A 57,671-nucleotide genomic window follows, 5' to 3' on the forward strand; every position below is an offset into this window, starting at 1 on the left:
GCCATCGACCAGCACCCGCTCGGGGGAGGCGGAGGGGGCCGTTCGCAGAGCAAGGGCCTGGTCGTGCCCGGCCACCGCGAGCTGGTCGGCCACGACGAAGACCCCCGCGTCGGGGATGGTGCGCGGCTCCAGGCCCGGCGTCTCCATCGCCTGCGCCCGTACCGCCAGCTCCCGCGCCAGCGCCAGCCCCTCCGCGGCCGCCCCCTGCTGGAGGCGGCTCTGCGGGGCCGCCCGCAGCCGGTCGGCGAAACGTTCCACGGCGGTGGTCAGGTCACTCGTATCCAGCACGCGCCCGACCCTACCGGGGTGGGGACCCCCGTCCCCCACCCCGGCCCGCGGCCGGTCACTTCGCGTGGCGTCCGAGGAAGTCGCGGACCAGGGCCGCGATCTCCTCGCCGTGGGTCTCCAGGGCGAAGTGCCCGGCGTCGAGCAGGTGGATCTCCGCGTCGGGCAGGTCCCGGGCGAACGCCTCGGCGCCGGCCGGGCCGAAGATCTCGTCGTGGCGCCCCCAGGCGGCGAGCAGCGGCGGCCGGTGGGTGCGGAAGTACTCCTGGAAGGCCGGGTAGCCGTCGAGGTTGAACTGGTAGTCCCAGAAGAGCTGGAGCTGGATCTCCTTGTTGCCGGGGCGGTCGAGGCCGGCCTGGTCCAGGGTCCAGGTCTCGGGGGCGATCCGGTCGAGCCGGTCGGCGGGGACGCCGTGGGTGTACTGCCAGCGGGTGGCCTCGGCGGTGAGCAGCTCGCGCACCGCCGGCTCGTGGGCCGCCCGGTCCCGGGCGTGGGCGAAGAGGACGTCCCAGAAGGGCGTGAAGCCCTCCAGGTAGGCGTTGCCGCTCTGGGTGACGATCGCGGTGACGCGCTCGGGGTTCCGGGAGGCGATCCGCAGGCCGATGGGGGCGCCGTAGTCCTGGATGTAGAGCGCGAAGCGCTCCACGCCGATCCGGTCGAGCAGTCCGAGGGTGATCTCGGTGAGCTTCTCGAAGCCGTACGCGAAGTCCTCGACGGCCGGGGCGGCGGAGGCGCCGAAGCCGATGTGGTCGGGGGCGATCAGGTGGTACGAGTCGGCGAGCTCGGCGATGAGGCCCCGGTACATGTGCGAGCTGGACGGGAAGCCGTGCAGCAGGACGAGGGTCGGGTTCGCCGGGTCGCCGGCCTCCCGGTAGAAGACGTCGAGCCCGTCGACGGTGACGGTGTGGGCGCGCAGGGCGAAGCTGGACATGGCTGACTCCCCGTTTCCGGTCTCCGATCGGGAGAACGATCGTTCTCCCGATGCCCTGTAGAGTAGGAGAACGATGGTTCTCCACGCAAGGGGTGAGCGGACGATGGATGCGGAAACCGCCGGGCTGAAGGTGCTCGACACCGCGGAGCGACTCTTCGACGAACGGGGGGTGCAGGCCGTCGGCATGGACGCCATCCGCTCCGCGTCCGGCGTCTCGCTCAAGCGGCTGTACCAGGTCTTCCCGTCCAAGGAACTGCTCGTGGAAGCCGTCCTGAGGCGCCGGGACGAGGCCGTCAGGGGCTCGCTGGCCGCACACGGCGCCCGGGTCGCCGACGGGCCGTACGAGCGCGCCCTGGCGGCCTTCGACTGGCTCGGCGCCTGGTTCGCGGAGCCCGGCTTCCGCGGCTGCGCCTTCATCAACGCCTTCGGGGAGCTCGGCGGGGTCACCCCGTCCGTGGCCGCGATCGCCCGCGACCACAAGGAGGCCGTCCGGGCCTACTTCGCCGAGCAGACCGACGCCCTGGGCGCCCCGCCGGACCTCGCCGACCAGCTGGCCCTGCTCGCCAACGGCGCCATGGCGATCGCCGGCATCACCGGCTCCCCCGAGCCGGCCGCCCGGGCGAAGGCGGCGGCCCGTGTCCTGCTCGACGCGGCGCGCCCCTGAGCACGCGGAAGGGCCCGCCCGGCACGAAGCCGGACGGGCCCTTCCCCCGAGTCACGGGGTGCGTCAGTCGTCGCCCTGGAGGATCGACAGCAGACGCAGCATCTCCAGGTAGATCCACACCAGGGTCATGGTGAGACCGAAGGCGGCCAGCCACGCCTCCTCGCGCGGGGCACCGTAGGTGATGCCGTCCTCGACCTGCTTGAAGTCGAGGGCCAGGAAGCAGGCGCCCAGGATGATGCCGATGACACCGAAGAGGATGCCGAGGCCACCGCTGCGGAAGCCGAGGCCGTCGCCGCCGGCGAAGACCGCGAAGAGCAGGTTGACCACCATGAGCAGCATGAAGCCCATGGCCGCGGCGATCACGAAGCCGGTGAAGCGGCGGTTGACCCGGATCCAGCCCATCTTGTAGGCGACGAGCACGCCGGCGAAGACCGCCATCGTGCCGAGCACCGCCTGGACGACGACGCCGTCGGCGATGTACGTCGAGACGGCCGCCGAGATCACGCCGAGGAAGACGCCCTCGAAGGCCGCGTAGCCCAGGATGAGCGCCGGCGACGGCGTGCGCTTGAACGACTGCACCAGCGACAGGACCAGGGCGACCAGGGCGGCGCCGATGGCGATGCCGTAGGACTTGCCGAGGTTCGCCGGGTCGACCGGCAGCAGCAGCCAGGACAGGACGGCGGTGAGCACGACCGTGCCGAGCGTCATGGCCGTACGGCTCACGACGTCGTCGATCGTCATCACGTTGCCGCGCGCCTGCTGCGGGGCGCCCGTCTGGACGTCCTGCGGCGCGTAGGGGTTGGTGGCGTACGGGTTGGTCGCACCGTCCGCGTACGGGTTGCCGGTCGCGTACGGGTTGGTTCCGACGGCGGGGCCCCCGGCCTGCGGCTGCTGCGCGTTGAAGCCCGCGTAGCCGTTGTCGCGGCTGAACCCCCGTCGCGAGAAGACCGGGTTGCTGCTCCTCATCTCACTCCTCCATGGACGGCCGCGCGCGCGGCCCTGCGTCAAGGGTAATGCGTAGGCAAAAGAAACTCTCTAGTGCTCGGGGAGGATCTTTTACGACAACTTTCGATCTTCCCCGGCCACCCGGGGGCCACCCGGACCGGAGGGTGAAGGGAGAGTGACGGGAGTGCGAGGAGGAGGGGCTCGTGCGCCGGGCCGCAGGCGTCCGCCTGAGGCCCTGGTGGTGCCCGGAACCGGACTTGAACCGGTACGGCCCGAAGGCCAGCGAGGTTTAAGCTCGCCGTGTCTGCAATTCCACCATCCGGGCGTTGCCGCGATGCTCCGCGTTGGCACAGGAGCCTATCGGGGCCCTTCCCTCGTTCAGCGGAACGAGCGACCGATGTTGTCTTATTTTATTGACGTCTGAGGGTGCGTCAGCGCAGGTGAGCGGTGTTTTCGCAAACTGTGACCGGGGTCGCAGGCGCAAAGCTGCCACCCCCGGATTGACCAGATCTCGACGCATGTGTGTCACCTCCGTCGTCGGGGTCGGGGTCATACCAGAGGAGGACCCACGGGGGTCCCGGTCCGACCCAAGGCGGCCCTCCGAACGGGCACGTGGACGGACGACCCGGGCAGAAACGTTCGAAACGATGGAGTGGTTCCCGGGAGACCGGGTTTCCCGATCAGCCAGCCGCGATCAGCCGTGATCACCGTCGTGACAGGAGTCCCCCTCGTGACCACCACCCCCACCGTGCCCCGCGTCACCGCCGTGGCCGCCCGCGCCACGGAGCTCACGAAGGTCTACGGAGAGGGCGAGACCCAGGTGGTCGCGCTCGACCGGGTCAGCGTGGACTTCCGCCAGGGCGAGTTCACCGCGATCATGGGCCCCTCCGGCTCCGGCAAGTCGACGCTCATGCACTGCGTCGCCGGCCTCGACTCCTTCTCCTCCGGCTCGGTCCGGATCGGCGACACCGAGCTGTCCACCCTCAAGGACAAGCACCTCACCCAGCTCCGCCGGGACAAGATCGGCTTCATCTTCCAGGCGTTCAACCTGCTGCCGACCCTGACCGCCATGGAGAACATCACGCTCCCCATGGACATCGCCGGCCGCAGGCCCGACCAGGCGTGGGTCCGGCAGGTCATCGACATGCTCGGCCTCTCCGGCCGCCTCAAGCACCGCCCGACCGAGCTCTCCGGCGGCCAGCAGCAGCGCGTCGCCGTCGCCCGCGCCCTCGCCTCCCGGCCCGAGATCGTCTTCGGCGACGAGCCCACCGGAAACCTGGACTCGCGCTCCGGCGCCGAGGTCCTCGGCTTCCTCCGCAACTCGGTCCGCGAGCTCGGCCAGACCGTCGTCATGGTCACCCACGACCCCGTCGCCGCCTCCTACGCCGACCGCGTCATCTTCCTGGCCGACGGCCGGATCGTCGACGAGATGCTGCGCCCCTCCGCCGACGGCGTCCTCGACCGCATGAAGGCGTTCGACGCCAAGGGCCGTACGAGCTGACGCGCCGCGGCCCCGCGCCCGCCGGCGCCGAGGCCCCGCACCCGACTCCCGTCCCGCCTTCCTCCAGGACCTCACCCATGTTCCGTACCGCCCTGCGCAACGTCCTCGCGCACAAGGCGCGGCTGCTGATGACCGTGCTCGCCGTGATGCTCGGCGTCGCCTTCGTCTCTGGCACCCTCGTCTTCACCGACACCCTCTCCCAGGCCTTCCGCAGCCAGTCCGCGAAGAGCTACGACGACGTCGCCGTGGCCGTCGCCCTGCGACCGGACCCCGAGGAGGCCGCCAAGAACCCCGGCCTCTCCCAGGCCACCGTCGACAAGGTCGCGAAGCTCGACGGCGTCACCGGCGTCCAGCCCCGCGTCGACGGCTTCGCCGGCGTCCCGGACGCGAAGGGCAAGCTGATCGGCTCCGGCTGGTCCAACAAGGGCACCAACTTCGCCCCCGGTCCCGACGGCAAGGACCCGGCCCTCGCCTTCACCACCGGCGCCGGCCCCACCGAGCCGGGCCAGATCGCCCTCGACAAGGAGACCGCCGAGAAGGGCGGCTACCAGGTCGGCGAGCGGGTCCGCGTCGCCACCAACGGCCCGGTGAAGGAGTACACCCTCTCCGGCGTCTTCACCACCGAGGACGGCGCCGTCAACGCCGGCGGCAGCCTCGTCGTCTTCGACGCCCCGGTCGCCCAGAAGCTCTACCTGAAGCCCGGCTACTACTCCGATCTGAACGTCTCGGCCGCCGCCGGCGCCGACGCGGACAAGCTCCGCGACGAGGTCCTCAAGGTCGTCCCGAAGGCCGCCACCGCCCAGACCGGCGCGGACCTGGCCGACGAGCAGGCCCGCGAGATCGAGTCCGGCCTCGGCAACCTCAAGTGGATGCTGCTCGCCTTCGCCGGCATCGCGCTCTTCGTCGGCGTCTTCCTGATCGCCAACACCTTCACCATGCTGGTCGCCCAGCGCACCAAGGAACTGGCCCTGATGCGCGCGGTCGGTGCCTCGCGCAAGCAGATCACCCGCTCCGTCCTCGCCGAGGCCGGCATCGTCGGCCTGGTCGCCTCCGCCGTCGGCTACGTCCTCGGCGTCGGGCTCGCCGTGGGCCTGCGCTCCGGCATGGCCGCCTTCGACCTGAAGGTCCCGGGCGGCGAGCTGGTGCTCGGTGCCACCCCGGTCCTCGCCGCCTTCGGCGTCGGCGTCGTCATCACCATGCTGGCCGCCTGGCTGCCCGGCCGCCGCGCCGCGAAGATCCCTCCGGTCGCCGCCATGAACAGCGTCCACGCCACCCCGAACACCAAGTCGCTCGTCGTACGGAACGCGATCGGCGCCGCCGTCACCGCGATCGGCGCCGTCCTCATCGTGCTCGGTGCCAACACCGGCGGCGAAGAGGGCCGCATGATCATCGCGGGCGGCGCCTTCGCCGCCCTCATCGGGGTCATCATCCTCATCCCCTTCCTGTCCCGGCCCGTGATCGCCCTGATCCGCCCCTTCTTCGTGAAGGTCTTCGGGATCTCCGGCAAGCTCGCCGGACTCAACGCGGTCCGCAACCCGCGCCGCACCGGCGCCACCGCCTCCGCGCTCGCCATCGGCCTCACCCTGGTCACCGGCCTCACGGTGATCGGCGTCAGCGCCGGCCAGGCCCTCGACAAGATGACCGTCGACAACATCAAGGCCGACTACATGGTCACCATGGCCAGCGGCGACGGCCTGTCGCAGGAGGCCCTGACGGCCCTGGAGAAGGCCCCGGGCGTCACCGCGGTCTCCCCGCAGCAGGCCGGCGCCTTCGACCTCAAGGGCACGTACGTCTCCGCCTCCGGCGTCACCCCCGGCGACATCGAGAAGGTCCTCAAGGTCGACGTCGTGAACGGCTCGCTGGCCGGGCTCGCCGACGGACAGATCGCCGTCGCCGAGAAGACCGCCACCAAGCGCGGCCTGAAGGTCGGCGCCTCCGTCCCCGTCGAGTACCTGGACAAGAAGAAGGGCGAGCTGAAGGTCGCCGCGGTCTACAAGGACAGCGAGTTCCTCTCCCCCGTCCTCGTCGACACGAAGATCCTCGACGCGCACGACCCGCAGAAGTACATCCCGCAGATCTTCGTCTCCACCGACGGCGGCCCCAGCGACGCCCGCGAGCAGGCCCTGATCAAGGCCATGGGCGACAACCCCGCCATCTCCGTCATGGACGAGAAGGACATCCGCGACACCTTCGGCGGGTCGATCAACCTGATGCTCAACATCATGTACGGCCTGCTCGCGATGGCCCTGATCATCGCCGTCCTCGGCGTCGTCAACACCCTCGCGATGTCCGTCTTCGAGCGGCAGCAGGAGATCGGCATGATCCGGGCGATCGGTCTCGACCGCCGCCGGGTGAAGCGCATGGTCCGCCTGGAGGCCGTGGTCATCTCGGTCTTCGGCGCCATCGTCGGCATCGGCCTCGGCACCTTCCTCGCCTGGGCCATCGGCAAGACCTTCGAGTCGAGCCTGCCGGGCTACGGCCTGGTCGTGCCGTGGGACCGGGTCGGGATCTTCCTGGTCCTGGCCGGCCTGGTCGGCGTGCTGGCCTCGCTCTGGCCGGCCCGCAGCGCCGCCCGCCTGAACATGCTCACCGCCATCAAGGCCGAGTAGGTCCGGGCAGCGGCAAGGGCCGGAGTCCCCGCGGGGGCTCCGGCCCTTGCTGCTATTCCGTCCACTCCCGCGACCGCAGCGGCAGCCCGCTCGTCCCCGACACCGGCGTCCGCACCGCCAGGAACTGGTTCACGCCGATCCGGTTGCGCTCGAAGGAGACCGCCGAGGCCGCCATGTAGAGCCGCCAGATCCGGGCCCGGCCGGGCGAGGTGAGCCGGACCGCCCGGTCCCACTCCCGCTCCAGGTTCGCCACCCAGCGGCGCAGCGTCAGCGCGTAGTGCTCGCGGATCGCCTCCACGTCCCGGACCTCGAAGCCGGCGTCCTCCAGGGTCGTCAGGGTGCGGCCCATCGGGGCGAGTTCGCCGTCCGGGAAGACGTACGCGTCGATGAAGGCGTCCACGTGGTACGCCTCCTCGTCGGGCTCCGGGCGGCGGGAGATCTGGTGGTTCAGGAGCCGTCCGCCGGGCTTCAGGAGGCCGTACAGGATGTCGGCGTACTCCCGGTACCGCACGGCGCCGACGTGCTCGGCCATGCCGATGGAGGAGATCGCGTCGAAGGGGCCGTCGGGCACGTCGCGGTAGTCCTGGACCCGGATCTCGATCCGGTCGGCGAGCCCCTCCTCGGCGATCCGCTTGCGGGCGAAGGCGGCCTGCTCGCGGGAGAGGGTGATGCCGACGACCCGGGCGCCGTACTCACGGGCCGCGTGGATCGCCATCGAGCCCCAGCCGCAGCCCACGTCGAGCAGCCGGTCGCCCTCCTTCAGGCCCAGCTTGCGGGCGATCAGGTCCAGCTTGTCCCGCTGGGCGTCCTCCAGGGTCCCGTCCGGGGTCCAGTAGGCGCACGAGTAGACCATCGACGGGCCGAGCACCAGCGCGTAGAAGTCGTTGCCCACGTCGTAGTGGTGACTGATCGCCTGCTTGTCGCGGCGCTTGCTGTGCCGGCCTCCGCTGCGGCCCCTGACCTCCTCGGCCGGCGGCTTCGGCGGCGGCAGCGGCCCGGCCAGCCGGAGCAGCGCCGCCACGGCGCCCCGGACGCGCGGGTCGCGGACGGCGGAGAGCAGCCCGCCGCCGGTCTCCCCGTCGCGGTCCCAGATCAGCCCGGAGAGCGCGTCCAGGGCCTCGTAGAGGTCCCCCTCGACGTCGATGTCGCCCGCCACCCAGGCGCGGGCCAGGCCCAGTTCACCGGGCTTCCAGATCATCCTGCGCAGCGCCCTGCGGTCCCTGACGACGAGGACCGGGCCGGTTCCCGCGGGGCCCGCCTCGCTGCCGTCCCAGGCGCGCAGGCGCACCGGGAGGGGACTTCCCAGCAGTTCCTCGGCGAGAGTCGCGAGCCGCGTCGCGGCGTCGGCCATGGTGACACACCTCCGTGGTCTTGCCCCAGACTGTCGTCCGTCACCAAGGGAACACCGTCGGTAGGGATTTCCCATCCCGCCGCGACGCAACGACTCGGCAAAACGCCCCGAAAACACGCCGAAGGGCCGCCCGCACCACGGATGACGGACGGCCCTTCGGTACTGCTGGAGGTGTTACGACGCCTTGGCCTTCTCCGGGGCCGGCGCGGCCGCGGCGGGGGCCGGGGCGGGCTTGGCGGCCTCGTAGAACTCCTCGCGCGGCGTCTCCATGGCGCCGAGCGAGACGACCTCGCGCTTGAGGAACATGCCGAGGGTCCAGTCGGCGAAAACGCGGATCTTGCGGTTGAAGGTCGGCATCGCCATGCCGTGGTAGCCACGGTGCATGTACCAGGCGAGACGGCCCTTGAGCTTGATCTTGAACTTGCCCATGACGATCATGGCCACGCCCTTGTGCAGGCCGAGACCCGCGACCGCGCCCTTGTTGGCGTGGCTGTAGGTCCGCTGCTCGAAGCCGCGCATGCCGGACACGACGTTGTCGCCGAGGACCTTGGCCTGGCGCAGCGCGTGCTGGGCGTTCGGCGGGCACCAGGCGCGCTCGGCCGGGACGCCGGCCTTGATCGCGGCCAGGTCCGGGACCTGGGCGTTGTCGCCCGCGGCCCAGACGTAGTCGAGGCCGTTGACCTGGAGCTTCTCGTTGCAGTCCACGTGGCCGCGGGGGCCGAGCGGCAGACCGAAGCGGGCGAGGGCCGGGTTCGGCTTGACGCCGGCGGTCCACACGATGGTGTTGGAGTCGACCTCGAGGCCGTTCTTGAGCACGACGTGGCCGTCCACGCAGGAGTCCATGGAGGTCTCCAGGTAGATCTCGATGCCGCGGCTCTCCAGGTGCTCCTTGCCGTACTGGCCGAGCTTGGGGCCCACCTCGGGGAGGATCTTGTCGGCGGCGTCGACCAGCACGAAGCGCATGTCCTCGCGGGACACGTTCGTGTAGTACTTGGCCGCGTCGCGGGCCATGTCCTCGACCTCGCCGATGGTCTCGGCGCCGGCGAAGCCACCGCCGACGAAGACGAAGGTCAGGGCCTTGCGGCGGACCTCCTCGTCGGTGGTCGAGTCGGCCTTGTCCAGCTGCTCGAGGACGTGGTTGCGCAGCCCGATGGCCTCCTCGATGCCCTTCATGCCGATGCCCTGCTCGGCGAGGCCGGGGATCGGGAAGGTGCGGGAGACGGCACCCATCGAGATGACCAGGTAGTCGAACGGCAGCTCGTACGCCTCGCCGACGAGCGGCGCGATCGTGGCGACCTTGCGGTCCTGGTCGATGGTGGTGACCCGGCCGGTGAGCACCTCGGCTCCGCGCACGACGCGCCGCAGCGGGACGACGACGTGGCGCGGCGAGATGCTGCCGGCGGCGGCTTCGGGGAGGAAGGGCTGGTACGTCATGTACGACCGCGGGTCGACGACCGTGACGGTCGCCTCGGCGTAACGCATCTTCTTGAGGATGCGCCGCGCGGCGTACAGGCCAACGTACCCGCCGCCTACGATGAGGATCCTGGGACGCTCCGTGGTGCTCATGGCATCGAGTATCCACCCACTCGTGGGGGTCACCTCGTGCGCCCCTTCACAAGCTTCCGGGGGTGCTCTGCTACACTCCGCCGCCCACGTGATCCAGGTCATGGTCGTGCAAAGGAACCGGAATGCAGTGGTGAACGTTGTTCACCCCTACTGAACTGGCCTGGAGAGCCCCCGTTAACGCTGAAGCAGCGGGTGCGTTCACACGATGGAAACTTCGAGCGAAGTGGCCTCCGCGCCTGCGAAAGGGCCCTGAGGACCCCCTCGGAAGGCCCGAAGACCTCCCTCGGGCGCCATCAGGGCCCTTTTCCTTGTGAAGAACTTCACGAAGCTTTCCCGACGGGGTGTCGCCGGGTGCCTCGATAGGTGCCCGCTATGCCACGGATAGGGCGATCCCATCGAGGATGTCGTGCTCGCTGACCACGACCTCGGTGGCGCCGACCCGCTCCACGATCTCCTGGAGGACGAGCGCGCCGGCCACGATGACGTCCACCCGGCCGGGGTGGATGACGGGGATGGCGGCCCGCTCGTCGTGGGTGGAGGCGAGCAGCCGGCCGGTGACCTCGGCGACCTGGGCGGCGGAGATCCGGGAGTGATGGACCTTCTCGGAGTCGTACTCCGGCAGCCCGAGGGCGATGGCGGCGACGGTGGTGACGGAGCCGGCCAGGCCGACGAGGGTCTCGGCGGCCTCGATCGGGACGGTCTCGGCGGCCAGGTCGAGGGCGGCGCGGACGTCGACGCGGATGGCCTCGGCCTCCTCGGCGGTCGGCGGGTCGTGCCGGACGTGCCGTTCGGTGAGGCGGACGCAGCCGATGTCGACGGAGCGGGCGGCCTCGACGTGCCGGTTGCCGACGACGAACTCGGTGGAGCCGCCGCCGATGTCCACGACCAGCCGCCGGTCGTCGCCGTGCAGCTCGCCGGTGGCGCCGGTGAAGGAGAACTCGGCCTCCTGGTCGCCGGTGATGACCTCGGGCTCGACGCCGAGGATGGCCACCACCCCGTCGACGAACTCCTGCCGGTTCTCGGCGTCGCGGGAGGCGGAGGTGGCGACGAAGCGGACCCGCTCGGCGCCCAGCTCCCGGATGACGGCGGCGTACTCGCGGCAGGCCGCGAAGGTCCGCTCCAGCGCCTCGGGGGCGAGCCGGCCGGTCCTGTCGACGCCCTGGCCGAGCCGGACGATCGTCATCCGCCGGTCCAGCTCGACGAGGTCGCCGGTCTCCGGGTGGACGTCGGCGACGAGGAGGCGGATGGAGTTGGTGCCGCAGTCGATTCCGGCGACCCGGGTCATTCCGCGCTCTCCTTCTCCGCGCACGGGTTCACGCACGGGCCCTTGGCCCACCACTCGGGGAGCATCGCCAGGGCCTCGTCGCCGAACGGGTTGACGCCCGGGCCGGCGACGAGCGAGTGGCCGACGAGGACGTGCAGGCACTTCACGCGGTCGGGCATGCCGCCGGCGCTGGGGAAGCCCTCCAGGACCTCGATGGCGTCACGGCGGGCGATGTAGTCCTCGTGCGCGGCGCGGTAGGCGTCGGCGAGCTCCGGGTCGGTGGCGAGCCGGGCCTGCATCTCCTTCATGACCCCGTTGGCCTCCAGGGTGCCGATGGCCGAGGCCGCCCGGGGGCAGGTGAGGTAGTACGTGGTCGGGAAGGGGGTGCCGTCGGGCAGCCGGGGCGCGGTCTCGACGACGTCCGGGTTGCCGCAGGGGCAGCGGTGCGCGATGGCGCGCAGGCCGCGGGGCGGCCGGCCGAGCTGGGCCTCGAAGGCGGCGACGTCCGCCTCGGTGGGCTCGGTGCGTTCGGTCTGCGGAGGGGGCGTTTCCATCGTGGATCCTGAGTCGGGTCGGTCAGTGGCGGTCGGCGTGGTCGACGCCGTCCCAGAGGTTGTCGTACCAGGGGCGGTCGGCCGTGCCCTGGTCGGCGCGGGGGCGGTCGGCCGCCCCGGGGTCGTTCACGGTGAAGCCGGTCTCGCCGGGGAGCACGTAGTGGAGGTGTTCACGGGCGAGGCGGCGGACGTAGGCGGGGTCCTGGAGGCGGGCCTTCTCGTCCCGCAGCTCCTCGACCCGCCGGGCCGCCTCGGCGGCCTTGCGCTCCTGGTCGGCGATCTCGCCCTGCTGGGAGACGTAGCTCCGTATCGGGTAGGCGAGGGCGACGACGAGGGAGCAGACGACCAGGGCGAGGAAGGCGGCGCGGCCGGTGAGCCGGGAGCGCCGGGCCTGGCGCCGGGTCTGGGAGCGGTAGACACGGGCGGCGGTCTGCTCGCCGATCAGCCTGATCCGGGTCGCGGTCGAGAACCGGTCCCGGTCCTTCACGGCCATGTCGTGTCGCCTCCCCTGTCTCCGGTGTCCCTCAAACGTGCGTCCCCGCACACGGTACGGGACCGGGTGCGGGGACGGACGGAACTACGGTGCCGGGGCAGGTCAGCCCTTGAAGCGCGGGAAGGCGCTGCGGCCGGCGTAGACGGCGGCGTCGTCGAGGATCTCCTCGATGCGCAGCAGCTGGTTGTACTTGGCGACGCGCTCGGAGCGGGCCGGGGCGCCGGTCTTGATCTGGCCGCAGTTGGTGGCGACGGCGAGGTCGGCGATGGTGACGTCCTCGGTCTCGCCGGAGCGGTGGGACATCATGCACTTGAAGCCGTTGCGCTGGGCGAGCTCGACGGCGTCGAGGGTCTCGGTCAGCGAGCCGATCTGGTTGACCTTCACCAGGAGGGCGTTGGCGGACTTCTCCTCGATGCCGCGGGCGAGGCGCTCGGGGTTGGTGACGAAGAGGTCGTCGCCGACGAGCTGGACCTTGTCGCCGAGCTTCTCGGTGATGACGTTCCAGCCGGCCCAGTCGTCCTCGAACAGCGGGTCCTCGATGGAGACGAGCGGGTACGCGGAGACGAGCTCCTCGTAGTACTCGGTCATCTCGGCGGCGGAGCGCTCCTTGCCCTCGAAGAGGTACTTGCCGTCCTTGTAGAACTCGGAGGCGGCGACGTCCAGGGCGAGGGCGACGTCCTTGCCGGGCACGTAGCCGGCCTGCTTGATGGCCTCCAGGATGAGGTCGAGCGCCTCACGGTTGGAGCCGAGGTTCGGGGCGAAGCCGCCCTCGTCGCCGAGGCCGGTGGAGAGGCCCTTGGTCTTCAGGACGGACTTGAGGGTGTGGTAGACCTCGGTGCCCCAGCGCAGCGCCTCGGAGAAGGACTCCGCGCCGATCGGGGCGATCATGAACTCCTGGATGTCGACGTTGGAGTCGGCGTGCGACCCACCGTTGAGGATGTTCATCATCGGAACGGGCAGCAGGTGCGCGTTCGGGCCGCCCAGGTAGCGGAAGAGCGGGAGGTCGCTGGCCTCGGAGGCGGCGTGCGCGACGGCGAGGGAGACGCCGAGGATGGCGTTGGCGCCGAGCGACGACTTGTCCGGGGTGGCGTCCAGGTCGAACATGGCCTGGTCGATCAGGCGCTGCTCGGTGGCGTCGTAGCCGACGAGCTCCGGGCCGATCTGCTCGATGACGGCGAGGACGGCCTTCTCGACACCCTTGCCGAGGTAGCGGTTCTGGTCACCGTCGCGGAGCTCCAGGGCCTCGAACGCACCGGTGGAGGCACCGGACGGCACGGCAGCACGGCCGGTGCTGCCGTCGTCGAGGCCGACCTCGACCTCGACCGTGGGGTTGCCTCGGGAGTCCAGGATTTCCCGGGCTACGACGACGTCGATGGACGGCACGAGCATCTCCTTCTGGGATGTGACGCTAGGTGTGACGCATGGTCGCAAGGTCTCGTTCGCCTTGCGACAAGAGCCTAACCGGCTCCGGCGCTCCGGCCAGCCGACCGCCCGTCCCCTGGGACGAAAAAGGGCCCAAGAGCATCCAGTAGGGGACGAAAGACCCGGAATCTACTGGACGGTAACGGCAGAACCCCGGTCCGGAGCCACGGGGGAAGGGGGCTCGGGACCGGGGTGGTCACCGCGGGAGGGTCGTCGGGTGCCGGTGAGCCGCCGGACTCACCGCCACCGCGGGCCTTACTTCAGGTGGAGCTGCTGGCCCGGGTAGATCAGGTCGGCGTTCTCGACGACGTCCTCGTTGAGCTCGAAGAGCTTCGCCCAGCCGCCCTCGACGCCCTGCGCCTCGGCGATCTTGCTGAGGGTGTCGCCGGCGACGACCTTGTACTCGCCGTCGCCCTTCTTGACCTTCTTGCCGGTCGGGGTGGTGACGGTCTTCTTGGCGGCGGCCTGCGGGGCGGCCTGGGCGGCGCGCTCCGGGGCCTGGCGCTGCTCGCTGCGGGTGGCGGGGCGCTCCGTGGAGCGCTCGGGGGCGCTCTGCTGCGGGGCGGCCTGCTCGGTGCTCTGCTGCTGCGGAGCGGCCTCGGCGGAGCCGCCGTCGTAGGAGGCGGAGGAGAGGCCGACGCCGCAGCTCGGCCAGGCGCCCTTGCCCTGGCCCGCGAGGACCTTCTCGGCGATGGCGATCTGCTGCGACTTGCTGGCCTGGTCGGCGGTGGAGGCGTAGGCGGTGCCGCCGTACGCGGCCCAGGTGGAGGCCGAGAACTGCAGGCCGCCGTAGTAGCCGTTGCCCGTGTTGATGGACCAGTTGCCGCCGGACTCGCACTGGGCGACGCGGTCCCACTCGGAGGAGGTGGCGGCGGAAGCGGTGCCCGCGGCCATCAGCGGGGCGGCGACGGCCGCGCCGGTGACGCCGACGAGGGCGACGACGCGGGTGGCCTTGGAGGGACGACGACGCTTGCCCGTGCCGGAGAACAGCATGGAGTTTCCTCTTCACCGACGCCTGTGAGGTGAGCTGTCGGGTTCGGGCTTGAAGAGTTCGCCCGGCCGCGTGTCCTTGCACGCGGCTTCACCCCTAGCCGGTCCGTTCGGCCGTCAGTCTCAACGGCCGGGACCGGCGCAAACCTTGGGTCCCCCACTCCTGCCTGCGGCGCTTTCGCGACGACAGTTCCCGGCGGCCGACGGCAGGACTCGGCGTTTCGGTCGACGGGGCCCGCGGTGGCGAGCGGTGTCGACCGTAGACACACAGGTGCTCGAAGTTCAAAGGGCCTTACGACGGACAAATCGCCCTTACTTGCACTCCGTCAGACCTCGTTTGCGCAGGTGAGAGCTGACGGAAGCAAAGTTTGCGGACGTGACACGCCAGTTGGGACGAAGAGACCCATGTCTCACTTTCCCAAAATCGGACATACAGCCCTGAAACGACCTCACTTCTCCGCTGCGGGGTCCGTCAGTTCAAGGCTCTGACCAGGAAGGATGAGATCCGGATCGGCGCCGACCGTCTGGCGGTTGGCGTCATAGAGCGCGTCCCAGCCGCCGGCGAGGTCGTTCGCCTGAGCGATCTCCGACAGGCTGTCACCCGGCCGCACGGTGTACGCGTCACTTGCGCCCGAGTTGACGGGGGTTGAGGTGACCTTGTCCGCAGCTGCGGCATGTCGACCGGAATCCTGAGAGGTGTCCGTTGTGTCGGATTCCTCCGGTGCCGCCTCGCCCCGATGCTTGCCCGTCCCGGGTGTGGCCGACGACACGTCAGACCCGTCCGCGCCGGGGGTCACCGGAGTGGTGGGCGTCACGGGCGCCTTCGAGTCGTCCGGGGACGCGACCGGGGCGTCCGGGGTGCCCGTGGAGGCGTCCGGGGCGCCGGGCGCGGTGGTCGCAGGCGGCGGCGTGACCGTCCCCGTGGGGGCCGGGGTCGTGGGCGCCGGGGTGGTGGCGGACTTCGCGGGGGCGGTGGGCGCGGCCGGGGCCGTGGTGGTCCCCGCCGCCTTCTCGGCCGCCCGCTCCGCCTTGTCGGCGCGCTCGGTGGCCGGCGCGGTCGTCCCGGCGGTCTCCGTCGCCTCCGGCCGGGCGTCGGCGGCGGCCCTCGTGGAGGTGCCGCCGGTCCAGTTGGACTCGGGCGCGACGCCGCCCTCTTCCTCCTCCTGGACCGCGGGGCCCGGCTGGACGCCGGTCGCCCTGCCGTCGTTCTCCAGACCGGCGATGGGCGCGCAGGTGGCCCAGTCGGTGCTGCCGGAGGCGAGCGCCTTCTCGGCGACGGTGATCTGCTGCGCGCGGCTGGCGAGGTCGGGGCTGGGGGCGTACGCGAGTCCGCCGTGCCGCTCCCACGCCTCCTGCGTCATCTGGAGGCCGCCGTAGGCGCCGTTGCCGAAGTTGGCGCTCCACTGCCCCCCGGACTCGCAGGCGGCGACCCGGTCCCAGGTGGCCGCGTCGGCGGCGGAGGCGGAGCCGGTGGCGAGCAGCGGCAGCGCCAGGGCGGATCCGGTCACTCCGGCGGTGACGACGAGCGCGGGAGCCTGGCGGGGTCGACGGTGTCGTCCGTTTCCGGAAAGCATGTCGGGGCCTTTCGCGTGACGGCGGGGACGGCGGGTGCGCCTGGGACGGCCGGGATGGGGCCGAACGTTGGCGCGAACGTAGCCGCATTCGAACGTCCGTCACAAGTCGATGGCTGCGCGATCACGCGAAGATCACATTTCTGACACGCCGTCATCCGCCGTGACGGGGTGCGGAAGGGGTGAACTCCACCGGAAGCGTGCGCAACCCCCGCATGATGAGCCCGCCGCGCCACCGCAGTTCGTCCGGATCGGCGCCAAGTCGCAGGTCCGGCAGGCGGGTCAGGAGGGTGGCGAGCGCGGTCTGCCCCTCCAGCCGGGCGAGCGGCGCGCCCAGGCAGTAGTGGATGCCGTGGCCGTAGCCCAGGTGCTGGTTGTCCTTGCGGGCGAGGTCGAGGGTGTCCGGCGCGCCGAAGCGGTCCGGGTCGCGGTCGGCCGCCGCGAGGACGACGAGGACCGGGTCGCCGGCCGGGATCGGCTGCCCGCCGAGGGTGAGGCCGGTGGTCGCGTACCGCCAGGTCGCCAGCTCGACCGGCCCGTCGTACCGCAGCAGTTCCTCGACGCCGGTCTCCAGGAGCCCGGTCTCCCCGGCGGCGAGCGAGGACTGGAGGAGGGCCCGCTGGTCCGGGTTGCGCAGCAGGGCGTAGGTGCCGTTGCCGATCAGGTTGATGGTCGTCTCGAAGCCGGCGAAGAGCAGCACGAAGCACATGGCGACGGCCTCGGCCTCGGTGAGGTGGTCGCCGTGGTCGGAGGCGCGGATCAGCCCGGAGATGAGGTCGTCGGCCCCTTCCTCCCCCAGGCCGTCCCGCTTCCGGTGGATCAGCTCCGCGAGATAGCCGCGGATCTTCTTCACCGACCGCGCCACCCCGCCCCGCGGGCCGCCGCCGTGCCGGATCATCATCCCGGCCCAGTCCCGGAAGTCGTCCTGGTCCTCGGCGGGGACGCCGAGCATGTCGCAGATGGCGTAGATGGGCAGCGGGAAGGCGAACTCGTGGATGAGGTCGGCGCTCCCCCGCTCGGCGAAGCCGTCGATCAGCCGGTCCGCCAGCTCCTGCACGCGCGGCGCGAAGGCGGCGACCCGGCGCGGGGTGAACGCCTTCGACACCAGGCGCCGCAGCCGGGTGTGGTCCGGCGGGTCGATGTTGAGGAGGTGGGTCATCAGACCGGCGCTGCGCTCGCCCGGGATGCCTGTCTTGCCCGGTTCGGCGTGGTGCACGGGGTTCTTGGACAGCCGCTGGTCGGCGAGGGCCTGCCGGGCGTCCGCGTACCGGGTGACGAGCCAGGCCTCGACGCCGCTGGGCAGGGTGGTCCGGTGCACCGGCGCGTGCTCCCGCAGCCAGGCGTACGCCGGGTAGGGGTCGCTCGCGAACTCCCAGCTGAAGAGGGCGGGCACCGGCCCGTCGGCGGCGCCGGAGACCGGGCAGGAGGCGGCGGCCGGGGCGGGGCTCGTACGGGGCGTTCCGGGCGTACCGGGCGTCGGGGCGGGTCCTTCACTCACGCCCCGACCGTACCGTCCGGGCCACCGGGCCCCCGCGGCCGACCTGACGTGATCACCGGCCGGTGACCACGCCGTGACGGCCCGTGCCCTACATTTCCCGCGTGGACCTCCCCTTGCTCAGAAGCACGTTCGCGGTCGTCGAGAGACGGGCCGAACACGCCGTCACGTACTTCTACTCGCACCTCTTCTGGCGCAACCCCGGAGTGCGGGAGCTCTTCCCCGAGGACATGGCCCCGCAGCGCGACCGGCTGTTCGCCGCGCTCACCCACGTGGTGACCGGCCTCGACGAGCCCGGGCTCCCCGACTACCTGGGGCGGCTCGGCCGCGACCACCGCAAGTTCCTCGCCACCCCCGCCCTCTACGCGGCGGTCGGCGAGAGCCTGCTCGCCGCCTTCGCGCACGCCGCCGGGTCGGCGTGGACGATCGAGGCGGAGAAGGCGTGGTCCGAGGCGTACGGGCGGGTCGCCGAGATGATGCTGCGGGGCGCCGACGAGTCCGCGGCGGCCGGGGAGCCCGCCTGGTGGGACGCGGACGTCGTCGGCCACGAGCGGCACGGCGACGACCTGGCCGTCCTCACCCTCCGCCCCCGCCGGCCGTTCCCCTATCTCCCCGGCCAGTACGCCGGCGTCAGCTCGCTCCGGGTCCCCCGCGTGTGGCGCACCTACTCGCTCGGCAACGCCCCCCGCCCGGACGGCACCCTCGACCTGCACGTGAGCCGCATCCGGGGCGGGGCGATGAGCACGGCCCTGGTGGACGACGTCCGCCCGGGCGAGACGCTGCGGCTGAGCGCGGCCGGCGGCGCGGCGGTCTGCCGTACGGCCCCGGGCGAGCTGCGTACCTACATATGCGCCGGTACGGGCTGGGCGCCGGTGAAGGCCCTCCTGGAGGAGGCGGCCGGGGCCGACCCGGCGGCCGAGGGCCGGATCTTCATGGTGGCCCGGTCCCGCGAGTACCTGTACGGGCGGGAGGACCTGGACCGGCTGGCCGCCCGGCTCCCCGGCCTGAGCGTCACGCACATCACCTCGGCCCCCCGCCACCCCCGCGACCAGGCGACCGAGCGCCTGCTGACCGCGCTGCGGGCCTGCGGGCGCTGGCCCGACCACGACGTCCATCTGGCCGGCCCGCCCGGCTTCCTCACCGAGGTCGCCGAGGTCCTGGCGGAGCTGGGCGCCGACCCGGCCCGCACCCGGCACGACGCCCTCCCGCCGGTCGGCCGCTTCAGCGCCCGCCCGGCCTCCCGCGCCGAGTGGCTGCTCCAGCCGCCCGCGGTCCACTGGCACGACCCGGCGGCACGCGCCCCGCGACAGGCCTGACGGCTCCGGTCAGAGGCTCGCGAACCGCCGGCGGGTGGTCTCCGGGGTGCGCGGCCGCCGGCCCTCGACCTCGGCCTTGAGGTCGGCGAGCGTCTGCGCGGCGAGCTCCCGGCGCCAGGCCAGCTCGCCCCGGCGCATGGCGCCGGAGACGGCGCACGTCCTGCGGTAGTCGACGTCCGCGCGCCCGCCCGGCCCCTGGCGGAGGATCTCCTGGCAGCGGAAGGCGTCCTCGGCCCCCTCGATCGCGGTCACCACGTCGAGCACCGTGATGTCGCCCGGGGCGCGGGCCAGCCGGAAGCCGCCGCGCGGGCCGGTGGTGGAGGTGAGGATGCCGGCCCGGACGAGGGCCTGGAGCTGCTTGTTGAGATAGGCCGCGGGCAGCTCGTAGAACGCCGCCAGCTGGGTCGCCTTGACCGCCGCCCCGTCCTCCACCCAGGTCAGGTTGAGGCAGCTGTGCAGCGCCCACTCGACGCCCTCGCTCATCTGCATGTTCTGGATACTACCCATCCGAAACCCACTGCGGCGGTGGGCCGGCCGCGGGCCCTCACAGCCCTTCGGCCGCCCGGATCGCGTCCCGGTACGCCCGGGCCGCCGCCCGCAGCGCCGCCTCCGGGTCGACGCCGTCGGCCTCCGCGCGGGCCGCGAGGGCCAGCAGCTCGTAGCCGATGCCGGCGCCCTCCGGGAGCGGCACGTCGAGTCCGGCCGTGCGGACCCGGCTCGCGAGCTTCGCGGCGAGCGCCAGGCCCGGCTGCCCGACCGGCACCCCGTCGGTCACGGACTCCCGGCCCTTCTCGACGGCCTTGGCGGCCAGCCAGTGGGCGCGGACGTCCTCGGGGGTCTCGGCGGTCTCGTCGCCGAAGATGTGCGGATGGCGCTGGATCAGCTTCTCGACGAGGGTGCCGGCCACGTCGTCGACGGAGAACGGCTCCTCGGCGTCCTCCTCGGCGATCCGCGCGTGGAAGACGACCTGGAGGAGGACGTCCCCCAGCTCCTCGCGCAGCTCGTGCCGGTCGCCGGCCTCGATCGCCTCGACCAGTTCGTACGCCTCCTCGATGGCGTACTTGGCGAGGCCCTGGTGCGTCTGGAGCGAGGACCAGGGGCACCGGCGCCGGATGACGTCCATGACCTGGACGAGGTCGAGGAGGCGGGCGCCGGGCAGGTCGTACGAGCCGGGCAGCAGCTCCAGGTCGGGCATGGCGATCCGGCCGGAGCCGGCCAGTCGCGCGAGCCCGTCGGTGAGGCCCCGGTCGCCCTCGCCGGAGGGCAGGACCAGGACGGTACGGCCCCCGGCGCAGGCGGCGACCAGCTCCTCCGCGGTGGGGCGGAGGTGCTCGACGGCGACGCCCGCCTCCCGCAGATAGGGCAGCTGGGGGTGGTGCTCGTCCGGGCAGAGGACCCGGTCGGCGCCGCGCAGCGCCTCCCAGGCGGGCCAGGACAGCAGTCCGGGCGCCACCCGGTGGCTGGCGGTGAGCAGGACGACGCGGCCGGGGTTCTCGGAAGTCACCCTTCGAACCTACCCCGGGAGCGGGGTCAGCCCGGCAGCTGCTCGGCTCCGGCGGCGCCCTGCCCCTGGGTGACCCGGACCAGCCAGGGGGCGGTGTCGGCGCCGGTGTCGAGCTGGACCTTGGTGTCGTCCCAGGCGCCGTAGCGCGGGTTCACGTCGATGTCGAGGGACTTCGACGCGGTGGCGAAGAGGTCCTGGAGCTTCTGCTGGCCCTCGGGGGTCTCGGTGATCCCCAGCTTCTCGATGATCTTCGTCATCAGGACGTTGCGCCGGACGACGTCGCCGATCTGGCCGGGGGCGACGCCCTGCTGCTGGAGCAGGACGGCCTCCAGGCCCTCCTTGCCGCCGTTCTCGCGGACGAACGCCTCGCGGGTCTCCTGCAGTTCGGCGCGGCTGGCGGTGACGCCCTGGTCGGCGGCGACCTTGCCGAGGATCCGGTCGAAGATCATGCCGTTGAGCTTCTGCCGGCCGAGGTCGCCGGTGGCGGCGATCAGCTGGGCGGACTGCGGGGACGCCGACTGCGCGTCGCGGGCCGCCCGCACCTCGGCCTGCAGGGCGGAGACGTCGATCCGCTCGCCCCCGACGACGGCCGCCGCCCCTGGATGGGCCTCGCCGCCGCAGGCGGTCAGCAGCGGGGCCGCGGCGAGGAGCGCGGCGGAGAGGGCAAACGCGGTGCGGCGGCGTGCGGGGCTGTCGTGGCGGCGGTCGCGGCGGTGCAAAGGAGCCTCCCGGGCTGGTCGTGCGTCAGTTGGACGACCTTGCGGTGATCGATGGTAGGGAGTCGCCGAGGCCGTAGCCACTCCTTCGCAGCGACAACTTGCGCGTCACCGTGGAACGGGGGTCACTTCCGGACGACCGTCTCCCACAACGAGGCACCCGCCGCCCGGGTGTCGGCCCGGGCGCCCTCCTTCTCGCGGCCCGCGTGCGTCTCGGCCACCAGGTAGTGCGGCCTGCGCTTCACCTCGTAGTAGATGCGGCCGACGTATTCGCCGATCAGCCCGACCATGACCATCTGGACGCCGGCGAGGGCGGTGACGGCGACGAGGAGCGTGACGTAACCCGGCGTGTCGACGCCGTGCGCGAGGGCGTCGGCGACGATCCAGCCGGCGTACGCGAGGGCGAGCGAGACCAGCAGCAGGCCGAGGTAGACGGCGGCGCGCAGCGGCTTGTTGTTGAAGGAGAGCAGGCCGTCGAGGCCGTAGTTGAGGAGCTTGCCGAAGGTCCACTTGGACCGGCCCTCCTCGCGCACCGCGTTCTCGTAGGCGAAGGTCGTGGTCCGGAAGCCGACCCAGGAGAACAGCCCCTTGGAGAAGCGGTTGTACTCCCCCAGGCCGAGGATCGCGTCGACCGTGCGCCGGGACAGCAGCCGGAAGTCGCCCACGCCGTCCACGAGTTCGACGTCCACCAGCCGGTTGATCGCCCAGTAGTAGACGCGGGCGGTGAGGGTGCGGGTGACCCGGTCGCCCTCCCGGGTACGACGGGCGACGACCTGGTCGTACCCCTCGGCGTGCAGCGCGACCATCCGGTGCACCAGCTCCGGCGGGTGCTGGAGGTCGGCGTCCATGATGACGACGGCGTCGCCGGCCGCGTGCCGGAGACCGGCCAGCATGGCGGCCTCCTTGCCGAAGTTGCGGCTGAAGGAGACGAAGCGGACCCGGGCGGGGTCGGCGGCGGCGAGGTCCCGCAGGATCGGGAGGGTCCGGTCGCGGCTTCCGTCGTCCACGTAGACGATCTCGAAGTCGCCCTCCAGGGCGTCGAGTTCCTTCGTCACATGGGAGTGGAAGCGGGCGAGGACGTCCTCCTCGTTGAAGCAGGGGACGACGAGAGAGAGCAGCACATCCGACACCCAAAGGCAGGCCGGTGACCCGCCCGCCCCACCGGGGTGACGCCGAGACGACCATTGCGTGAACTGCCCCGCGGCGGCCGTCCCGCGCCCCTCCGGCGCTGCGATATTCGACCCGCCATGCGAACTGCCCTGCGAACCGCCACCCCCGGAACCGCCGCCCCGGGAACCCCTCCCGCGCCCCGCCGCGGCACGGCCGCCGCCTCCGCCCTGGCCGCGCTGCTCACCGCCGTCGCCGTCTGCGCCGGGGACGCGGCGGCCCGGGTCTTCCCCTTCGGCCCGCGCCACCGGTCGGTGAACGACCTGGCCAACCAGTTCGTCCCCTTCCACGCCCACCTGTGGGACCTGCTGCACGGCCGCGCCGACGGCGGCCTCCTGCTGAACTGGCAGTCGGGCTGGGGCACGAGCTTCCTCCCCGACCTCGGCACCTATCTGTCGAGCCCGCTGGCACCCCTGGTCGCGCTGGCCCCGCGCGCCGACATCGAGTACGCCGTCTACGCCCTCACCGTCCTGAAGACCGCCCTCGCGGCGGCCGCGACCGCGTTCCTCCTGCGCCGGCTCTCCACCGCCCCCGCCTGGTGGTGGCCGGCGGTGCTCGGCGCCGGGTACGCCCTGTGCGGCTGGTCGGTGGTGGAGGGCACGTACAACCCGATGTGGCTGGACGGCCTGATCGCCTTCCCGCTGCTGTGCCTGGTGGCGGAGTGGGCCCGCGAGGGCGTCCGCCCGCTGCTGTCCGTGCTGACGGTGGCGGTCTGCTGGACGGCGAACTTCTACACCGCCTACATGGCGACGCTCGGCGCCGCCCTCTTCCTCCTCGCCCGCCTGGCGACGACCGGCCCCTTCCGGCCCCGCGCGCTGCTGCGGGCCGCGACGGCCACCGTGCTCGGGACCGGCCTCGCCGCGCCCGTGCTCGTCCCCGTCCTGCTGTCGACCCGGCAGGCGTACCCGGGCGTCGTCCGGGACTTCGAGGCGGCGGGCGCGGCCGACGTGCTGGCCCGGCTGCTGCCGGGGACGTACGGCTTCGCCACCCCGGCCGCGTTCGTCGCCGCCCCGGTGCTGCTGCTCGCGGCGACGCTCGCCTTCCGCAAGGACGTGCCGGGCCGGGAACGGTGGGTGTGGACCGGTCTCGTCCTCGGCACGGCGCTCTCCCTCCAGTGGGGCCCGACGCACCTGGTGTGGCACCTCTTCGCCACGCCGAACGGCAGCCCGTACCGCCAGACCTTCGTCCTCTCCGGACTGCTCGTCGTCGCCGCCCACACCGGTCTCGCCCGCGGCCTGCCCGGCCGGCGGGCCCTCGCCGGCGGAGCCGCCGTCGTCCTCGCGCTGACGGCCGGCGCCCTCCCCAGCGACCTCGCCACCCGGCCCGCGCTGCTCCTCGCCGTCGCCGGGCTCGCCGCCGTGGCGGGCGCCCTCGCGCTCCCCCGCCGCCCCCGGTACGCCGTCCTCGCCGCGCTGCTCGTCACCAGTGCGCTGCTCGGCCAGGCCGCCGCGACCACCGCGTACGCGGACCGCAGACGGCCGGCGCACCTCGACGACTACCCGCCGTACGGCCCCGGGCAGGAACGCCGGGCGGCGGCCCTGGCGGCGGCCGGCGGCATGCCCGCGTACCGCACCGACCCGGGCCTCCCCCGGGTCGCCGGCAACGACCCGCTGCTCCTGGGCGGCCAGGGCGCCGCCTACTACAGCAGCCACACCCCCGCCGTCCTCACCGAACTGCTCACCGCCCTCGGCGGCGGCTGGACCTCCCGCGGCCGCAACCTCCAGAGCCTCGACAACCCGGTGACGGACGCGCTGTTCGCGGTCGGCGCCCGGTGGCGGGACGGCGAGGTCGTCCGTACGGCGACGAGGCTGCCGCTCGTGACGGTACGGCCGCCGGCCCCCGCGCCCGTCCTCGGCCCGGACCCCTTCCGCAACCAGGAACTCCTCCTCGGCGCCGGGGTGTACACCCGCCCGGCGGGGACCGGATCCTGCCCGGTGGGAACGGAGGTCTTCCTCTGGGCCCCCGAGCGCACGGGCGAGGCCCGCCTCGGCACCGGCGCCCCGGTGCGGCTCCTCGGCGGCGGACCCAAGCGGCGCGCCGCGATGGCCTCCCTGGGCGTCCAGCGCGCCGCCGGCGACCGCCCCCGGCTCCCGACGGGCAGGGGCCCGGCCGAGGTCGGCTGCCTGGACCACGACCGGCTCCGGGCGGCGGTGACGGCCCTGCGGGACCGGGCCGCCGTCACCGTGGAGACCACGTCGACGGGGCTCACCGCCCGCCTCCCGGCAGGCACGACCGGCACGGTGGTGGTCGCCGCCCCGGCCATCCCCGGCTGGCGCTGCGAGGACCGCGCGCCGGAGCCGTACGCGGGCCTCCTCGCCGTCCGGGTCACCGCGGCGACCACTGTGACCTGCACGTTCCGCCCACCGGGCCTGCTGCCGGGCCTGGCGGCGGCGGGAGCGACACTCCTGGCGCTGGCGCGCCGTCTCTGTGGGCAGGCGTCCCGTCCCTGTGGGCAGGCGTCCCGCAGGGCGGGACGGGTGGGCACAGGGACGGCGCCCCTTGCCGGGCCCTAGGCTTCCGCGCCTGAACCCGCACCGGCTGTACGGCTCCGTACGGGTGCGGGTCCAGGCTCGGGGCGCGGAGGCACCGCTGAGGGTGCCGTTCCGTTGTGCCCACCCGTTCCGCCCCAGCGGAACGATTGCCCACAACGAAACGGCGCTACGGCGCTACGGGCGCTTGTACGGGGTCGTCATGATCTCCATGTTGTGGCCGTCCGGGTCGGCGAAGTACGCGCCGCGGCCGCCGAAGAGGCCGTTCACCTCGTGCGGCCGGGTGTGGGACGGGTCCGCGAAATAGGTGACCCCGGCCGCCTCCAGGCGGTCGATCATCGCGTCGAAGTCCTCGTCACGGACGAGGAAGGCGTAGTGCTGCCCCTGGATGGGCCCTTCGGGCGCCTGGTAGAAGTCGAGCGTCACGCCGTTGGCGAGGTCGACGGGGAGGAAGGGGCCGAAGGGGGCTCCCACCTCCAGGCCGAGGATCCCGGCGAGGAAACGGGCGGAGGCGGAGCGGTCGGAGGAGTGGATGACGGTGTGGTTCAGCTGGACGGTAGGAAGGGTCACGCTTCCGACCGTACGGGACGGATGCCGCCCCCGCCCCTCGCTTATCGGCCGAAAACGTCAGGCGTGGCGCCCCAGTTGACGCTGGTGCTCCAGGGCGCGGCGCAGCTCCGCCGCCGGCGGGTGGTAGGGCCCGTACAGCCGCTCGGTGTCGAGGAGGAGCCGGTGCAGCTCCGCCTGGCCCTCCTCGTGCTGTCCGGTCGCGACCAGCAGCAGCCCGGTGCGGCGCCGGACGTCGAAGGCGCGGCCGGGGTCCTGGGCGGGGCCCTGCTCGAAGGAGGGGAGGACGGCGCGGAAGGCGGCGAGGGCGTCGGCGGTCTCGCCGAGCTGCTCCAGGCAGAGCGCGATGTCGTAGCGGAACTGGGCGTTGCCCGGGTCGTCGGCGGAGAGCCGGCGCAGCTCGGGCAGGGCGCGCCGGTACTGCCCGTCGTCGAGGAGGGTGGAGGCGTACTGCTTGCGCAGGATCCGGACGACCGGGGACGCCTCGCCGTGTGCGGCGGCTGCGGCCGGGAGGATCCCGCCGAGCAGGTCGACGGCCTGGGTGAGGGCGCCCTCGCCGAGGAGCCGCTTCACCTCCTCCACCGTGCCGGCCACGTCCGCGCCGCGGGGGTCCTGGGCGGGGTCCTGGGCGGGGGCCGGGGGCTGGGCGGGGACGGCGATCCGGGGGTCCGCGACGGCCGGGCGGGCCGCCGGGGCCGGGGCGGCGGGGCGGGGCGCGGCGGGCCAGGGGGCGTGCGGGCGGAGGAACGGGCGGGTGGGGTCCAGCGGGCCCGAGGGGGTGCCGCGCGCGGGGAGCAGCGGCAGCAGCGCCTCGTAGACCTCGTGGGCGCCGGAGGGGCGGGCGGCCGGGTCCTTGGCGAGGAGGCGCAGGACGAGGGCCTCCAGGGCGTCGGGGACCTCGGGGCGGACCTGGCGGAGCGGGAGGGGCGGCTCGTAGAGGTGGCGGTGGAGCACGCCGAGGGCGGTGGAGCCGGCGAACGGCACGTTCCCGGAGAGGAGTTCGTGGAGCAGGATGCCGAGCGCGTACAGGTCGGTCTGCGGGCCGACGGCGCCGCCCATGGCCTGTTCGGGCGCCATGTAGGCGGGGCTGCCGATGGGTTCGCCGGTGTGGGTGAGGCGGGTGGTGTCGGAGTCGAGGACGGAGGCGACGCCGAGGTCGAGGACGGTGACGGTGCCGTCGGGGCGGACCATCACGTTCCGCGGCTTGAGGTCGCGGTGGACGATCGGCACCGCGTGGACGGCGGCGAGCACCGCGCAGAGCTGGGCGGCGACGCAGACGGCCCACTCCCAGGGGTAGGGGTCGTGCTCGGCGAGGTGGTCGGCGAGGTCGGCGCCGTCGACGTACTGCATGACGAGGTACAGGTCGTCGCCGTCGCTGCCGGCGTCGTGGACGGTGACCAGGCCGGGGTGGTCGACGTGGGCGGTGACCCGGCACTCGCGGACGAAGCGGCGGCGGAGTTCGTCGGCGGCGGTGGCGGGGCCGGTGAGGGCGGCGGGGCTGAGGAGCTTCACGGCGACCCGGCGGTCGAGCCGGGTGTCGTACGCGGTCCACACCTGGCCCATGCCGCCCTGGCCGATGACGGTGGCGAGCTCGTACCGCCCGCCGACGACACGGCCGTTCACTTCTCCCCTTCCTTGCGGAGGAGGTCGCTGAGCTCGTCGAGTTCGGCGCGGACCTGGTCGATGCGGGGAGTGGGCGGGGCGGCCGGGGGCGGCGCGGCGTGCGCGTACGGGTTGGCCTGCTGCGGCGCGTACGGGTGCGGGACCGGGCCGGGGTGCGGGCTCGCGTGCGGGCTCGGCACGGTGGTCGCCGTGCCCGGGTGGACGGGCGGGTACCCGTAGCCGTACCCGGGTACGGGCGGGTGCGCGGGCGCGTGCGGGACCGGGGGGAGGGCCGGGGCCGGGGTGTGGTGGTGGCGGGTGTCGACGATGAGGTAGTAGCAGACCACCGCGACCATCTGGACGAGCAGCACGATCATGCCCGTGGTGTTCATCCACGTGCCGGCGAAGCGCTGTTCCAGGGGGACCACGCACGCGATGTTGAGGACGAGCTGGGCCCAGAAGAGGGCCCAGTCCCGTCCCGTACGGCGCATGATCGCGATCCGGAGCATCGCGACCCAGGCGAGGAAGCCGAGGGAGACGACGACGAGGACGGTGAGGAGCACGCGGACGGCGATGGCCCCGGCGGACGCACCGCCCGGTCTCGGCGCGGGAGCGGGCGACGGTCCGTACATGCGTGTTCCCCCCAGGAAGCTGATCAGGCTTCGAGGGTAAGGGACCGGGCAGGGGCCGTCACCCGCCCGGGCGGGGGCCGTCACTCGGACCGGACGCTCCCGTCGGCGAGGCCGTCGTAGAGGCCCTGGACGAGCTGTTCGCCCAGCCGCGCGGCGAGCCGCAGGGCCTCCTCGAAGTCGGCGAGGGCGCGGTACTGGACGCCGTGCCGGCGCTGGTCGGCGAGCGGGAGCCGGGGCAGCTGGAGGCGGCGGACGTCGAGCCGGGTGGCGGTCGAGGCGAAGCTGCTGGCCTGCCGGTTGTTGGCGGTGCCGCGCAGGAATCCGGCGAGGAACCAGGGGTCGAGGGCGTCCGGGTCGGGGCGGAGCAGCTGGAGGCTGCGGCCCAGGGCGGCGCCGGCGGTGGCGGCGTCGACGACGCGGGCGGCGGGGCCGCCGCCGAGGACGGGCACGACGACGTCGCCCTCGCGGACGAGGACGGGGTCCTCGGCCTGGCCGTCGGCGGCCTCGGGGAGGGTGCCGGAGGGGGCGGCGCCGGTGAGCACGTCGTGCTCGGTGAGGACGGGGATCTCGCGGCCCGCGGGGGCGGTGCCCTGGCCGCCGGTGCGGAGCTGGAGGGCGCCGGTGCGGGCCAGTTCGCCGACGGTGGTGAGCGGGCGGGCCGCGGGGCGGGCCGGTCCGGGGGCCGGGGCGAGGGCGCGGGTGCGGACGAGGGTGGCGTCCAGGCGTTCGCGGACGGCGGCGAGTTCGGTGGCGGAGCCGCCGGCGTCGGGGGCGGTGAGGTAGCGGGCGGGGGCGAGGTCGACCTCGTCGTCGAGGAGGTCGATGACGGGGACCGCGCGGGCGAGGGTGTCGTCGGCGGCGCGGCCGGCCCAGGCGTCGAGGACCGCGTTCTGCAGGGTGGTCCAGGGCAGCTTGTCGCGGCCCGCGTCGGGGACGAGCCCGGCGGTGTCGACGAAGAGGGCCTCGGCCGGGGGGCGGCGGTCGGCGGCGGGGCGGACCAGGACCCAGAGGTGGAGCGGGATGCCGTACGGGGGCGCGGCGCCGGCCGGGAGGGCGATGACGGCCCGCAGGGCGCCGCGGCGCAGCAGGTCGGCGCGGATGCGGCGGCCGGAGCGGCGGGAGGCGACGGCGGGGGGCATGAGGAGGACGGCGGTGCCGCCGTCGCGGAGCCGGGCCAGGGCGTGCTGGACCCAGGCGAGCTCGGACTCGGTGCGGGCGGGGAAGCCGTACTCCCAGCGGGGGTCGTAGGCGAGTTCGTCGTGGCCCCAGGCGCGCTCGTTGAACGGCGGGTGGGTGAGGACGGTGTCGGCGCGCAGCTCGGGGAAGGCGTCGGCGCGGAGGGTGTCGCCGGCGGCGGAGCGGATGTCGGCGTCGCCGTGGAGGGCGAGGCGGAGGGCGGAGAGCGCGGCCAGTTCGGGGTCGGCGTCCTGGACGGCGAGGGTGGTGGGGTGGGCGGCGGCGCGGAGCAGGCCGCCGGTGCCGGAGGCCGGGTCGAGGAGGACGGTGGCGGGCGGGTCGCCGGCGCTCGCGGTCGCGGCGGCGGCGAGGGCGGCCATCAGCTCGGCGAGCGGCGGCGGGGTGAGCGTGTACTGCCGCGGGTTGGCGTCCAGGTGGCGGCCGAGCAGGAACTCGAAGCACTGGCGGGGGCCGCCCAGTTCGGCGGCGAGCTCGATGGCGGCGCGCAGCAGCGGGGCGGCGGGGGCCAGTTCGCCGGCGGTGGGGGTGGGGACGGCCCGGGGGATGCCGAAGCGGACGGTGAGGACCTCTTCGAGGGCGCCGGGCAGGGCGTCGGTGAAGCGCGGGTCGGGGAGGGCCGCGAGCGCGGTGACGCCGGGGGGCCGCTCGCGCAGGAGCAGCAGGACGCAGCCGGTGTGGACGAGGCCGGTGAGGGTGGAGACGGGGTGGCCGGCGAGCTGCTGCCACACGCGCTCGCGGAGCGGGACCTCGGCGAGCTTGCCCTGCTCGCGGAGCCACTGCTCGACCTCGGGGAGGGAGAAGGAGGGGCTGGTCTCGGTGCCGCCCACGGGCTTGGGGAAGTCGGCGTGGCGGCGGCGCCAGTTGCTGACGGCGGCCCTGCCGACGCCCGCGAGCCGGGCGATGCCGGCGGCGGTGACCTCTGTAGCGCTGTCCTCGGGCACCTGCACCCTCCGTCCGTCCTGTGGGAAACACCGAGCATACCGACGAACCCCATTCACGGTGTGAGCCGAGCAGATATTCGTGAACACGGTTGACTCGGTTCACAGACTCTGCTGTGATTACGCCATCGAAACGCGGAGTCCACAGGAATCCCCCTCGACACCTGAAAGGTGTTCACAGCCATGTCGAAGTCGCAGCAGCGCAACTGGTTCGCCCGCCACAAGGTCCTCACCGCGGCCGGCGCGATCGTGGTCGTCGTCGCCATCGGCGCGGCGATGGGCGGGGGCGGGGAGGACACCAAGACCCCCGAGGCGAAGTCCTCCGCCCCGGCGGCCTCCGGCTCGAAGGACTCCGGCGCCACCGGGTCCGAGGCCCCGGAGAAGCCGAAGGCCGTCACCATCGACGGCGACGGCGACTTCGAGGTCGGCTCGGACGTGAAGCCCGGCCTCTACCGCTCGACGGGCAACAAGGACGCCGAGTGCTACTGGGAGCGCGCCAAGGACGCGACCGGCGAGGTCGACTCGATCCTCGCGAACGACAACGTGACCGGCACGGCCTACGTCGAGATCAAGGCGTCCGACAAGCTCTTCAAGTCCACGAGCTGCGGCACCTGGGAGGCCGTCGACCCCAAGGCCGCCGGCACCCCCTCCGGCACCACCGTCAAGGGCTCCGCCGGCACCCTCAAGGTCGGCGTCGACATCGCCCCCGGCACCTACAAGTCCACCGGCAACAAGGACGCCGAGTGCTACTGGGAGCGCTCGAAGGACGCGAGCCACGGCGTCGACTCGATCCTCGCCAACGACAACGTGACGGGCACGGCGGTCGTCAAGATCACCGCCAAGGACGCCTACTTCAAGACGGCGGGCTGCGCCGACTGGACGAAGACGGGCTGAGGCGGCCGCGGCAACGGGCAGGAACGGGAAAGCCCCGCCGGACAAGGTCCGGCGGGGCTCCCCCTCACGTCGCTTCCGAACTCAGTCGCCCGGAACCGGCGCCACGGTCACCTGTCCGTCCTGGAGGTACTCGATGAGCACCGGGACCCCGAGGGGATGCATCCAGAAATGCATGTCCGCATCCATGAGGTCCTCCGCGCGCCGGATCGCCACCTCGACGGGCATGGTGACGTCGGGCATCGACAGATCGCCCCAGAAGAGCGCGACCAGCCGCCCCTCCTCCGCGTACGGGGACAGGTACGCGGCCGCGGCCCGTCCCCAGTCCTCGTCCGTCTCGCAGACCACGCGATCGGTGTACGGGGCCCGGCTCCAGTCCAGATCCGCGCCACCGGCCACGGGGAACCGTGACAGGCTCTCCGCCCTCAGCCGGCGCGTCTCCTCCGCCGACAGCTTCACGACAGTGCCGCTGTCCGGGTCCTTCTTGTCGTTCATGAACGACGGAAGGTAGCCGGGCTCCGTTCCGTAGAACTCGTATCCGCTCACACGTTCCTCCTGAGCCATGGTGTCACGCTGGTTCCGGGCCACCTGATGGCGTACTTCCTGACCGAGGACTTCTTTCCGGTCATCACGTTGATGTGAGTGCCCTTCTTGTCGTCCACGTCCAGGCGGAACTCCCGGTACTCTCCACCGCTCGTCGCTCTGAATCCCGTGACGCGGCCGAAGGTCTCCACCGCCTTCTCCAGGGTTCCGCGCATGGTCCTGCGCGAGCCGACGTCGACCGGTCCCACGATGTCCAGGCCCATGTTCCGGGCCTGCTCGAAGGAGTCCGCGTCCAGGGTGACCTCGCTCTCCGGCTTGTCCGGCTTGCACTCGCACACCTGCGAGTGGCCCTTGACCTTGCCGCCGCAGTTGTGCACCAGCACCGCGTCGCTCGGGTCGGCGGCCATCACCGCGTCGCCGGCGAACACGAAGTACGTGTGCAGGCCCTCGATGCTCAGGTCGTACGTGGTCCGGTCGGCCTTGTACGACTTGACCTCGACGATCGCGGTCGGGGCGCCCTCTCCGTTCTGGAGCTTCTGGCCGACCTGGAGGTCGCCCGCCTGCGTCCAGGCGTTGCGGGTGGACTCGTAGAACTGGTGGTGCTCGGTGGTCTGGATCGTCTTCCGGCCGGCCTCCGTCGTGAGGGTGACATCGACGTAGTCGCGGTCGGTCTTGGTGACGATCACCTGCTTGACCTCGTGGACCTCCTTGGTCTTCTTGCCGGGCTCGGCCGTGAGGACCTTGTCGCCCTTCTTGACCTCGGAGATCTTCTTGGTCGTGCCGTCGGCCATGAGGACCGGCGTCGCCGCGGTGAAGCTGTGCGGCGTGTCACCGCGCCGGATCGGGCAGCCACCGCCCGAGCCGCCGTCGGAGGACGGGGAGTCCTTCGACTTCGCGCCGTTGCCCTTGCCCTTCGCGCCGAACGCGCCGCCCATGACCGCGCCGATCGTCGCCGCCTTCGCGGCTCCGGCGACCGAGCAGCCCTCCTCGCTGTTCACACAGGAGGTGCCGTACTCGACGGCCCCGGTCAGGGCCTCCTCGCCGGCGTTCTCCGCGACGTTCGTCGCGATCTTGCCGGCCGTGCCGGAGAGCAGCTTGCCCGCGGCGCTCGCCGCGAGACGGCCGCCGACGCCGCCGGCCGCGCCGGTCACGGCGCCGATGGCGACCGCGCCGAGGAAGCCGCCGACCGACTTCGGACCGTCGCTCATCATGTAGCCGACGCCGTTGGCCGCCGCGCCCGCGAGGGCGGCGCAGCCGACGGCACCCACACCGGCCGTGATCGCGGTGCAGCCCGCGAAGACGGCGATGCCGGTGGCCACCGAGGCGATGGTGGAGGCGTGCTGCTTGACGAAGTTGGCTGTCGCCTTCGCCGCCTTCTTGACGGCCCGGCCGACCTTCTTGGCTGCCTTGACCACCTTCTTGGCGACGTGCTTGACGGCCTTCGCTACCTTCCGGACCGCCTTCTTGACGTGCTTGACGACCTTGTGGGCGACACGTTTCACGCGCTTGTAGACGCGCTTGACGTATCTCTTCACCTTCCGGACGCTGTCGGCGACGTACCGGACGGCCTTCCGTACCGCCCGCTTGGCGCGCTTCACCGCCTTCTTGACGGCCCGCTTGACCTTCTTCGCGGCCTTCTTGACGACCTTGGCGACCTTCTTGACGGCCTTCTTGACCTTCTTGTAGGCCGACTTGACGGTCTTCTTGACCTTCTTCTTGACCTTCTTGACGATCTTGTCGGCCCAGTCCGGCCAGTGGCCGGTCGGGTCCATGCCCGTCATCGGGTTGCCGTCCGCGTACGCGTACCGGTTCGCCGTGATCGAGCTCGGGATCCCGTCGAGGCCGACGGTGTCACGGCTGTTGAACTGGCCGGTCTCCGGCGAGTACCAGCGCGCGGCCATGTTGACCTTCGCCGTCGCCGGGTCGGTCCAGCCGGACTGGTAGCCGAGCGCGCCCACCGCTCCGGAGGTCTGGAGGACCTTGCCGAACGGCGAGTACGTCGTCGAACCGGTGAGCGCCTCGCCCGTCGTGGTGAACTGCGCCACCACGTCGGTGTGCAGGTCCGTGAGGGCCAGCACCGCCGAGGCCGCCGTCTTCACGCCGACCAGACCGCCCGCCGCGTCGCGGCTGTAGGACGTCACGCCGTCCGAGGCCACGTCGTTGCCGGCGCCCGCGTACTGGAACGAGTAGAGCGCGCTGCCCGTCTCGTCCTTGGCGTTCAGGACCCGGTCGAGTCCGTCGTAGGTGTAGGTGCGGTTGCCCTCCTGGATGACCCGGTTGAAGGCGTCGACCTTCATGTTGGTGACGCGGCTGGCCTCGTCCGTCACCGAGCTCAGCGTGCCGCGCGCGGTGTACGTGTAGGCGCTGTGGCCGTCCGACGTGAGCCGGTTCCGGGCGTCGTAGGTGTAGGTGTCGCCACCCACCCGGGTCCGGTTGCCGGACGCGTCGTAGCCGTAGACCTCGGTCGTCGTCCCGTTGTTCCAGGAGGTGACGCGGTCGGCCCAGTCGTACGTGTACGTGTTGGCCGTCGAGCCGGTGAGCCCCGTCGTCGTCTTCGACGTCAGGTTGTCGTTCGCGTCCCACCCGTAGGTGAAGGAAGCGAGCGTCTTGCCGGTCGGCGAGGTCAGCGTGTCGCTGACCGGGCGCTCCAGCTTGTCGTACCCGAAGGCACGCTTCGCCTTGCCCGTGCCGTAGTCGATCGACGTGACGTTGCTGTTGATGTCGTAGCCGTACGTCGCCGTCGAACCGGTGGCACCGTCGTTCAGCGTCTTCAGACGCCCGGCGGTGTCGTAGCCGAAGGTCGACGTGCCCGAGGCGTCGGTGCGGGAGGTCATCCCGCCGTCGCCGTCGTACGCGAAGGACGAGGCGCCCGAGGGGCCGTTGGCCGTCAGCAGCAGACCGCGGTCGTCGTAGGTGAAGGTGTTCTTCTCCGTGCCGAGCCCCGCGACCTCCGTGACCTGGTCGTCGGCGTCGTAGCTGTACGTGTGGTCGGCCGTGGCGGCCTCCGCACCCGTACCCGACTGGCGGACCAGCCGGCTCTTCACGTCGTACTCGAAGGAGATCGCGACCCCGCCGGGGGAACGGGACTCCTTGATCCGGCCGGCGCCGTCGTAGACGGCCGTGAACGTCCGGTCCGCGAGGTTCGGATGCGCCGGGGTCGACGGCTCGACCTGGTTCTCCGGCAGACCCCACGTGTTGTACGTCGTCAGGAACGGGTTGCCCCGTCCGTCGGTGAAGCGGGTCTGGTTGCCCGCCGCGTCGTACCCGTAGGTCGTGGTGATCGACTCGGTCGCGGAGACCGGCTCGACGACCTTGGTGATCAGACCCGAGGAGTCGTACGTGAAGGTCTTGGTGTGACCGCGGTGATCGGTCGCCGAGACCATGTTGCCGGCCCGGTCGTAACCGGTCCGGGCCGTGCGCAGCACGGCACCCGTCTCGTCCAGGTCCTCCGTCGTCACCAGCTGGCCGAAGCCGTCGTACGTGTTGCGGGTGCTGGTGCCGTCGGGCTCGGTGGCCGTGAGCGGCTGGCCGTCCATGTCGTAGGTGAAGCGCGAGACCTTGCCCGCGCCGTCGGTCGTCTCGACGACCTCACCCACGGCGTTGTACTTGTACGACTCGGAGACGCCCTGCGGCGAGACCGTGCGGGACAGCTCGCCGCCCGGCGCGTTGTACTCGTTGATCGCCGTGTAGGCCCGCTGCGTGGGCTGGCGCACGATGTCCGTGCTGGTCAGCTCGCGGCCCAGGTAGTCGTAGGTCGACTCCTGGCGGGCGCCGTTCGGCCGGGTGGCCGACAGCTGGTCGCCGTTGGCGTCGTACGTGTACCGCGTCGTGCCGCCGCCGGGCTCGGTGACCGAGGCCAGGTCGCCCAGCTGCGTGTACGTGTACGTGGTGCGGTTGCCGAGCGGGTCGACCTCGGCCGTGACCTGCCCGAGCTTGTTGTACTCGTTGTAGGACGTGGCCCGGATCGGGGTGGTGGCGCCCGGCGCGAGGTACTCCGGCGTGGTGGTCGAGGACTCCTGGCCCTCGGCGTCGTACGCCGTCGTCACGACGTTGCCGAGCGGGTCCGAGGACTCGGTCGGCTCGCCGAAGGTGTTGTAGCCGGTCATCGTGACGGGGCGGACGGAGACCGGGGTCCCGCCGTTCTGCTCCGCCATGACGGCCGGTTCGGTGACCGAGGTCTGCTGGCCGAGCTCGTCGTAGCCGTAGTCGGTGACGTTGCCCGCGGTGTCCGTCTGGGACACCGGCAGACCGCGCTGGTCCAGCTTCCACGTGGTGGTGCGGACCGTGGAGCCCGCGGCCGGCAGGGTGCCGCCCTTGAGCGCCGTGATCTGCGCCGGGGCGAGGGCCTCGGAGTAGACCTGGACGTCGTCCAGGCCGCCGAGGTGGTTCTCCCCGTACGCGCCCTTGTACCAGCGGCGGCCGAGCTGGAGCGGGCCGGTGGCCTCCCACGGCGTGCCGAAGGTGGCGGCGGTGCCGCTCTCGACGCCGTTCACGTACAGGCGCAGCTTGGCGCTCGCCTGGTCGTAGACGCCGACGAGGTGGGTCCAGGTGTTGGCGGTGACGGCGGCGGTGCCCGACGAGACCCGCACGATGGCCGGGTCGTAGGTGTCGGTGGCGTGCCGGTTGAAGGTCCAGCCGTAGGCCGTCGAGTAGTACAGCTGGAAGCCGGAGGCCTCCTTGCCGTCCTGCGCGACGAAGGTCCGGTTGGCCGTCGTGGAGCCCAGCTTGACCCAGGCGGAGACCGTGAAGCTGCCGTTGGTGTTCACCACCGGGCCGGTGGTCTGCGCCCACGACTCGGCGTTGCCGTCGAGGACGGCGCTGCCGCCCCGGTCGGTGTTCCAGTGCATGCCGGTGCCGTGGCTGCCGGTGTTGTTGGCGCCGGAGGAGTCCGCGAGGCCGAAGCCGGTGGTCTCGTCCAGCTTGTAGCGGGCCACCGGGGCCGTGGTGCCGTCGTGGACGGTGGTGCCGGTGATGTTGCCCAGGGCGTCGTACCGGGTGTCCGTGGTGGACACGTCACCCGTCGCCGGGTCGCGGTCCGTCTCGGTGACCACGTTGTCGTCCGGGTCGTAGCCGGTCTGCGTGGTCCGGGCGAGGCCGCCCGGGTCGAGGACCTCGGAGACGGTGCGGTCGGCCGCGTCCACCGTGAAGGTGGTGCGGGTCTGCCCGTCGTTGGTGATCTGCTCGATCAGGTTGCCGGCGGCGTCGTAGGTGTTCGCCTGCTCCGTGAAGGACTTGCCGGTCGCGGGGTCCTTGCGGACCACGGTGGCCGACAGGCCGTCGTCGGTGTAGGTGTACGCCGTCTGCCAGCCCATCGGGTCGGTGATCGACGCGAGGCGGCCGGCCGGGTCGTAGGCCCGGGACTCCTGGACCAGCGTCGTCGGGGCCGTCGGGTTGAACGGGTCGCCGGTGTAGTTCAGCAGGTTGGTGGTGAGCGGTCGCTGCTCGCCGTCGAAGGTGTAGGTGTTGACCGTCCCCATGGGGTCGGTCTCCTTCACCTTGTTGCCGTAGGCGTCGTACTCGAACGACGTGGTGTCGCCGCCCGGGTCCGTCCGGCTCGCCAGCTGGTTGTGGGCGTCGTACGTCATCGACGTGACGCGTGCCGTGTCACCGCCGGTGAGGTCGACGACCGACTGCGACAGGATGTTGCCGTCGGGGTCGTAGGCCGTGGTGGTCTTCGCCTGGTGCTTGGCACCGGTGACCCGGTTGGTGACCGCCGGGGTGGTCTCGGTGAGGACCTGGTCGTTCTTGTCGTACGTCTGGGTCGTGACGAGACCGGCCGGGTTCGCGTCCGAGATCTCCTTCTTGGAGATCTCGCGGCCCAGGTTGTCGTACGTGTACTCGACCTTGGCGCCGTTGGCGTCGGTGATCCGGGCCAGGTCGCCGTTGGCGTAGTAGGTGTACGTGGTCTTCCGGCCGCCCGGCGTCACGACCTGCGCCACGAGGCCCGCCGGCGCGACCGCCGTGCCGCCCTCCGCCGCCGGGGTGGTGGCGGTGGTGTACGTGGTCGTCGCGGTCCGGCCGTTGGGGTGGCCGGCCACCGGGGGCGTGGTCACCGACAGCAGGTTGCCGCCGGTGTCGTAGCTGTAGCTGGTCAGGTACGCGTTGTCCGTCGGGCCCGAGGAACGGCCGTCGCGCTCGGTGAGGAGCAGGTCGTTGCGCAGGTCCATCGGCGGGAAGGCCGTGGTCGCGTCCGGGTAGTAGGTGAAGTACTCCGTCGAGCACTTGTTGGCCGCGGTGTTCTGGCAGGTGGTCTGGGAGACCGCGTTGCCGCGCACGTCGTGGCCGGTGATCGAGCGGTTGCCGTTGGCGTCCGTCACGGTGTGCAGGAAGCCGCCGGTGTCGTACCCGTAGGTGGTGCGGGCGCCCTCGGTGTCGATCGCGGCGAGCAGGCGGTTGCCCATCTCGGCGTCGTACACGTAGGTGAGGGTCCGGTCCGTCGGGTCGGTCAGCGTGACGGTCTTGACCGGGGCGATGCCGGAGGACGCCTTGTAGGCCGCCCAGTGCGCCGCCACGTCCGCGTCGGTGAGGCCCTTGGCGTGGACCGCGACCTCGGCGAGGGAGCCGGTGAAGAAGGAGACGTCGCCCGGGGAGCTGTACCACTTGGAGAAGCCGGCGCCGACGAACGTCCGGGACGTCGTCTGGTCGTTCGGCGCTCCGGTGCAGGTGCCCTGCTTGACGCCGTCCAGGTACAGCGTCTGGGTGGTGCCGGCGGCCGACAGGACGGCGTGGTGCCACTTGTCGTCGGTGACGGTGCCCGTGGAGCCGAGGGTGGCGGTGCCGTTGCAGGTGCTCGACCACCAGTGGCCGTGCAGCTTGTTGTCGGCGCCGACGTAGAGCAGGTCGCTCCAGCTGCCGGTGACGCCGCCCGGGTTGTTCGGGGCGACGCTCTGGTCGCTCATGATCACGCCGGGTTCGGCGGTCTTGAACCAGAGCTCGACCGAGCGGTCGGCCTTGGCGTGCAGCGGGCCGTACGGGAGCTCCGCGAAGGAGGTCGACCCGTCGAAGGTCGCCGCGCTCGCGTCACCGGGCCCGAAGGGGCCCTCCGTGCCCTGGATGACGTTGTTGTACGTGCCGAATCCGGTGTTCACCTGGTTCGCGGCCTGCGCCGCGCCCTGGGTGTCGTCCAGCCGCCAGTAGCCGGCCGGGGCGGAGCCCATGACGGCGGAGCGGTAGACCTGGGACGAGCCGGTGATGGTCGGCGGGTTGAGCTTCCAGGTGCCGCCGTTGCCGTCGGTGGCCTGGAGGACGCGGTCGTCGGTGGTGTCGTAGACGACCGACGCCTGGGTCTTCAGGTTGGGCGTGGTGATCTTCTGGAGCAGTCCGGCGGACCGCTTGGCGGCCTGGTACTGCGTGGAGATCACGCCGGCCGAGAGCGGCTCGGAGTAGATCGCCACCTCGGCCATCTGTCCGTTGAAGTGCCCGAGCTTGTCGTTCGGGTTCATCGACGGCCAGCCGTCGGTGTTCACACCGGCGCCGAGCGAGATGTAGGGCTGCACCCAGTCGTTGATCGTGCCCGACAGGGAGCCGACGGCGGTGCCGTCGAGGTACAGCGTCTGGCTGTTGGCGACACCGGTCAGGACGGCGTTGTGCCACTGCCCGTCGGTGACGGTCGGGGTGGAGGTGATCGTCGTCATGCAGCCCGGCGACATCGCCAGGCAGCCGCGCAGCTTGCCGTCCATGCCGACGTACACCGCGGGGGTGTTCTTGGTGGTGTTGGCGACCGGGTCGGGGTCGCTGAGCGGCTTGTCACCGTAGTAGAAGAGGACGCCGCCCGCGGTGCTCGTCCTGAACCACAGCGAGACCGTCGTGTACGAGGGCGTGGCGCCCGGCGAGGCGGGCATCTCGACGTACGAGGTGGTGCCGTTGAAGGTCGCCGCCTTCTGGGTGGAGCCGGCGAGGGGGCCCGTGCCACCCAGCGTCACGTTCTTGTACGTGCCGTTGTACTGGCCCTGGTTGGCGTCGAGGGCGTCCTTCGCCACCGTGCCGGAGGTCTCGCCGAGCCGCCAGTACGCGAACGGGTCGGCGTCCAGGACCGTGGTGCGGTAGTGGTTGCCGGTCGCGTAGGTGTACGTGGTGCACTTCGACCAGTCGGCCGGCGGGCACACCTTGGTGAGCTGGTCGCCGGTGTGGGTGTACTGCCAGGTCTGGACCGAGTTGGCGTCGCCGGTCGTGGCCTGGTCGGTGTAGACGGTCTGGACGTGCCAGGCGGTCGCGCCGGCGGGCTGGTACCAGGTGAGGCCCAGATTCCGCTTGGACGTGACGTTGGTGATCTTCGTCAGGCGCTTGTTGGCGTCGTAGGTGAAGGTCTCCGTGCGGCCCGCGTAGTCCTTGATGCTGCTCAGCGCGTAGGTGCCGGTCGTCGCGGTCGCCTGCTTGAAGGCGTACTCCGTGAAGTCCTTGTCCGTGAGCGCGTAGCCGCCGGTGACCGCCGCGAGGCGGGCGTAGCGGCCCAGCGGGGGCACGAAGGTGCCGTCGGAGTTGCGGCCGAAGGCGACCTGCTCACCACCCGGGTAGGTGATGACGACGCTGGTGAGCGCCCCGGCGCCGTCCTTGACCTCGACGGCCTTCATGTCGACGATCGTCGACCAGCCGGCGCCGAACGCGGAGTCCACGCGCGGGTCGAGGCTGTTGTAGGAGCGGTCGATCTCCAGCGACGGGCCGATGACCGGCACGTCGGCGTCGGTGTCCTCGGTCGTGTAGTTGCCGTCCGAGGGGTCGAACTCGTGGCCGTCGGTGTTCATCGACAGGCCGGAGGTGACCGGCGGCTGCGGCACGGCCGTGGTGAAGCGGCTGCCCTCCACGACGGCGGAGGTGCCGTCGCTCGCCTCCGCGTACCAGTCGTAGCTCTCCGACCACTTCAGCTTGCCCGCGGGCACCTTCCAGCTGCCCTTGGCGATCGCGCCGGAGGTCGCCACCAGGGCGCCGGCGTCGTCGTAGACCTCGAAGGTGTACGAGAGCGGGCTCGGGCCGCTGTCGGCGTCGCTCGCGTAGACCAGCAGCTCCGGCTGGAGCGTGTTGGCCTGGAAGTTGGCCGGCGGGTACTGGGCGTTGACCTGCGGCGCCGTGTTCGGCGTGTAGGTCAGGACCAGGGCCGGGCGGTAGCCGGCGGTCGCCGAGTTGTCCGAGTGGAACTTCTTCCAGTGGAGCATGTCGTTGGTCGGCGCGGTGAGCGCGAGGCCGTGGTTGGCCGCGCCGCCGGCGACGTTGTTGAACCAGGTGGTCGACAGCGTCACCGGCATCTTGACGCCGACGCTCGCCGAGCCCGAGCTGTTGGAGCAGGAGGCTCCGGGCGCCGGGGTGGCCGTGCCGATCGCGGCGCCGTAGGACGGGCCGGGGTACGAGGTGACGCCGGACGGCGTCCACGACTGGGTGACCGGGTGGACCGAGAACGACTGGGCGGCGCAGGTCGAGGACCACAGGGCGTACACGTTCAGGCTGGCGGCGGTGACCCGCTGCCCGGCGAGCGTGGTGCCCAGGGTGCTGAACTGCAGGAAGGAGTTGGCCTTGTTGGTGCCCGAGTCGTACGAGCCGACCTTGATCTGGGTCTCGGTGGAGTGGTCCCCGCCGATGGTGTTCTGCGTGTACGTCGAGTTCGACGCGGTGACGGTCGGGTCGACGGTCACCGGGTAGACGCGCGCCGGGTCGTCGAGCCAGGCGCGGTCGGCGGTCATCCGCAGGGCCGGCCTGCCGTCGACGGTGGTGAGCTCGTAGGTGACGTTCCGCGACTGGGCGGCGTCGCCGGAGCGCGGGTCGACCTTGGAGTCCTCCATGTACGCGTGCGGGATGGTCGCGGTGACCTTCCCGTCGGCGTCGGTGAACTCGACGTCGCCGTCGGCGGCGACGCGCGGGGTGAGGCCCTTCACGTCGAGCGGGAAGGTCCAGGAGTTCGCGGCCCGCGGGGAGCGCAGGACGACGTTCTCCTTGAAGCCCTCGGCGAGCGGCACGAGCTGCACGTCGGTGTCGGGCAGGACCCCGGCGTAGGTGACGGTGCCGTTCTTCCCGTCGACGACGGGCTCGCTCTTCGCCGCGTCCCGCAGGGCGTAGGCCAGGGTGCGGCCCTTGCCGAAGTCGACGGAGGCGAGGGCCTTGTCGGCGGCGGTCGGCGCGAACTCGACGTCGAGGGAGTTGGCCTTCTGCTGGAGGCGGCCGTCCTCGTCCTCGGTCAGGCTCGTGTCGATCGGCTTCCAGGTGCCGTCGGCGGCCTTGAAGTTGGTCCGGCCGGTGTAGTGGCGGACGGTGGTGGAGCCGTCGGCGTTGACGTAGTGGTCCGAGGTGGCCGTGGACTTCTTGGCGTCACGCCTGCTGGTGCGCTCGTCGAAGCTCTTGGCGTTGCCCGGCGCCTCGCCGGTGCGGACCTCGGCGGGGTCGTCGGTCTCCCGCTGGAACGGGGCGAGTTCGCCCTTGCCCTTGCCGGGCTTGCGGCCGGCGCCGCCTTCGGTGCTGGTGGCGTCGGCGGACGCCTTGTGGCTCTTGCCGCGGGCGGTGCCGCCCTGCTGGTCGGGGGTGTCGAGGGGATCGTCGCTCTTCAGCCACTTCCACAGGCCCGAGAGGGAGATCTCGGGCATGCGTACCGGTTCGAGGACGGCTCCGGTCGCCATCGCCGTCTCGGTGGTGAGCATGAGGAAGAACGCTATGAGCGTGGAAAGAGCCGTAGCCCTCAACCTGCGTCTGCCAGTTCGGCCTGGCGGAAAGAGGCGAGGGCCACGGACCCGGCGTGTCTTCATGGGTCGGCCTTTACTTACGCGTTGCTTACAAAGCCTCGCGAGCCTTCCCGATGGTCGATCACGCGTGTGACCCAGGGGTGCCTTTTTTACTTTGCCTTTAGAAACCGGAGGAGGAACATCCGCTAAGAGCGGTTCCATCCCCTCCGCCTGCTTCGCCCCGAAGGGTCAGCCCTCCCGGGCCAGCCGCGCCACGACCGCCTCGACCTCGCCGCCGGCCTTCCCGCCCGCCGCGATCCGCGTCACGTTCCCCGGGGCCGCACCGGAACCGGAGCCCTCGTCGACCACGACGAACCGGACGCCGCCGTTCTTCGCCGCGGCCTCCGTCGCCGCCGCCACCTGGGCCGGGCCCGAGGCCACGACGATCTCGCAGTCGCGCTGCACCAGGCCGTTGAGGAACGGGCGCGCGTTCGCCACCGTCCGCTCCCCCATCACCGGCACGTACGTCACCCGCACCCGCCCGTCCGCGGACGCGCGCTGCATGCCCTCCCACAGGGGCGCGGCGGGAGCGCCCGACACGATGCCCCGCTCGTCCGTCAGGAGGCAGGCGTCCCGGTCCGCGTAGGCCCGGGAGCGGGTGTCCGGGGGCGTGCCGCCCCCGTCGCCGGCGGCGCCGGAGACCAGCCGGGCCGCGAGCAGCCCGAGCAGCAGGACGAGGACCGAGCCGAGCGCCCAGCCGGCCCGGCCGCGCAGCATCCCGGCCGCCGCCGCGAGCGCGTCGGGCGCGGTGGAGCGGGGCTCCGTCTTCCGGGCGCGGGTGCGCCACGTACGCCTGGTCTTCACGCGGCCCGTCCCTTCCCGCGCACGAGCAGGACGTGCCCGGCCGCGCCCACCGTGGAGACGGTGAGCAGCAGCAGGTCGAGGAGGAAGGCGCCGCCCGCGGTGTCGACGGGGGTCAGCGCGATCTGGAAGCACCAGCCGACCGAGACGGCCGTGAACAGGAGCGCGGCCAGCCAGTCGGCGCGGGTTCCCCGGTACAGCGCGAGCGCCAGCGCGGGCACGCAGCCGAGGACGCCGAGGCTGAGCACCGGTACGACGGCCAGCGCCGCCCGGGCGGCGAGCGGGGGCGGCCCCTCGCGGCGCGGGAGGGCGCCCTTCTCCAGGACGACGGGCTGGTTCACGGGTCGGGACCTCTCAGGGTGACGGGCGCACGGTGCTTTGCACGCGCGTACGACAGGGGACGCCGTACGGTACAGCGCCCGCCCCGGAGATCACCTCGCGGGGGCGGTACCTCCGCCCCCGCCGCCCGTCGGCCGGGTCAGCCGGCGGAGACCGCGTGCCGCACCCACACGTTGGGCTCGACGTAGACCGCGTATCCGCGCGCGACCTCGCAGTGGACGGGCACCAGCGCGCCCGGGACCTCCACGGGTCCCTCGGTGTCGAAGGGCAGTCCGGTCCACTTCCGCCACTGCTCCAGGGAGCCGGAGACCGTCATGGAGGCGGGCGCGACCGCCTCGATCCGGCCGCCCGCGCGGACGTGCACGCGCAGCCACGGGTCGTGCGGCAGCCCGTCGGACTCCCGGGTCCGGAAGGCGTACTCGTGGATGGAGGCGGCGGCCTCCAGGTGTTTGCCGTTGGGGCGGACCGGGGCGACCAGCTCGGAGTGGCCGAGCCGGCGCACGTTCTCCCGCATCGCGGCGAGCATCCGGTGCGAGATGCCGCGCCCGAGGGCGCTGGTGTCGACGGTGATCTCGATGGCGCTGACCGTGTCGGGCGTCTTCCCGTGCCGCAGGTCGGAGAAGGCCCACAGCAGCACCTCGTCCCAGCCCCGGTCGGGCAGCGTCCGGCGGCCGTCCGTGTCGAGCAGGAAGGGCACGCTGAAGCCGCGGGCGACGACCGTGCCGTCCGGATCGGTGGCGACGAGCACGTACTCGGGGAACTCGCGGACGATCCGGCCCATGTGCGACCAGCCCACCGGGTCGTACATCATGAACTCGGGCCAGAGGTCCTTCATGGACCACATCGGCCCTTCGAGCTCGGGCCGCTCGGCGAGCGTGGTGATCTTCAGTTCCTGGTCCATGCCCCGCAGGCTAGAGATCTTCTGACGCCACGCCAACCGATTATCGGACGGGCCCGTTCAGCTACCGCACTGCCGTGCCATCGCCGTCCGGTCCGGGGCGGTCACCGGCAGCTCGTACTTCTCCGCCACCTGTGCGAAGCGGACGGCGTAGGCGCAGCGGATACCCTTGGCCGGCGGCAGCCAGGAGGCCGGACCCGAGTCGCCCTTGGCGGAGTTGGCGCGGCCCTGCACCGGCAGCAGGTTCAGCGGGTCGTTGGCGAGCCGCTTCCGCTTCGCGTCGGACCAGCGGGAGGCGCCCATCTGCCAGGCGTAGGAGAGCGGGACGACGTGGTCGATCTGGACCTCGGCGGCCTTCTGCTTGCGCCAGTCGATGGTGGTGCCGGTGTACGGGTCGTCCAGCGTCATCGCCACGACCACGCAGTCCGAGCCGTCCCGGAAGCGGAGGTCCCGGCCGTCCCGGCGGAGCAGGTCGTTGCGGGTGTCGCAGCCGTTCCGCGCGAACGGCACGCCGTCGGCCTTGTCGAGCCAGGCGTGCCCGAACTCGTCCCGCGCGTAACCGGTGCGCGGCCCGCGCCCCTTGGTGGCGAGCCCGTCGATGAGGGCGCGGGCCCGGGCCCGCTCGGCCTCCGCCGTCACCGGCGCGAGACCCGGCCGGGTGCCGTCCGGGTTCCGGAAGGGGCTGGTGACCCGACCGGTGGGCGCGGAGCCGCCGGAGGACTCCTGGCCGCCGTCGCCGGGCAGGGCGCACCCGGAGAGCAGGACGAGTCCGGCGAGGACGGCGGCGGGAGCGGCGGCGCGGGGGAGCTTTCGGCGTATCAGCACCCGGGAATCCTAGGCGGAAAAGCGCCGATAGCGATCATTTCATCAGATCTTGCCGATCCCGAGCGTGTTCTCCGAGGGCAGCAGCCCCGAACCGATCGCGGCCAGCCAGGGCCCGCCGAGGAGCTCCGCGAGCCGGGCGGTGCCGTCCGGGCCGAGCGCGGCCCAGGGCGCGGCGGCGAGTTCGTCGGTGCGCCGCTCGACCTCGGCCCGCAGCTCCCGGCCGGCCGGGGTGGCGGCGCCCCCGGCGTCCACGAGCCCCCGTCCGGCCAGCCGTTCGCGGGCGGCCGCCCACTCCTGCGCGCTCCACCCCCGGCTCGCGAAGACGCCCTCGGGCGCGGCCCCGACGGCGGCGAACGACACCAGCGCCTCGACCGGGTCGAGCCCGGCCGCGAGCAGCGCGGCGACGTGCCCGTCCCCCCGGTGCTCGCGCAGCAGGGTCGCGGCCTGCCAGAGGACGAGGTGCGGCGCGCCGGCCCAGTCCAGCTCGGCATGGGCGGCGGCGAGCGGCCGCCCGGCGGTGTCGGCGGCCTCGGCGGCGCGGCGCGCGAGCCCGGCGGCCTCGTCGAGCCCGGTCACGTCGAGCAGCCCCCGGTAGCTCCGGTCCACGCCCCGCAGCCGCGCGGCGAGCACCTCACCGGGCGCGGCGGTCCGCCAGGCGGCGGGCACGTACCGGGCGACCATGGCCGGACTGAAGCTGTAGAAGGCGGAGGCGACCCGGGCGGGCCCGACGGCCCCCAACGGCGCGGCCCGCCAGGCGAAGTAGGAGGGCCAGCGCTCACCGGTGTCGTAGCCGAGCGCGGCGGCCTCCTCGAACGCCTCGGGGGCGTAGTAGTGCAGGGCGTGCAGGGGTTCGAGCAGATGCCACATCTGTCGTACGCGAGCGGTGTCCATGGGGACCTCCGGGACGGCGGTGCACGAATCTAGCCACTGACAAGACTGCGCCCGGGCGGGGCAACTTGTCAATGACTAGATTCGGGCTAGGCTGCGCCCATGACACCTCGGAGCACGGAGCGCGGCACCTACCACCACGGCGACCTGCGCCAGGCGGTCCTGTCGGCGGCCCTCGACGTGATCGCGGCGGACGGCCCGGGCGCCCTCAGCCTCCGCGACCTGGCCCGCCGGGCCGGGGTCTCGCACGCCGCCCCCGCCCACCACTTCGGCGACCGGACCGGCCTGCTCACCGCCATCGCCGCCCAGGGCTTCGGCCTGCTCGCGGACGCGCTGGCCGGCGGCGCCTCGCTCGCCGACCGGGGCCGCCGCTACGTCCGCTTCGCGGCGGACCACCCCGCCCACTTCCAGGTCATGTTCGCCCCGGCGCTGCTGCGCGCGGACGACCCGGACCTGACCGCCGCGCGCGAGCGGGCCGGCGCCGAACTCCGCGCCGGCGTCACCGCCCGAACCGGCCGGGACGCCCGCGCCACCGGCATCGCCGCCTGGTCCCTCGCCCACGGCTTCGCCACCCTGTACCTCACGCACAACGTGGACGACGCCGTGGGCGCCCTGACCCCGGAGGAGTACTTCGCCTCGCTGACCGGCTTCCTCACCGACGACCGCGAGACCGGGACCGCCGGCCCCGCGGACTGAATCAGTCCAGGATCGTCGTCAGGAACTCCCCGGTCCAGGCGAGCAGTTCCCGGCCGACCAGCGGCTTGCCGCCGATCGGGCGGGTCGCCGGGCGCGGCACCAGGATCTGGTGGACGGCCGGCTTGATCACCGACTTCGGGTGGAGCCGCTTGAGCCGCAGCTCCTGCGACTCCCGCAGCTCCACCGGGGCGAAGCGGATGTTCGGGCCCTGGAGGACGATCTCCGCCACCCCGCAGGACCGGGCCAGCATCCGCAGCCCCGCCACCAGGAGCAGGTTCTCCACCGGCTCCGGCAGCTTGCCGTAGCGGTCGGTCAGCTCCTCCCGCACGGCCTTGATGTCCTCCTCCGAGTTCGCCGAGGCGATCGCCCGGTACGCCTGGAGGCGCAGCCGCTCGCCGGGCGCGTAGTCGTGCGGGACGTGCGCGTCGACCGGCAGCTCGATCTTGACCTCCAGCGGCGCCTCCTCCTCCGCGCCGCCCTCCAGCGAGGCCCGGTAGTCCGCCACCGCCTCGCCGACCATCCGCACGTACAGGTCGAAGCCGACGCCCGCGATGTGGCCGGACTGCTCGCCGCCGAGCAGATTGCCCGCGCCGCGGATCTCCAGGTCCTTCATCGCCACGTACATGCCCGCGCCCATCTCGGTGTGCTGGGCGATGGTCGCGAGCCGCTCGTGCGCGGTCTCCGTGAGCGGCTTCTCCGGCGGGTAGAGGAAGTAGGCGTAGCCGCGCTCACGGCCCCGGCCGACCCGGCCGCGCAGCTGGTGCAGCTGGCTGAGGCCGAAGTTGTCGCCGCGCTCCACGATCAGCGTGTTCGCGTTGGAGATGTCGATGCCGGACTCGACGATCGTCGTCGACACCAGCACGTCGAACTTCTTCTCCCAGAAGTCGACCACGACCTGCTCCAGGGCGCTCTCGCTCATCTGGCCGTGGGCCGTCGCGATCCGCGCCTCCGGGACGATCTCGCGCAGCCGCGCCGCCGCCCGGTCGATCGAGTCCACCCGGTTGTGGATGTAGAACACCTGGCCCTCGCGCAGGAGTTCGCGGCGGATCGCCGCGCCGATCTGCTTCTCCTCGTACGGGCCGACGAAGGTGAGGACCGGGTGCCGCTCCTCCGGCGGGGTGGTGATCGTGGACATCTCCCGGATGCCCGTCACCGCCATCTCCAGGGTCCGCGGGATCGGCGTCGCCGACATGGTGAGGACGTCGACGTTGGCGCGGAGCTTCTTCAGCTGCTCCTTGTGCTCGACGCCGAAGCGCTGCTCCTCGTCGACGATGACCAGGCCCAGGTCCTTGAACTTGGTCTCGGAGGCGAAGAGCCGGTGGGTGCCGATGACGACGTCGACCGAGCCGTCCTTCAGCCCCTCCAGGGTCGCCTTGGCCTCCGTGTCCGTCTGGAAGCGGGACAACGCGCGGACGTTGACCGGGAACTGCCCGTACCGCTCGGAGAAGGTGCCGTAGTGCTGCTGGACGAGCAGGGTCGTCGGCACCAGGACCGCCACCTGCTTGCCGTCCTGCACCGCCTTGAACGCGGCCCGCACCGCGATCTCCGTCTTGCCGTAGCCGACGTCGCCGCAGATCAGCCGGTCCATCGGGACCGTCTTCTCCATGTCCTCCTTCACCTCGGCGATCGTCGAGAGCTGGTCGGGCGTCTCCGCGTACGGGAAGGCGTCCTCCAGCTCCCGCTGCCACGGGGTGTCGGGGCCGAAGGCGTGGCCGGGGGCCGCCATCCGGGCGCTGTACAGCTTGATCAGGTCGGCGGCGATCTCCTTGACCGCCTTCTTCGCCCGCTGCTTGGTCTTCGTCCAGTCCGCGCCGCCGAGCCGGTGCAGGGTGGGCGCCTCGCCGCCGACGTACTTGGTGACCTGCTCCAGCTGGTCCGTCGGGATGTAGAGCCGGTCGCCGGGCTGGCCGCGCTTGGCGGGGGCGTACTCGACGAGCAGGTACTCGCGGGTCGCGCCCTGCACCGTGCGCTGCACCATCTCCAGGTAGCGGCCCACGCCGTGCTGCTCGTGCACGATGTAGTCGCCGACCTCCAGGGTCAGCGGGTCGATGGTCTTGCGCCGCTTGGCCGGCATCCGCTGGCCGTCCTTGCCGGCCGCCTTCTGGCCGGACAGGTCGGTCTCGGTCAGCACGGCGAGCTTCAGCGCCGGGTCGACGAAGCCGAAGTCGATCGACCCGCAGGCCACGTGCACCACGGCCGGGTCCACGTCCGCCAGGTCGGCCGTCAGCCGGGCCGCGATGCCCTCGCCGCCCAGCACCTCGACGGTGCGCGAGGCGGGACCGTGGGCCTCCGTGACGTACACCGTCCGCCAGCCGTCGGCCAGCCAGCCCTTGGTGTCGGCGAGCGCGCGGGCGGTGTCGCCGCGGTACGCCTCCGGGGCGCGCATGCCCAGCGTCAGGGTGTCGCCGTCGGCCTCGGCGTCCGCCGCGAAGGGCGACACCGACCACCACATCATCCCCAGCTCCCGCGCCCGGTCCCGGACGTCCGCGATCCCCCACAGGGAGGCCGCGCCGACGTCGATCGGCGCCTCGCCGCCGCCGGCCGTCGCCGCCCACGACGCCTGGAGGAACTCCTGGCTGGTGGCGACGAGGTCCGCGGCCCGGGTCCTGACCCGCTCCGGATCGCAGACGACGGCCATCGACCCGGTGGGGAGGACGTCGAGCAGCAGCTCCATGTCGTCGACGAGGACCGGCGCCAGCGACTCCATGCCCTCGACCGCGATGCCCTCGGCGATCCTGTCCAGCATCTCGCCGAGCTCCGGGTGCTCCTCGGCGAGCGCCGCGGCCCTCCTGCGCACCTCGTCCGTCAGCAGCAGCTCACGGCAGGGCGGCGCCCACAGGCCGTGCTCGGCGACCTCCAGGGAGCGCTGGTCGGCGACCTTGAAGTAGCGGATCTCCTCGACGTCGTCGCCCCAGAACTCGATCCGGAGCGGGTGCTCCTCGGTCGGCGGGAAGACGTCCAGGATGCCGCCGCGGACGGCGAACTCGCCGCGCTTCTCGACCAGCTCCACGCGCGCGTACGCGGCGGCCGCGAGCCCCTCGACGACGTCGTTCAGGTCCGCCGTCTGCCCGGTCCTGAGCGCCACCGGCTCCAGGTCGCCGAGCCCCTTCACCTGCGGCTGGAGCACGGACCGGATGGGCGCGACGACGACGGAGACGGGGCCGGCGGCCGGGTCGTCCGGGCTCGGGTGGGCGAGCCGGCGCAGCACGGCGAGCCGGCGGCCGACGGTGTCCGAGCGGGGCGAGAGCCGTTCGTGCGGCAGCGTCTCCCAGGACGGGTACTCGACGACGGTGTCCGGGTCGAGCAGCGAGCGCAGCGCCGCCGCCAGGTCCTCGGCCTCCCGGCCGGTCGCCGTCACCGCGAGCACCGTCCGCCCCGAGTCCCGGGCCAGCGCGGCCACGGCGAAGGGCCGGGCGGCGGCCGGCCCGACCAGGTCCACGTGCGGACGGTTCCCGTCGAAAGCGGCCGTCATCGCCTCCTCAAGGGCCGCGTCCTTGACGACGAGGTCGAGCAGACCGTGCAGGCTCATGGATTTCCATCCCGATACGTACGAGAGCGAACGAACAAGCTGGCGAAGCGGACAACGCGAACGGCCCGACACGTCGTACGGGCCGGGGCCTCCCACCCTACGACGCCGGACCGACACCGGCGCGGGGGATGACGCTCACTCTCCCGGGTGAGCGGGCCACCCAGAGGGTGAGGGAGGTGGCGGCCGATCGGGCGACCCCGATATCCTTAGTCCGACGCTTAGTCCACCTAGCTGTGAGAGGCCGCGATGGAAGCAGCCCGGCAGTACAACGTCCACGACGCGAAGACCCACTTCTCCAAGATCCTGGAGGCGGTCGCCACCGGTGAGGAGGTGATCATCAGCAAGGCCGGGGAGCCGGTCGCGAAGGTGATCCCCCTGCCCGGCAAGGTCCACCGGACCGATTACGGCTCCCTCAAGGGCCGGATCACGATCGCCGACGACTTCGACGAACTCCCCGAAGGCTGGGGCGAGGCGTTCGGAGAGGCCGAGTGAAACTCCTGCTCGACACGCACGTCGTCCTGTGGTGGCTCACCGGGGACCTGCCCGACGAGACCCGTGAACGGCTCGCCCACGAACGCTGGGTGTACATGAGCGCGGTCACGCCCTGGGAACTCTCCGTCAAGCAGGCCACCGGCAAGCTCGACGCCCCCGCCGACGTGGCGGAACGGGCACGGGACACCCAGTTCCTCGCCCTCCCGATCACCGCCGAGCACGGCCTCCAGGCCGGTCGGCTCCCCCACCACCACCGCGACCCCTTCGACCGGATACTGGTCGCCCAGGCACGGGCCGAAGGGCTGACGCTCGTCACCCGGGACAAGAACATCCCGCTCTACGACGTGCCGGTCCTGTCCGTCTGAGCGCAGCCGTACGGCCCCGGCGCGATTCCCGCGCCGGGGCCGTACCCGTACCACCGTCCCCGCCAGTCGCTCCGCTAGTCGCTGGCGATCGCGTTCAGGACGTTCATGCGGCCCGCGCGGAAGGCCGGGACCAGGGCCGCGAAGAGGCCGACGAAGGCCGAGCCGACGAAGACCGTGACGATCGTCGGCCAGGGGATCTCCAGGACGCCGAAGCCCTCCAGGGCGAGGAGCTGCTGGGCGGCCGTGCCCCAGCCCATGCCCAGGCCGAGGCCGAGCAGGGCGCCGAAGAGGGCGATCACCACCGACTCCAGGCGGATCATCCTCCGCAGCTGGCGGCGGGAGAGACCGATCGCCCGCATGAGGCCGATCTCGCGGGTGCGCTCGACCACCGACAGGGCCAGGGTGTTCACCACGCCCAGGATCGCGACGACGATCGCCAGCGCCAGCAGCCCGTAGACGATGTTCAGGAGCTGGCCCACCTGCTTCTGGAGGGACTCCTTGTAGTCGGCCTGGTCGGCGACCTTGTACTGGGGGTACTCCGCGAGCGCCGTCTTCAGCGACGCGTACGCCGCCTCCTCCTGCCCGTCCCGCGCGCTCGCGAGGAGCAGCACCGGGGCCGGCATCCGCTCGGCCGGCAGGTGCGCCCGGGCGGTGGTGACGTTCGTGTACATGGCGCCGTTGTCGACGTTGCCGCCGTCCACCGTGATCGCCACGACCTTCAGCCTGGCCGTCGAGCCGTGGGCGAAGGCGACGGAGAGGGTGTCGCCGACCCGCACGCCGTGCGCCGTCGCGTAGTCGCTGCCGACGGACATCGCGCCCGGCCCGAAGGCGGCCGCCAGGTCACCGGAGGCGACCTCGCGCTTCAGGTCCCGCGGGTACTCCGGCTCGGTCGCGGCCAGCCACTCCTTGGAGACCCCGCCCGCCGGGTCCGTGATCCGCACGTCGACGGGCCGGTACTCGGTGACGTGGTCCAGGCCCGCCACCTTCTCCACCGCGGCCTGCGCCTGCGGCACGAGCGGCGCGCCCATCGGGTGCTGCACGATGAAGTCGGCGCCGACCGACCGGTCCAGCTCCTCGGTGGCCGAGGCGACCATGGAGGAGCCGACGACCGAGAGGCAGGCGACCAGCGCCAGGCCGATCATCAGGGCCGCGCCGGTCGCGCCGGTCCGGCGCGGGTTGCGCAGCGCGTTCCGCTCGGCCATCCGGCCGACCGGCCCGAAGACCCGCAGGACGACCGCGCCGAGGACCCGGACGACCCCGCCCGCGAGGACCGGGCCGATGACGACGAAGCCGAGCAGCGACAGCACGACGCCGACGCCGAGCCACAGGGAACCCGTACCGGCCTTCTCGGCCTGGGTCGCCGCCCACAGCGCGCCGCCGCCGGCGAGCGTCAGCAGCAGGCCGAGGACGCCGCGGAGCCGGCCGGCCCGCCCGTCGGCGGGCGTGCCCGCGTCGCGGAGGGCGGCCATCGGGGAGACCTTGCCGGCCCGGCGGGCCGGGACGTAGGCGGAGAGGACGGTGACGAGGACGCCGAGGGCGAGGCCGACGACGGGGGTGGTCCAGGCGACGGTGAGGTCGCGGGTGGACAGCTCCATGCCCATGGTGGACATGAGCTCCATCAGGCCGACGGCCAGGCCGACCCCGGCGGCGACACCGGCGATCGAGCCGATCACGCCCAGCATGACCGCCTCGACCAGCACCGACCGGTTGATCTGGCGGCGGCCGGCGCCGATGGCCCGCAGCAGGCCGATCTCGCGGGTGCGCTGGGCGACCAGCATGGAGAAGGTGTTGACGATGAGGAAGATGCCGACGAGGAAGGCGATGCCGGCGAAGCCGAGCATCGCGTACTTCATGACGTCGAGGAAGCCGGCCACGTCCTCCCGGCCCGCGTCCGACGCCTCGGCTGCGGTCTGGAGCTTGTAGCCGTCCCCGAGGGCGGCGGCGACGTCCGCCTTCAGCGTCTCGTCCGGGACGCCCGGCTTCCCCTCCACCATCACCTGCGTGAACAGGCCCTCCTTGCCGAGGAGTTGCCGCTGCGCGGTGGCGGTGTCGAAGTAGACGACGGTGGCGCCCGGATTGGTGACCTTGAACTCGACGATGCCGGAGATCCGCGCGGTGAAGTCGCCCGTCGCGGAGATCGTCCGGAGGGTGGCGCCGAGCTTCAGGCCGTGCTTGTCGGCGGTGCCGCGGTCCACGACGACGTCGGTCGGCCCGCGCGGCTCGTGGCCCTCGGCGAGCTGCACCGAACGGAGCTCGTACGGGCTCCAGTTGACGGCGATCGTCGGCGCGCCGCTGGTCGGCCCGAGGTTCTTGTTCCCGGCGTCGACGACGGTGACGCCCAGCGAGGTGACCGAGCCCTGGGCCTCGGCGACGCCCTTCGCCTTCCGCACCTCGGCGACGACCGAGGCGGGGAAGGAGTCGGGGCGGCCGGTGTCCGGGGTCTCGTCCGACGGGTCGGCCCCCTTCGGGGAGACCGTGACGTCGGAGGCGGTGACGGCGAAGAGCTTGTCGAAGGTCGTGTTCATCGTGTCGGTGAAGACCAGCGTGCCGGACACGAACGCGACCGAGAGGAGCACGGCGACGGCGGAGAGCGCCATCCGGCCCTTGTGCGCGAGGAGGTTTCTCAGCGAGGTGCGGAAGACGGTCACGACGTCCGCCCGCGCGCGTCGAAGTCCTTCATGCGGTCGAGGACGGCGTCGGCGGTGGGCCGCTCCATCTCGTCCACGATCCGCCCGTCCGCCAGGTACAGCACCCGGTCCGCGTAGGAGGCGGCGACCGGGTCGTGGGTGACCATGACGATCGTCTGCCCCAGCTCGTCCACCGACTGCCGCAGGAAGCCCAGGACCTCCGCGCCGGCCCGCGAGTCGAGGTTTCCGGTCGGCTCGTCCCCGAAGATGATGTCCGGCTTGGCGGCGAGCGCCCGCGCGACGGCGACGCGCTGCTGCTGGCCGCCGGAGAGCTCGGTCGGCCGGTGCTTCAGCCGCCCGGCGAGCCCGACCGTGTCCACGACCCGGTCCAGCCACGCCCGGTCGGCCTTGCGGCCGGCGATGTCCATCGGCAGCGTGATGTTCTCCAGCGCGCTCAGCGTCGGCAGCAGGTTGAACGCCTGGAAGATGAAGCCGATCCGGTCCCGGCGCAGCTGGGTGAGCTTCTTGTCCTTGAGCCCGGTGATCTCGGTCTCGTCGAGGAAGATCTGCCCGCCGGTGACGGTGTCGAGGCCGGCGAGGCAGTGCATCAGGGTCGACTTGCCGGACCCCGAGGGGCCCATGATCGCGGTGAACCGGCCGCGGGCGATGTCCACGTCGACGTGGTCCAGCGCGACGACCCGGGTCTCCCCCGAGCCGTACGCCTTGACGACCTGTCGCGCCCGCGCGGCGACGGCCGTACGCCCTCCAGTACCCCCGTGCCTGGGGATGGTCACAGCCGTGGTCACGATGTCTCCTCGGAGCAATAGGTGCGAGTGGCTTGTAAGAACAAGCTAAGAACCGCGCCGCCCGGTTCTCGTCCTCCGCCGGGACGACCGTGCCCTGGCTCCTCTGAGGGAGGGCCCCCTAGGGGTTCCTCCGCCGCTGGTCGGAGTGAGACCCTGTCCGCGCACATTTAGGTGTACGAAGAAAGGAAGTGCCGCGTGGTGACGGACGGGAGAACGGCCCCGAGACGGGCCGGCCAGGAGCCGCCCTCCGCGGACCGCCGCCGCGGCGCCGTCGTCGCCGCCCTCATGCTCTGCATGGCGCTCGCCGCCCTCGACGGCACGATCGTCGCCACCGCCGTCCCCCAGATCGTCGGCGACCTCGGCGGACTCTCCGTCTTCTCCTGGCTCTTCTCCGGCTATCTCCTCGCCGTCACCGTCACCCTCCCCGTCTACGGCAAGCTCAGCGACACCTTCGGCCGCAAACCGGTCCTCGTCGCCGGCACGGTCCTCTTCCTCGTCGGCTCGCTGCTCTGCGCCGCCGCCTGGAACATGGCCGCCCTCATCGCCTTCCGCGTCGTCCAGGGCCTCGGCGGCGGCGCCCTGCAGGGCACCGTCCAGACCATCGCCGCCGACCTGTACCCGCTCGACGAGCGCCCCAGGATCCAGGCCCGGCTCTCCTCCGTGTGGGCCACCGCCGCCGTCGCGGGCCCCGCGGCCGGCGGCCTCCTCGCCGGGTACGCGGACTGGCGCTGGATCTTCCTCGTCAACCTGCCGGTCGGCGGGCTCGCCCTCTGGCTGATCCTCCGCCACCTCAGGGAACCCGCCAGGGCCCCCCGTACGGCCCCGGTCCGCATCGACTGGCCCGGCGCGCTCGGCGTCTTCGCGACCGGCGTGCTGCTGCTGACCGCCCTCGTGCAGGGCGGCGTCGCCTGGCCCTGGCTGTCCGCGCCATCGCTGGCGCTGCTGGGCGGCGCGGCGCTGCTCGCCGCCGTCACCGTGGTCGTCGAACGCCGGGCGGCGGAGCCGATGATCCCCGGCTGGGTGTGGCGGCGCCGCACGATCGCCGCCGTCAACGTGGCGCTGGGCGCGCTCGGCCTGCTGATGGTCGCCCCGACCGTCTTCCTGCCGACCTACGCGCAGTCGGTGCTCGGCCTCGGCTCCGTCGCCGCGGGCTTCGTGCTCTCCGCGTGGACGCTCAGCTGGCCGATCACTGCCGCGTTCTCCAACCGCGTGTACACCCGCATCGGCTTCCGGCTGACCGCCGTCCTCGGCATCTCGGGCGCCCTGGCCTGCCTCCTCGCCTTCCCGTTCCTGCCCTACCCGGGCGAGGCGTGGCAGCCGGCCCTCCTGATGCTGGTGCTCGGCGGCTGCCTCGGCTTCTTCCAGCTCCCGCTGATGGTCGGCGTGCAGTCCACCGTCCCCTACGAGGAGCGGGGCACCACCACCGCGTCCGTGCTGTTCTGCCGCCAGGTCGGCCAGAGCCTCGGCGCGGCGGCGTTCGGCGCCGTCGCCAACGGCGTCCTCGCCGCCCGCCTCGGCGCCGACACGGACCTCGACACCCTGGCCCGCTCCCTCCACACCACGGAGACGGTCCGCCGCGCAGTCGACGCGGCCGTCGACATGGTCTACTTCGGCGCGGCCGGCGCGGCGGCCCTCGCCCTGCTGGCCCTCCTCGTCCTGGCCCCGCGCCGCTTCCCGGTCCTGAAGGAGGTCACGGGAGAGCTCAGGCCGTGAGGGCGGGGACGAAGTCGTCCGGCAACCGGGGCGGGGTGCCCCGGGTCCACACCACCCGCAGCGCCGAGGCGGCGATCCGCCATCCGTCGGCCGTCCGGACCAGTTCGTTGTCGACGTGCCCGGCCGAGACGAACAGCTCACCCGACCCGTCCGCCAGGACGTGCGTGCTCAGCTGGGCGCCACGCACGGTGGCCCGGTCGCCGTCGACCTCGACGACGAGGTCGGTGCCCATGTGCACGGTCCGGTCGAACAGCGCCATGGCCTGCCGGACATGAGCCAGGAGGGCGTCCCGTCCGTGCACCGTGCCGATGGGCATCTCGGCGGTGACGTCCTCGGTGTGAAACGCGTCGGCCCACTCCTCGTCGAAGACGCCCGCGTCCAGGGACCGCAGGTAGCGGCCCATCAGGTCGGTGATCTCGGCACGGTCGGTCAGGGCCCGCAGCTGTCGCCGCATCTCTTCGGTGTCCATGCCGAAAGCGTCGCCCCTCAAGTCCACTTGAGGTCAAGCGCCCTGCCTGGAGGCCGGAATAGCCTCGTACGGCGACCGGTTGGCCCGGACATGCGACCCGCCACGGAGAGCCCCGACTCCCTCCATCCGCTGCTGGCCGGCCGGTTCAGCCCGTCCCGGTTCGACCCGTCGGCCGTCGTCGACGACCGGACGCTGGGGCTGCTCCTGGAGGCGGCCCGCTGGGCGCCGTCCGCCGGCAACTCCCAGCCGTGGGGCTTCTTCGCGGCCCGGCCAGGCGAGGCGGACCACGCCCGGCTGCTCCCGCACCTGGCGCCCAGCTCGGCGCGCTGGGCGACGGACGCGGGCCTGCTGGTCGTCACGCTCACCCGCCGGCACGTCGGCGACCCGGACATCCAGTACTCCGAGTTCGCCGACTACGACCTCGGCCAGGCCATCGCCCACATGACGGTGCAGGCCCAGGCGATGGGCCTGTCCGCCCACCAGTTCCGCGCCTTCGACCTGGAGGCCCTCACCAAGGAGCTGGACCCGGCCCCCGGCTGGGCGATCGTCTCGATGATCGCCCTGGGCCGCGCGGCGGAACCCCCCACCCGTCCCCGCGAACGCCGCCCGGTGGCCGACCTGTTGTCGGCGCCCTGGGCGGCGGAGCAGTAGCGCGTCAGAAGGCGGTGTCGGAGCCGAACGTCAGGCCGACCCGGCGGCCGGCGGCGAAGGGCGACCGCCAGGCGCCCGTCCCCCGGTAGAAGGTGTCGCCGGCGGCGTCGTGGGCGATCAGGTCCACCCGCCGGTCGCCGTCGACGTCACCGATGCCGACCAGACCGGTGAAGCCGCCCCAGCCGCCGCCGATCCGGGTCCGCGCCGCGAACGTGCCGTCGCCCTTGCCGAGGTACAGCCACAGCACGCCCGCCCGGTCCCGGGCCACCAGGTCGCCCGCCGGCCCGCCGGCGAGGTTCCCGACCGCCGTCACCTCGTTGTAGGTCCCCCAGCCGCCGCCGACCCGCTTGCGGGCCGTGAACGGCGCCGAGGCGTTCCCGGTGCCGGCGTAGAGCCACAGCACGCCCGCCCTGTCGGCGGCGACGAGGTCCGCCCGGCCGTCACCGGTCAGGTCGGAGCCGCCGGCGAGCTTGTCGTACGTGTTCCACCCGCCGCCGATCCGGACGCGGCGGGAGAGGGGCTGCTTCCATTCCCCCGACCCCTGGTGCAGCCAGAGCACCCCGTCCCGGTCCCGGGTCACGAGGTCGGCGAAGGGCGTCCCCGCGAGGTCGCCGGAGGACTCGATCCGGTCGTAGACGCCCCAGCCGGTGGTGAAGGCGGACTCCTCCC

43 protein-coding genes, 1 tRNA gene and 1 riboswitch (1 of these 45 running past the window's edge) are annotated in these 57,671 nt (G+C 72.5%); of the genes, 11 read left to right on the forward strand and 33 right to left on the reverse strand.

Translation table 11 applies throughout. The features are described from left to right. Positions 1 to 288, reverse strand: a 288-nt coding sequence (locus ACFW1I_RS17890) for a hypothetical protein (RefSeq protein WP_384670672.1), incomplete at its 3' end; no start/stop codon positions are given. Positions 289 to 343: 55 nt separating this feature from the next. Then, positions 344 to 1,216: an alpha/beta fold hydrolase gene (locus ACFW1I_RS17895; protein ID WP_384670673.1), complete on the reverse strand. Its 873-nt coding sequence runs from the start codon at positions 1,214 to 1,216 to the stop codon at positions 344 to 346. A 103-nt stretch (positions 1,217 to 1,319) separates the two neighbouring features. On the opposite strand from ACFW1I_RS17895, the gene ACFW1I_RS17900 reads away from it, so the two are divergent. Further along, positions 1,320 to 1,880, forward strand: coding sequence for a TetR/AcrR family transcriptional regulator (locus ACFW1I_RS17900; protein WP_384670675.1), 561 nt, complete (start codon positions 1,320 to 1,322; stop codon positions 1,878 to 1,880). A 63-nt stretch (positions 1,881 to 1,943) separates the two neighbouring features. Here ACFW1I_RS17900 and ACFW1I_RS17905 read toward each other — a convergent pair whose 3' ends face one another. Continuing rightward, positions 1,944 to 2,846, reverse strand: coding sequence for a Bax inhibitor-1/YccA family protein (locus ACFW1I_RS17905; protein ID WP_384670677.1), 903 nt, complete (start codon positions 2,844 to 2,846; stop codon positions 1,944 to 1,946). Positions 2,847 to 3,064: 218 nt separating this feature from the next. Beyond that, positions 3,065 to 3,150 (reverse strand) — tRNA-Leu (locus ACFW1I_RS17910). Between the two features lie 405 nt (positions 3,151 to 3,555). Between ACFW1I_RS17910 and ACFW1I_RS17915 the strand changes: the two genes are divergently transcribed. Together ACFW1I_RS17915 and ACFW1I_RS17920 are read left to right on the forward strand one after the other, a co-directional pair. Then, the gene (locus ACFW1I_RS17915; protein ID WP_384670679.1) at positions 3,556 to 4,326 is read left to right on the forward strand and encodes an ABC transporter ATP-binding protein; all 771 of its coding nucleotides are present in this window, start codon (positions 3,556 to 3,558) and stop codon (positions 4,324 to 4,326) included. A 77-nt stretch (positions 4,327 to 4,403) separates the two neighbouring features. Further along, positions 4,404 to 6,935 (forward strand): ABC transporter permease, encoded by a 2,532-nt coding sequence (locus tag ACFW1I_RS17920; RefSeq protein WP_384670681.1) that lies wholly within the window; start codon positions 4,404 to 4,406, stop codon positions 6,933 to 6,935. Between the two features lie 52 nt (positions 6,936 to 6,987). Here ACFW1I_RS17920 and ACFW1I_RS17925 read toward each other — a convergent pair whose 3' ends face one another. The 9 genes from ACFW1I_RS17925 to ACFW1I_RS17965 all read right to left on the reverse strand — a co-directional run bounded on the left by ACFW1I_RS17925 (position 6,988) and on the right by ACFW1I_RS17965 (position 17,644). Then, a complete protein-coding gene (locus ACFW1I_RS17925; RefSeq protein WP_384670684.1) occupies positions 6,988 to 8,286 on the reverse strand; it encodes a class I SAM-dependent methyltransferase in 1,299 nt (432 codons plus the stop codon). 174 nt (positions 8,287 to 8,460) lie between these two features. Next, positions 8,461 to 9,852: an NAD(P)/FAD-dependent oxidoreductase gene (locus ACFW1I_RS17930; RefSeq protein ID WP_031013627.1), complete on the reverse strand. Its 1,392-nt coding sequence runs from the start codon at positions 9,850 to 9,852 to the stop codon at positions 8,461 to 8,463. 370 nt (positions 9,853 to 10,222) lie between these two features. After that, a complete protein-coding gene (locus ACFW1I_RS17935; protein WP_384670688.1) occupies positions 10,223 to 11,137 on the reverse strand; it encodes an exopolyphosphatase in 915 nt (304 codons plus the stop codon). Continuing rightward, positions 11,134 to 11,670, reverse strand: coding sequence for a DUF501 domain-containing protein (locus tag ACFW1I_RS17940; protein ID WP_384670689.1), 537 nt, complete (start codon positions 11,668 to 11,670; stop codon positions 11,134 to 11,136). Before ACFW1I_RS17940 ends, ACFW1I_RS17935 begins: the two co-directional genes overlap by 4 nt. Before the next feature lie 22 nt (positions 11,671 to 11,692). Further along, the gene (locus ACFW1I_RS17945) at positions 11,693 to 12,163 is read right to left on the reverse strand and encodes a septum formation initiator family protein (protein WP_384670692.1); all 471 of its coding nucleotides are present in this window, start codon (positions 12,161 to 12,163) and stop codon (positions 11,693 to 11,695) included. 102 nt (positions 12,164 to 12,265) lie between these two features. Beyond that, a complete protein-coding gene (eno, locus tag ACFW1I_RS17950; protein ID WP_031013622.1) occupies positions 12,266 to 13,552 on the reverse strand; it encodes a phosphopyruvate hydratase in 1,287 nt (428 codons plus the stop codon). Between the two features lie 288 nt (positions 13,553 to 13,840). Then, the gene (locus ACFW1I_RS17955) at positions 13,841 to 14,578 is read right to left on the reverse strand and encodes a transglycosylase family protein (protein WP_384670694.1); all 738 of its coding nucleotides are present in this window, start codon (positions 14,576 to 14,578) and stop codon (positions 13,841 to 13,843) included. Between the two features lie 4 nt (positions 14,579 to 14,582). Further along, positions 14,583 to 14,760, reverse strand: a riboswitch (cyclic di-AMP (ydaO/yuaA leader). A 264-nt stretch (positions 14,761 to 15,024) separates the two neighbouring features. Continuing rightward, positions 15,025 to 16,149 (reverse strand): transglycosylase family protein, encoded by a 1,125-nt coding sequence (locus ACFW1I_RS17960; protein ID WP_384670697.1) that lies wholly within the window; start codon positions 16,147 to 16,149, stop codon positions 15,025 to 15,027. A 151-nt stretch (positions 16,150 to 16,300) separates the two neighbouring features. Beyond that, a complete protein-coding gene (locus tag ACFW1I_RS17965; RefSeq protein ID WP_384670699.1) occupies positions 16,301 to 17,644 on the reverse strand; it encodes a cytochrome P450 in 1,344 nt (447 codons plus the stop codon). A gap of 101 nt (positions 17,645 to 17,745) precedes the next feature. Here ACFW1I_RS17965 and ACFW1I_RS17970 point away from each other — a divergent pair, with 101 nt between their 5' ends. Further along, positions 17,746 to 18,957 (forward strand): globin domain-containing protein, encoded by a 1,212-nt coding sequence (locus ACFW1I_RS17970; protein WP_384670702.1) that lies wholly within the window; start codon positions 17,746 to 17,748, stop codon positions 18,955 to 18,957. A gap of 9 nt (positions 18,958 to 18,966) precedes the next feature. Here ACFW1I_RS17970 and ACFW1I_RS17975 read toward each other — a convergent pair whose 3' ends face one another. The 4 genes from ACFW1I_RS17975 to ACFW1I_RS17990 all read right to left on the reverse strand — a co-directional run bounded on the left by ACFW1I_RS17975 (position 18,967) and on the right by ACFW1I_RS17990 (position 22,298). After that, the gene (locus ACFW1I_RS17975) at positions 18,967 to 19,446 is read right to left on the reverse strand and encodes an RrF2 family transcriptional regulator (RefSeq protein WP_384670705.1); all 480 of its coding nucleotides are present in this window, start codon (positions 19,444 to 19,446) and stop codon (positions 18,967 to 18,969) included. Between the two features lie 55 nt (positions 19,447 to 19,501). Further along, positions 19,502 to 20,461, reverse strand: coding sequence for a nucleoside triphosphate pyrophosphohydrolase (locus tag ACFW1I_RS17980; RefSeq protein ID WP_384670707.1), 960 nt, complete (start codon positions 20,459 to 20,461; stop codon positions 19,502 to 19,504). Between the two features lie 26 nt (positions 20,462 to 20,487). Then, on the reverse strand, positions 20,488 to 21,180 hold the full coding sequence (locus tag ACFW1I_RS17985) for a SurA N-terminal domain-containing protein (RefSeq protein WP_384670709.1): 693 nt from the start codon (positions 21,178 to 21,180) through the stop codon (positions 20,488 to 20,490). Between the two features lie 122 nt (positions 21,181 to 21,302). Further along, positions 21,303 to 22,298, reverse strand: coding sequence for a glycosyltransferase family 2 protein (locus tag ACFW1I_RS17990; RefSeq protein WP_319007641.1), 996 nt, complete (start codon positions 22,296 to 22,298; stop codon positions 21,303 to 21,305). Between the two features lie 126 nt (positions 22,299 to 22,424). Between ACFW1I_RS17990 and ACFW1I_RS17995 the strand changes: the two genes are divergently transcribed. Further along, positions 22,425 to 24,857 (forward strand): YfhO family protein, encoded by a 2,433-nt coding sequence (locus ACFW1I_RS17995; protein ID WP_384670711.1) that lies wholly within the window; start codon positions 22,425 to 22,427, stop codon positions 24,855 to 24,857. Positions 24,858 to 25,010: 153 nt separating this feature from the next. Here ACFW1I_RS17995 and ACFW1I_RS18000 read toward each other — a convergent pair whose 3' ends face one another. The 4 genes from ACFW1I_RS18000 to ACFW1I_RS18015 form a co-directional block, all read right to left on the reverse strand. Then, positions 25,011 to 25,403, reverse strand: a complete 393-nt coding sequence (locus ACFW1I_RS18000; RefSeq protein ID WP_384670714.1) for a VOC family protein — start codon at positions 25,401 to 25,403, stop codon at positions 25,011 to 25,013. Between the two features lie 57 nt (positions 25,404 to 25,460). Further along, positions 25,461 to 27,023 carry a protein kinase gene (locus ACFW1I_RS18005; protein WP_384670717.1) on the reverse strand — a complete coding sequence of 521 codons (1,563 nt, stop codon included), beginning with the start codon at positions 27,021 to 27,023 and terminating at the stop codon, positions 25,461 to 25,463. Further along, on the reverse strand, positions 27,020 to 27,634 hold the full coding sequence (locus ACFW1I_RS18010) for a hypothetical protein (RefSeq protein ID WP_384670719.1): 615 nt from the start codon (positions 27,632 to 27,634) through the stop codon (positions 27,020 to 27,022). The genes ACFW1I_RS18005 and ACFW1I_RS18010 overlap by 4 nt, the downstream gene beginning before the upstream one ends. A gap of 80 nt (positions 27,635 to 27,714) precedes the next feature. Next, on the reverse strand, positions 27,715 to 29,772 hold the full coding sequence (locus tag ACFW1I_RS18015; protein ID WP_384670721.1) for an N-6 DNA methylase: 2,058 nt from the start codon (positions 29,770 to 29,772) through the stop codon (positions 27,715 to 27,717). Positions 29,773 to 29,952: 180 nt separating this feature from the next. Here ACFW1I_RS18015 and ACFW1I_RS18020 point away from each other — a divergent pair, with 180 nt between their 5' ends. Beyond that, on the forward strand, positions 29,953 to 30,663 hold the full coding sequence (locus ACFW1I_RS18020) for a hypothetical protein (protein WP_384670723.1): 711 nt from the start codon (positions 29,953 to 29,955) through the stop codon (positions 30,661 to 30,663). A gap of 81 nt (positions 30,664 to 30,744) precedes the next feature. On the opposite strand, the gene ACFW1I_RS18025 is transcribed toward ACFW1I_RS18020, so the two are convergent. From ACFW1I_RS18025 to ACFW1I_RS18055, 7 genes are all read right to left on the reverse strand, one after another. After that, entirely contained in the window at positions 30,745 to 31,206 is a 462-nt protein-coding gene (locus tag ACFW1I_RS18025) for a hypothetical protein (RefSeq protein WP_384670726.1), read from the reverse strand. Further along, the gene (locus tag ACFW1I_RS18030; RefSeq protein WP_384670728.1) at positions 31,203 to 41,822 is read right to left on the reverse strand and encodes a LamG-like jellyroll fold domain-containing protein; all 10,620 of its coding nucleotides are present in this window, start codon (positions 41,820 to 41,822) and stop codon (positions 31,203 to 31,205) included. The genes ACFW1I_RS18025 and ACFW1I_RS18030 overlap by 4 nt, the downstream gene beginning before the upstream one ends. Positions 41,823 to 42,092: 270 nt before the next feature. Further along, the gene (locus ACFW1I_RS18035; RefSeq protein ID WP_384670730.1) at positions 42,093 to 42,707 is read right to left on the reverse strand and encodes a BMP family ABC transporter substrate-binding protein; all 615 of its coding nucleotides are present in this window, start codon (positions 42,705 to 42,707) and stop codon (positions 42,093 to 42,095) included. Continuing rightward, positions 42,704 to 43,045 carry a hypothetical protein gene (locus ACFW1I_RS18040; protein ID WP_384670733.1) on the reverse strand — a complete coding sequence of 114 codons (342 nt, stop codon included), beginning with the start codon at positions 43,043 to 43,045 and terminating at the stop codon, positions 42,704 to 42,706. The genes ACFW1I_RS18035 and ACFW1I_RS18040 overlap by 4 nt, the downstream gene beginning before the upstream one ends. A gap of 137 nt (positions 43,046 to 43,182) precedes the next feature. Beyond that, complete coding sequence (locus ACFW1I_RS18045) at positions 43,183 to 43,944, reverse strand: N-acetyltransferase (RefSeq protein ID WP_384670735.1); 762 nt, start codon at positions 43,942 to 43,944, stop codon at positions 43,183 to 43,185. Between the two features lie 57 nt (positions 43,945 to 44,001). Beyond that, positions 44,002 to 44,766 (reverse strand): HNH endonuclease family protein, encoded by a 765-nt coding sequence (locus ACFW1I_RS18050; RefSeq protein WP_384670738.1) that lies wholly within the window; start codon positions 44,764 to 44,766, stop codon positions 44,002 to 44,004. Between the two features lie 42 nt (positions 44,767 to 44,808). After that, positions 44,809 to 45,657, reverse strand: a complete 849-nt coding sequence (locus tag ACFW1I_RS18055) for a hypothetical protein (protein ID WP_384670740.1) — start codon at positions 45,655 to 45,657, stop codon at positions 44,809 to 44,811. Between the two features lie 99 nt (positions 45,658 to 45,756). Between ACFW1I_RS18055 and ACFW1I_RS18060 the strand changes: the two genes are divergently transcribed. Continuing rightward, positions 45,757 to 46,350, forward strand: a complete 594-nt coding sequence (locus ACFW1I_RS18060; RefSeq protein WP_384670742.1) for a TetR/AcrR family transcriptional regulator — start codon at positions 45,757 to 45,759, stop codon at positions 46,348 to 46,350. Between the two features lies 1 nt (position 46,351). On the opposite strand, the gene mfd is transcribed toward ACFW1I_RS18060, so the two are convergent. Next, positions 46,352 to 49,879: a transcription-repair coupling factor gene (gene mfd / locus ACFW1I_RS18065; RefSeq protein ID WP_384670744.1), complete on the reverse strand. Its 3,528-nt coding sequence runs from the start codon at positions 49,877 to 49,879 to the stop codon at positions 46,352 to 46,354. 246 nt (positions 49,880 to 50,125) lie between these two features. On the opposite strand from mfd, the gene ACFW1I_RS18070 reads away from it, so the two are divergent. Together ACFW1I_RS18070 and ACFW1I_RS18075 are read left to right on the forward strand one after the other, a co-directional pair. Then, positions 50,126 to 50,371 carry a type II toxin-antitoxin system Phd/YefM family antitoxin gene (locus ACFW1I_RS18070; protein ID WP_319007625.1) on the forward strand — a complete coding sequence of 82 codons (246 nt, stop codon included), beginning with the start codon at positions 50,126 to 50,128 and terminating at the stop codon, positions 50,369 to 50,371. Beyond that, a complete protein-coding gene (locus ACFW1I_RS18075) occupies positions 50,368 to 50,736 on the forward strand; it encodes a type II toxin-antitoxin system VapC family toxin (protein WP_384670747.1) in 369 nt (122 codons plus the stop codon). The genes ACFW1I_RS18070 and ACFW1I_RS18075 overlap by 4 nt, the downstream gene beginning before the upstream one ends. Positions 50,737 to 50,810: 74 nt before the next feature. Here ACFW1I_RS18075 and ACFW1I_RS18080 read toward each other — a convergent pair whose 3' ends face one another. Next, on the reverse strand, positions 50,811 to 53,384 hold the full coding sequence (locus tag ACFW1I_RS18080; RefSeq protein WP_384670750.1) for an ABC transporter permease: 2,574 nt from the start codon (positions 53,382 to 53,384) through the stop codon (positions 50,811 to 50,813). Then, the gene (locus tag ACFW1I_RS18085; RefSeq protein ID WP_384670753.1) at positions 53,381 to 54,169 is read right to left on the reverse strand and encodes an ABC transporter ATP-binding protein; all 789 of its coding nucleotides are present in this window, start codon (positions 54,167 to 54,169) and stop codon (positions 53,381 to 53,383) included. The genes ACFW1I_RS18080 and ACFW1I_RS18085 overlap by 4 nt, the downstream gene beginning before the upstream one ends. Positions 54,170 to 54,367: 198 nt before the next feature. Here ACFW1I_RS18085 and ACFW1I_RS18090 point away from each other — a divergent pair, with 198 nt between their 5' ends. Beyond that, positions 54,368 to 55,882 (forward strand): MFS transporter, encoded by a 1,515-nt coding sequence (locus tag ACFW1I_RS18090; RefSeq protein WP_384670755.1) that lies wholly within the window; start codon positions 54,368 to 54,370, stop codon positions 55,880 to 55,882. On the opposite strand, the gene ACFW1I_RS18095 is transcribed toward ACFW1I_RS18090, so the two are convergent. After that, entirely contained in the window at positions 55,872 to 56,351 is a 480-nt protein-coding gene (locus ACFW1I_RS18095; protein ID WP_384670757.1) for a nuclear transport factor 2 family protein, read from the reverse strand. The genes ACFW1I_RS18090 and ACFW1I_RS18095 overlap by 11 nt on opposite strands. 90 nt (positions 56,352 to 56,441) lie before the next feature. On the opposite strand from ACFW1I_RS18095, the gene ACFW1I_RS18100 reads away from it, so the two are divergent. Then, positions 56,442 to 57,002, forward strand: coding sequence for a nitroreductase family protein (locus ACFW1I_RS18100; RefSeq protein ID WP_384670760.1), 561 nt, complete (start codon positions 56,442 to 56,444; stop codon positions 57,000 to 57,002). Between the two features lie 4 nt (positions 57,003 to 57,006). Here the strand turns inward: ACFW1I_RS18100 and ACFW1I_RS18105 are convergent, their stop codons facing one another. Next, positions 57,007 to 57,671, reverse strand: partial view of an FG-GAP repeat domain-containing protein gene (locus ACFW1I_RS18105; protein WP_384670762.1) — the 3' portion only. The gene runs 1,570 nt beyond the window's last position; 665 of the gene's 2,235 nt are visible here — the last part of the coding sequence; its start codon lies beyond the right edge, outside the window — the gene reads right to left on this strand; its stop codon occupies positions 57,007 to 57,009.

It is taken from the genome of Streptomyces sp. NPDC058955 (assembly GCF_042741435.1).
Classification (GTDB): Bacteria; Actinomycetota; Actinomycetes; order Streptomycetales; family Streptomycetaceae; genus Streptomyces.

What these genes read in the sequence shown, in the direction of transcription:
- ACFW1I_RS18070 (WP_319007625.1), top strand. Translation starts at nt 50,126, where the DNA reads ATGGAAGCAGCCCGGCAGTACAACGTCCACGACGCGAAGACCCACTTC.
- ACFW1I_RS18010 (WP_384670719.1), bottom strand. Translation starts at nt 27,634, where the DNA reads ATGTACGGACCGTCGCCCGCTCCCGCGCCGAGACCGGGCGGTGCGTCC.
- ACFW1I_RS17935 (WP_384670688.1), bottom strand. Translation starts at nt 11,137, where the DNA reads ATGACCCGGGTCGCCGGAATCGACTGCGGCACCAACTCCATCCGCCTC.
- ACFW1I_RS17920 (WP_384670681.1), top strand. Translation starts at nt 4,404, where the DNA reads ATGTTCCGTACCGCCCTGCGCAACGTCCTCGCGCACAAGGCGCGGCTG.
- eno (WP_031013622.1), bottom strand. Translation starts at nt 13,552, where the DNA reads ATGCTCGTGCCGTCCATCGACGTCGTCGTAGCCCGGGAAATCCTGGAC.
- ACFW1I_RS18060 (WP_384670742.1), top strand. Translation starts at nt 45,757, where the DNA reads ATGACACCTCGGAGCACGGAGCGCGGCACCTACCACCACGGCGACCTG.
- ACFW1I_RS17940 (WP_384670689.1), bottom strand. Translation starts at nt 11,670, where the DNA reads ATGGAAACGCCCCCTCCGCAGACCGAACGCACCGAGCCCACCGAGGCG.
- ACFW1I_RS17945 (WP_384670692.1), bottom strand. Translation starts at nt 12,163, where the DNA reads ATGGCCGTGAAGGACCGGGACCGGTTCTCGACCGCGACCCGGATCAGG.
- ACFW1I_RS18045 (WP_384670735.1), bottom strand. Translation starts at nt 43,944, where the DNA reads ATGGACCAGGAACTGAAGATCACCACGCTCGCCGAGCGGCCCGAGCTC.
- ACFW1I_RS18095 (WP_384670757.1), bottom strand. Translation starts at nt 56,351, where the DNA reads ATGGACACCGAAGAGATGCGGCGACAGCTGCGGGCCCTGACCGACCGT.
- ACFW1I_RS18100 (WP_384670760.1), top strand. Translation starts at nt 56,442, where the DNA reads ATGCGACCCGCCACGGAGAGCCCCGACTCCCTCCATCCGCTGCTGGCC.
- mfd (WP_384670744.1), bottom strand. Translation starts at nt 49,879, where the DNA reads ATGAGCCTGCACGGTCTGCTCGACCTCGTCGTCAAGGACGCGGCCCTT.
- ACFW1I_RS17895 (WP_384670673.1), bottom strand. Translation starts at nt 1,216, where the DNA reads ATGTCCAGCTTCGCCCTGCGCGCCCACACCGTCACCGTCGACGGGCTC.
- ACFW1I_RS17955 (WP_384670694.1), bottom strand. Translation starts at nt 14,578, where the DNA reads ATGCTGTTCTCCGGCACGGGCAAGCGTCGTCGTCCCTCCAAGGCCACC.
- ACFW1I_RS18030 (WP_384670728.1), bottom strand. Translation starts at nt 41,822, where the DNA reads ATGCTCACCACCGAGACGGCGATGGCGACCGGAGCCGTCCTCGAACCG.
- ACFW1I_RS17995 (WP_384670711.1), top strand. Translation starts at nt 22,425, where the DNA reads ATGCGAACTGCCCTGCGAACCGCCACCCCCGGAACCGCCGCCCCGGGA.
- ACFW1I_RS17925 (WP_384670684.1), bottom strand. Translation starts at nt 8,286, where the DNA reads ATGGCCGACGCCGCGACGCGGCTCGCGACTCTCGCCGAGGAACTGCTG.
- ACFW1I_RS17900 (WP_384670675.1), top strand. Translation starts at nt 1,320, where the DNA reads ATGGATGCGGAAACCGCCGGGCTGAAGGTGCTCGACACCGCGGAGCGA.
- ACFW1I_RS17960 (WP_384670697.1), bottom strand. Translation starts at nt 16,149, where the DNA reads ATGCTTTCCGGAAACGGACGACACCGTCGACCCCGCCAGGCTCCCGCG.
- ACFW1I_RS18055 (WP_384670740.1), bottom strand. Translation starts at nt 45,657, where the DNA reads ATGGACACCGCTCGCGTACGACAGATGTGGCATCTGCTCGAACCCCTG.
- ACFW1I_RS17905 (WP_384670677.1), bottom strand. Translation starts at nt 2,846, where the DNA reads ATGAGGAGCAGCAACCCGGTCTTCTCGCGACGGGGGTTCAGCCGCGAC.
- ACFW1I_RS17930 (WP_031013627.1), bottom strand. Translation starts at nt 9,852, where the DNA reads ATGAGCACCACGGAGCGTCCCAGGATCCTCATCGTAGGCGGCGGGTAC.
- ACFW1I_RS18020 (WP_384670723.1), top strand. Translation starts at nt 29,953, where the DNA reads ATGTCGAAGTCGCAGCAGCGCAACTGGTTCGCCCGCCACAAGGTCCTC.
- ACFW1I_RS17975 (WP_384670705.1), bottom strand. Translation starts at nt 19,446, where the DNA reads ATGCAGATGAGCGAGGGCGTCGAGTGGGCGCTGCACAGCTGCCTCAAC.